The 54,985-nt window shown below is 66.7% G+C and carries 55 protein-coding genes and 2 tRNA genes (2 of these 57 only partly in view); 29 read left to right on the forward strand and 28 right to left on the reverse strand.

Features of this window, described 5'->3' with window-relative positions; translation table 11 throughout:
- The 3 genes in view from DM818_RS12235 to DM818_RS12245 are tightly spaced (at most 28 nt apart) and all read left to right on the forward strand, a layout consistent with a single transcriptional unit that may run on beyond the window.
- A protein-coding gene (locus tag DM818_RS12235) for an MFS transporter (RefSeq protein WP_075936453.1) crosses the window boundary here: on the forward strand, positions 1–950 show its 3' portion. 247 nt of this gene lie to the left of the window's left edge; only the last 950 of its 1,197 coding nucleotides appear in the window; its start codon lies off the left edge, out of view; its stop codon occupies positions 948–950.
- Positions 951–978: 28 nt separating this feature from the next.
- On the forward strand, positions 979–1,983 hold the full coding sequence (locus DM818_RS12240) for an alcohol dehydrogenase catalytic domain-containing protein (protein ID WP_075936452.1): 1,005 nt from the start codon (positions 979–981) through the stop codon (positions 1,981–1,983).
- Between the two features lie 28 nt (positions 1,984–2,011).
- A complete protein-coding gene (locus tag DM818_RS12245; protein ID WP_123124094.1) occupies positions 2,012–3,640 on the forward strand; it encodes a rhomboid family intramembrane serine protease in 1,629 nt (542 codons plus the stop codon).
- Here DM818_RS12245 and DM818_RS12250 read toward each other — a convergent pair.
- Both DM818_RS12250 and dph2 read right to left on the reverse strand, forming a co-directional pair.
- Entirely contained in the window at positions 3,637–4,257 is a 621-nt protein-coding gene (locus tag DM818_RS12250; protein WP_075936450.1) for an METTL5 family protein, read from the reverse strand. The two genes, DM818_RS12245 and DM818_RS12250, sit on opposite strands and share 4 nt — an antisense overlap.
- Positions 4,258–4,263: 6 nt before the next feature.
- Positions 4,264–5,310, reverse strand: a complete 1,047-nt coding sequence (gene dph2, locus DM818_RS12255) for a diphthamide biosynthesis enzyme Dph2 (RefSeq protein WP_075936449.1) — start codon at positions 5,308–5,310, stop codon at positions 4,264–4,266.
- A gap of 85 nt (positions 5,311–5,395) precedes the next feature.
- Here dph2 and DM818_RS12260 point away from each other — a divergent pair, with 85 nt between their 5' ends.
- The 3 genes from DM818_RS12260 to DM818_RS12270 are packed head-to-tail and all read left to right on the forward strand — an operon-like array spanning position 5,396 to position 7,628.
- Complete coding sequence (locus DM818_RS12260; protein ID WP_079988851.1) at positions 5,396–5,818, forward strand: YlbF family regulator; 423 nt, start codon at positions 5,396–5,398, stop codon at positions 5,816–5,818.
- Between the two features lie 53 nt (positions 5,819–5,871).
- The gene (locus tag DM818_RS12265; protein WP_075936448.1) at positions 5,872–6,903 is read left to right on the forward strand and encodes a DUF3267 domain-containing protein; all 1,032 of its coding nucleotides are present in this window, start codon (positions 5,872–5,874) and stop codon (positions 6,901–6,903) included.
- On the forward strand, positions 6,789–7,628 hold the full coding sequence (locus DM818_RS12270; protein WP_075936447.1) for an MBL fold metallo-hydrolase: 840 nt from the start codon (positions 6,789–6,791) through the stop codon (positions 7,626–7,628). Before DM818_RS12265 ends, DM818_RS12270 begins: the two co-directional genes overlap by 115 nt.
- 179 nt (positions 7,629–7,807) lie before the next feature.
- On the opposite strand, the gene DM818_RS12275 is transcribed toward DM818_RS12270, so the two are convergent.
- Together DM818_RS12275 and DM818_RS12280 are read right to left on the reverse strand one after the other, a co-directional pair.
- Entirely contained in the window at positions 7,808–8,833 is a 1,026-nt protein-coding gene (locus DM818_RS12275; protein ID WP_075936446.1) for a tyrosine-type recombinase/integrase, read from the reverse strand.
- Positions 8,826–9,239: a DUF5805 domain-containing protein gene (locus tag DM818_RS12280; RefSeq protein ID WP_075936445.1), complete on the reverse strand. Its 414-nt coding sequence runs from the start codon at positions 9,237–9,239 to the stop codon at positions 8,826–8,828. Before DM818_RS12280 ends, DM818_RS12275 begins: the two co-directional genes overlap by 8 nt.
- A gap of 254 nt (positions 9,240–9,493) precedes the next feature.
- Here DM818_RS12280 and DM818_RS12285 point away from each other — a divergent pair, with 254 nt between their 5' ends.
- Entirely contained in the window at positions 9,494–10,177 is a 684-nt protein-coding gene (locus DM818_RS12285) for a dolichyl-phosphate hexose transferase (protein WP_075936444.1), read from the forward strand.
- A gap of 369 nt (positions 10,178–10,546) precedes the next feature.
- Here DM818_RS12285 and DM818_RS12290 read toward each other — a convergent pair whose 3' ends face one another.
- The 7 genes from DM818_RS12290 to DM818_RS12320 form a co-directional block, all read right to left on the reverse strand.
- Entirely contained in the window at positions 10,547–11,377 is an 831-nt protein-coding gene (locus DM818_RS12290; protein WP_075936443.1) for a bacteriorhodopsin, read from the reverse strand.
- A gap of 73 nt (positions 11,378–11,450) precedes the next feature.
- Positions 11,451–12,614 carry an ABC transporter ATP-binding protein gene (locus DM818_RS12295; protein WP_075936442.1) on the reverse strand — a complete coding sequence of 388 codons (1,164 nt, stop codon included), beginning with the start codon at positions 12,612–12,614 and terminating at the stop codon, positions 11,451–11,453.
- Positions 12,611–13,153 (reverse strand): gluconate 2-dehydrogenase subunit 3 family protein, encoded by a 543-nt coding sequence (locus DM818_RS12300; RefSeq protein WP_153952636.1) that lies wholly within the window; start codon positions 13,151–13,153, stop codon positions 12,611–12,613. The genes DM818_RS12295 and DM818_RS12300 overlap by 4 nt, the downstream gene beginning before the upstream one ends.
- Before the next feature lie 27 nt (positions 13,154–13,180).
- The gene (locus DM818_RS12305) at positions 13,181–15,205 is read right to left on the reverse strand and encodes a DUF7846 domain-containing protein (protein WP_143823777.1); all 2,025 of its coding nucleotides are present in this window, start codon (positions 15,203–15,205) and stop codon (positions 13,181–13,183) included.
- Positions 15,206–16,825 (reverse strand): ABC transporter permease, encoded by a 1,620-nt coding sequence (locus DM818_RS12310; protein WP_075936440.1) that lies wholly within the window; start codon positions 16,823–16,825, stop codon positions 15,206–15,208.
- Positions 16,822–17,982 carry an extracellular solute-binding protein gene (locus DM818_RS12315; RefSeq protein WP_075936439.1) on the reverse strand — a complete coding sequence of 387 codons (1,161 nt, stop codon included), beginning with the start codon at positions 17,980–17,982 and terminating at the stop codon, positions 16,822–16,824. The genes DM818_RS12310 and DM818_RS12315 overlap by 4 nt, the downstream gene beginning before the upstream one ends.
- A gap of 46 nt (positions 17,983–18,028) precedes the next feature.
- Positions 18,029–19,189, reverse strand: a complete 1,161-nt coding sequence (locus tag DM818_RS12320; protein ID WP_153952637.1) for an alpha-1 4-glucan-protein synthase — start codon at positions 19,187–19,189, stop codon at positions 18,029–18,031.
- Between the two features lie 102 nt (positions 19,190–19,291).
- Here DM818_RS12320 and DM818_RS12325 point away from each other — a divergent pair, with 102 nt between their 5' ends.
- The 3 genes from DM818_RS12325 to DM818_RS12335 are packed head-to-tail and all read left to right on the forward strand — an operon-like array spanning position 19,292 to position 22,002.
- On the forward strand, positions 19,292–20,455 hold the full coding sequence (locus DM818_RS12325; protein ID WP_233571955.1) for an MFS transporter: 1,164 nt from the start codon (positions 19,292–19,294) through the stop codon (positions 20,453–20,455).
- Positions 20,456–20,497: 42 nt separating this feature from the next.
- Positions 20,498–21,652 carry a thiolase family protein gene (locus DM818_RS12330; RefSeq protein WP_075936436.1) on the forward strand — a complete coding sequence of 385 codons (1,155 nt, stop codon included), beginning with the start codon at positions 20,498–20,500 and terminating at the stop codon, positions 21,650–21,652.
- Positions 21,649–22,002, forward strand: a complete 354-nt coding sequence (locus tag DM818_RS12335; protein ID WP_075936435.1) for a Zn-ribbon domain-containing OB-fold protein — start codon at positions 21,649–21,651, stop codon at positions 22,000–22,002. Before DM818_RS12330 ends, DM818_RS12335 begins: the two co-directional genes overlap by 4 nt.
- On the opposite strand, the gene DM818_RS12340 is transcribed toward DM818_RS12335, so the two are convergent.
- Together DM818_RS12340 and DM818_RS12345 are read right to left on the reverse strand one after the other, a co-directional pair.
- Entirely contained in the window at positions 21,981–22,562 is a 582-nt protein-coding gene (locus DM818_RS12340) for a DUF7547 family protein (RefSeq protein ID WP_075936434.1), read from the reverse strand. The two genes, DM818_RS12335 and DM818_RS12340, sit on opposite strands and share 22 nt — an antisense overlap.
- Before the next feature lie 53 nt (positions 22,563–22,615).
- A complete protein-coding gene (locus DM818_RS12345; RefSeq protein WP_075936433.1) occupies positions 22,616–23,389 on the reverse strand; it encodes a carbon-nitrogen hydrolase family protein in 774 nt (257 codons plus the stop codon).
- Positions 23,390–23,456: 67 nt separating this feature from the next.
- Between DM818_RS12345 and DM818_RS12350 the strand changes: the two genes are divergently transcribed.
- The gene (locus DM818_RS12350) at positions 23,457–23,663 is read left to right on the forward strand and encodes a hypothetical protein (protein WP_075936432.1); all 207 of its coding nucleotides are present in this window, start codon (positions 23,457–23,459) and stop codon (positions 23,661–23,663) included.
- Here DM818_RS12350 and DM818_RS12355 read toward each other — a convergent pair.
- Positions 23,660–24,022: a hypothetical protein gene (locus DM818_RS12355; protein ID WP_075936431.1), complete on the reverse strand. Its 363-nt coding sequence runs from the start codon at positions 24,020–24,022 to the stop codon at positions 23,660–23,662. The genes DM818_RS12350 and DM818_RS12355 overlap by 4 nt on opposite strands.
- 79 nt (positions 24,023–24,101) lie before the next feature.
- Between DM818_RS12355 and DM818_RS12360 the strand changes: the two genes are divergently transcribed.
- The 6 genes from DM818_RS12360 to DM818_RS12385 all read left to right on the forward strand — a co-directional run bounded on the left by DM818_RS12360 (position 24,102) and on the right by DM818_RS12385 (position 27,832).
- Positions 24,102–24,539, forward strand: a complete 438-nt coding sequence (locus DM818_RS12360) for a MaoC family dehydratase (RefSeq protein WP_075936430.1) — start codon at positions 24,102–24,104, stop codon at positions 24,537–24,539.
- Positions 24,540–24,621: 82 nt separating this feature from the next.
- Positions 24,622–24,924, forward strand: coding sequence for a MazG nucleotide pyrophosphohydrolase domain-containing protein (locus tag DM818_RS12365; protein WP_075936429.1), 303 nt, complete (start codon positions 24,622–24,624; stop codon positions 24,922–24,924).
- A gap of 31 nt (positions 24,925–24,955) precedes the next feature.
- Positions 24,956–25,429 carry a YbaK/EbsC family protein gene (locus tag DM818_RS12370; protein ID WP_075936428.1) on the forward strand — a complete coding sequence of 158 codons (474 nt, stop codon included), beginning with the start codon at positions 24,956–24,958 and terminating at the stop codon, positions 25,427–25,429.
- 57 nt (positions 25,430–25,486) lie between these two features.
- Positions 25,487–26,446, forward strand: coding sequence for a C-terminal binding protein (locus DM818_RS12375; RefSeq protein WP_153952638.1), 960 nt, complete (start codon positions 25,487–25,489; stop codon positions 26,444–26,446).
- A gap of 245 nt (positions 26,447–26,691) precedes the next feature.
- On the forward strand, positions 26,692–27,483 hold the full coding sequence (locus DM818_RS12380) for a helix-turn-helix transcriptional regulator (RefSeq protein ID WP_158601430.1): 792 nt from the start codon (positions 26,692–26,694) through the stop codon (positions 27,481–27,483).
- Positions 27,484–27,538: 55 nt separating this feature from the next.
- Positions 27,539–27,832: a PRC-barrel domain-containing protein gene (locus DM818_RS12385; protein ID WP_153952639.1), complete on the forward strand. Its 294-nt coding sequence runs from the start codon at positions 27,539–27,541 to the stop codon at positions 27,830–27,832.
- A 1-nt stretch (position 27,833) separates the two neighbouring features.
- Here the strand turns inward: DM818_RS12385 and DM818_RS12390 are convergent, their stop codons facing one another.
- Positions 27,834–29,291, reverse strand: a complete 1,458-nt coding sequence (locus DM818_RS12390) for a DHH family phosphoesterase (protein ID WP_075936424.1) — start codon at positions 29,289–29,291, stop codon at positions 27,834–27,836.
- Between the two features lie 128 nt (positions 29,292–29,419).
- On the opposite strand from DM818_RS12390, the gene DM818_RS12395 reads away from it, so the two are divergent.
- A tRNA-Lys gene (locus DM818_RS12395) sits at positions 29,420–29,493 on the forward strand.
- Between the two features lie 81 nt (positions 29,494–29,574).
- Positions 29,575–29,742 carry a hypothetical protein gene (locus DM818_RS12400; protein WP_153952641.1) on the forward strand — a complete coding sequence of 56 codons (168 nt, stop codon included), beginning with the start codon at positions 29,575–29,577 and terminating at the stop codon, positions 29,740–29,742.
- A gap of 131 nt (positions 29,743–29,873) precedes the next feature.
- Here the strand turns inward: DM818_RS12400 and DM818_RS12405 are convergent, their stop codons facing one another.
- From DM818_RS12405 to guaB, 3 genes are all read right to left on the reverse strand, one after another.
- Positions 29,874–31,115 carry an acyl-CoA dehydrogenase family protein gene (locus DM818_RS12405; RefSeq protein WP_075936423.1) on the reverse strand — a complete coding sequence of 414 codons (1,242 nt, stop codon included), beginning with the start codon at positions 31,113–31,115 and terminating at the stop codon, positions 29,874–29,876.
- Positions 31,116–31,294: 179 nt separating this feature from the next.
- Entirely contained in the window at positions 31,295–31,744 is a 450-nt protein-coding gene (locus DM818_RS12410) for a universal stress protein (RefSeq protein ID WP_075936422.1), read from the reverse strand.
- A gap of 49 nt (positions 31,745–31,793) precedes the next feature.
- A complete protein-coding gene (gene guaB / locus DM818_RS12415; protein WP_075936421.1) occupies positions 31,794–33,272 on the reverse strand; it encodes an IMP dehydrogenase in 1,479 nt (492 codons plus the stop codon).
- Positions 33,273–33,436: 164 nt separating this feature from the next.
- On the opposite strand from guaB, the gene DM818_RS12420 reads away from it, so the two are divergent.
- The 3 genes from DM818_RS12420 to DM818_RS12430 are packed head-to-tail and all read left to right on the forward strand — an operon-like array spanning position 33,437 to position 34,705.
- Positions 33,437–33,619 (forward strand): hypothetical protein, encoded by a 183-nt coding sequence (locus DM818_RS12420; protein ID WP_153952643.1) that lies wholly within the window; start codon positions 33,437–33,439, stop codon positions 33,617–33,619.
- A complete protein-coding gene (locus DM818_RS12425) occupies positions 33,620–34,444 on the forward strand; it encodes a DUF5794 domain-containing protein (RefSeq protein WP_153952645.1) in 825 nt (274 codons plus the stop codon).
- 36 nt (positions 34,445–34,480) lie between these two features.
- Entirely contained in the window at positions 34,481–34,705 is a 225-nt protein-coding gene (locus tag DM818_RS12430) for a DUF5795 family protein (protein ID WP_075936418.1), read from the forward strand.
- On the opposite strand, the gene DM818_RS12435 is transcribed toward DM818_RS12430, so the two are convergent.
- Positions 34,706–35,041, reverse strand: a complete 336-nt coding sequence (locus DM818_RS12435; protein ID WP_153952647.1) for a 2Fe-2S iron-sulfur cluster-binding protein — start codon at positions 35,039–35,041, stop codon at positions 34,706–34,708.
- An 81-nt stretch (positions 35,042–35,122) separates the two neighbouring features.
- On the opposite strand from DM818_RS12435, the gene DM818_RS12440 reads away from it, so the two are divergent.
- A tRNA-Trp gene (locus DM818_RS12440) sits at positions 35,123–35,301 on the forward strand.
- A 332-nt stretch (positions 35,302–35,633) separates the two neighbouring features.
- Complete coding sequence (locus tag DM818_RS12445) at positions 35,634–38,246, forward strand: PAS domain S-box protein (protein WP_197738617.1); 2,613 nt, start codon at positions 35,634–35,636, stop codon at positions 38,244–38,246.
- 9 nt (positions 38,247–38,255) lie between these two features.
- Here the strand turns inward: DM818_RS12445 and DM818_RS12450 are convergent, their stop codons facing one another.
- Entirely contained in the window at positions 38,256–39,926 is a 1,671-nt protein-coding gene (locus DM818_RS12450) for a sensor histidine kinase (RefSeq protein WP_158601429.1), read from the reverse strand.
- A 94-nt stretch (positions 39,927–40,020) separates the two neighbouring features.
- On the opposite strand from DM818_RS12450, the gene DM818_RS12455 reads away from it, so the two are divergent.
- A complete protein-coding gene (locus tag DM818_RS12455) occupies positions 40,021–41,640 on the forward strand; it encodes an FAD-binding domain-containing protein (protein WP_123124085.1) in 1,620 nt (539 codons plus the stop codon).
- 240 nt (positions 41,641–41,880) lie between these two features.
- Here the strand turns inward: DM818_RS12455 and DM818_RS12460 are convergent, their stop codons facing one another.
- The 3 genes from DM818_RS12460 to DM818_RS12470 are packed head-to-tail and all read right to left on the reverse strand — an operon-like array spanning position 41,881 to position 46,353.
- Positions 41,881–44,568 carry a DEAD/DEAH box helicase gene (locus tag DM818_RS12460; protein ID WP_153952649.1) on the reverse strand — a complete coding sequence of 896 codons (2,688 nt, stop codon included), beginning with the start codon at positions 44,566–44,568 and terminating at the stop codon, positions 41,881–41,883.
- A gap of 39 nt (positions 44,569–44,607) precedes the next feature.
- Positions 44,608–46,101 carry a ribonuclease H-like domain-containing protein gene (locus DM818_RS12465; protein ID WP_075936412.1) on the reverse strand — a complete coding sequence of 498 codons (1,494 nt, stop codon included), beginning with the start codon at positions 46,099–46,101 and terminating at the stop codon, positions 44,608–44,610.
- A 45-nt stretch (positions 46,102–46,146) separates the two neighbouring features.
- Positions 46,147–46,353, reverse strand: a complete 207-nt coding sequence (locus DM818_RS12470) for a hypothetical protein (RefSeq protein ID WP_075936411.1) — start codon at positions 46,351–46,353, stop codon at positions 46,147–46,149.
- Between the two features lie 88 nt (positions 46,354–46,441).
- On the opposite strand from DM818_RS12470, the gene DM818_RS12475 reads away from it, so the two are divergent.
- Positions 46,442–46,927: a hypothetical protein gene (locus DM818_RS12475; RefSeq protein WP_153952650.1), complete on the forward strand. Its 486-nt coding sequence runs from the start codon at positions 46,442–46,444 to the stop codon at positions 46,925–46,927.
- Between the two features lies 1 nt (position 46,928).
- Here DM818_RS12475 and DM818_RS12480 read toward each other — a convergent pair whose 3' ends face one another.
- Complete coding sequence (locus DM818_RS12480; RefSeq protein ID WP_153952651.1) at positions 46,929–48,722, reverse strand: PAS domain-containing protein; 1,794 nt, start codon at positions 48,720–48,722, stop codon at positions 46,929–46,931.
- A 108-nt stretch (positions 48,723–48,830) separates the two neighbouring features.
- On the opposite strand from DM818_RS12480, the gene dinB reads away from it, so the two are divergent.
- The 3 genes from dinB (at position 48,831) to DM818_RS12495 (ending at position 52,438) form a co-directional block, all read left to right on the forward strand.
- The gene (dinB, locus tag DM818_RS12485; protein WP_153952652.1) at positions 48,831–50,102 is read left to right on the forward strand and encodes a DNA polymerase IV; all 1,272 of its coding nucleotides are present in this window, start codon (positions 48,831–48,833) and stop codon (positions 50,100–50,102) included.
- 37 nt (positions 50,103–50,139) lie between these two features.
- On the forward strand, positions 50,140–50,409 hold the full coding sequence (locus DM818_RS12490) for a hypothetical protein (protein WP_123124078.1): 270 nt from the start codon (positions 50,140–50,142) through the stop codon (positions 50,407–50,409).
- Positions 50,410–50,476: 67 nt separating this feature from the next.
- Positions 50,477–52,438, forward strand: a complete 1,962-nt coding sequence (locus DM818_RS12495; RefSeq protein ID WP_153952653.1) for a helicase HerA domain-containing protein — start codon at positions 50,477–50,479, stop codon at positions 52,436–52,438.
- Here the strand turns inward: DM818_RS12495 and tpiA are convergent.
- The 4 genes in view from tpiA to DM818_RS12515 are tightly spaced (at most 55 nt apart) and all read right to left on the reverse strand, a layout consistent with a single transcriptional unit that may run on beyond the window.
- A complete protein-coding gene (gene tpiA / locus DM818_RS12500) occupies positions 52,433–53,074 on the reverse strand; it encodes a triose-phosphate isomerase (protein WP_153952654.1) in 642 nt (213 codons plus the stop codon). The genes DM818_RS12495 and tpiA overlap by 6 nt on opposite strands.
- A gap of 45 nt (positions 53,075–53,119) precedes the next feature.
- On the reverse strand, positions 53,120–53,842 hold the full coding sequence (locus tag DM818_RS12505; RefSeq protein WP_075936404.1) for an MBL fold metallo-hydrolase: 723 nt from the start codon (positions 53,840–53,842) through the stop codon (positions 53,120–53,122).
- Positions 53,842–54,378, reverse strand: a complete 537-nt coding sequence (locus DM818_RS12510; RefSeq protein WP_075936403.1) for a multiprotein bridging factor aMBF1 — start codon at positions 54,376–54,378, stop codon at positions 53,842–53,844. The genes DM818_RS12505 and DM818_RS12510 overlap by 1 nt, the downstream gene beginning before the upstream one ends.
- Before the next feature lie 55 nt (positions 54,379–54,433).
- On the reverse strand, positions 54,434–54,985 hold the final stretch of the coding sequence (locus DM818_RS12515) for an AAA family ATPase (RefSeq protein WP_075936402.1). It continues 1,572 nt past the right edge of the window; 552 of the gene's 2,124 nt are visible here — the last part of the coding sequence; its start codon lies beyond the right edge, outside the window; its stop codon occupies positions 54,434–54,436.

The following is a 54,985-nucleotide window of genomic DNA, read 5'->3' on the forward strand; positions in this document are numbered from 1 at the left end:
CCGGGGCCGCGACGGCCGCGGCCGGTGCCGTCGTCCTCCTCCTGCCGACCTCGTACGCGCTGCTCGTCGCCGGGATGTTGCTCGTCGGGCTCGGCACGGGCGTCCACAAGACCGTCGCCGTCGGACTGCTCGCCCGACTGTACCCGAGTCGGACCGGACGCGCCCTCGGCGTCTTCGACACCCTCGGCACGGTCGGTGGTATCGTCGCACCGCCGGCCGTCGTCTTCGCGCTCTCGTCGGTCGGCTGGCAGGCCCACTTCGCCGTCGTCGGCGGGGTCGTCGCGCTCCTGACGGTCGGCTTGCTCGTCCGGGTTCCGCGTGCGAACACCGGCGCGGGAGCGAGCGTCTCCGACCTGCGCGACCGCCTCGCCGTCCGGCCGTATCTCGGTCCGTTCCGCGACCGCGGCTTCCTGTTGTTCGTCGCCGTGACCCTCTGTTTCTCCTTCGCCTACAACGGGGTCGTGGCGTTTCTCCCCACCTACCTCGTCGAGCGGGGGCTGTCGGAGTCGACGGCCGCACTCCTCTACAGCGGGCTGTTCGCCGTCAGCGTCGTGCAGGTGGTGACCGGCGGACTCTCCGACCGGCTCGGCCGGCTCCCGCTCGTCGTCGGCGTGCTCGCGCTCGCGACGGGCGCGCTCGTCGGACTGGTCGTCGTCGGGGGAACGCTCCTCCCGCTGGGAGTCGCGACGTTGCTCCTCGGGATTGGGAGCCACGGATTCCGACCGGTTCGCGCGGCGTATCTCTCGGCGGCGATTCCCGACGAGATTGCCGGCGGCGGACTCGGACTCGTGCGGACGCTACTGATGGGCGTCGGCGCTGTCGCTCCGGCGACGGTCGGTATCGTCGCCGACGCGACCAGCTTTCGGGTTGCCTTCTCGGTGCTCGCGGGGACGATGGGGCTGGCCGCCGGCTTCGCGCTCCTGACGACGCTCACTCGTCGGGGCGGGTAGTTTTGTGGGCCGGCCGCGAGACGCATGTATGCACGCCGCTGCGTTCACCGACCTCGTCGGTCCCGACGGTGTCGACCTCATCGAACAGCCCGACCCGACACCCGGCGACGGGGAGGCGCTCGTCGACGTGAAGGCCTGCTCGCTCAACCGCCACGACCTCTGGATTCTCGACGGCGATTCCGCGATGATTCGCGGCGAGAGTCTCCCGTTCGTCTCCGGATTAGACCCGGCCGGCGTCGTCCGCGAGGCCCCCGCCGATTCCGATATCGAGGCCGGCGACCGCGTACTCCTGTGTCCGAACCAGACCTGCGGCACCTGCGACCGGTGTCGCGAAGGCCCCGAGAACACCTGCGAGCAGTTCTCACTGTACCACGGTGGCTTTGCGGAGCAGGCAGTCGCTCCCGCTCACCGGCTAATTACCCTCCCCGATTCGCTCTCGTTTGCGGCGGCGAGCGCGCTTCCGACGGCGTATCTCACCGCGTGGCACATGCTCGGAAAGGCCGACGTGACGGCCGGCGACCGCGTCTTCGTCCCGGGTGCGACCGGCGGGGTCGGGCTCGCGAGTATCCAACTGGGGAACGTGCTCGGCGCGACCACCGTCGGCACGACCACCTCCGAGTCGAAGGCCGACCGACTCGCGCAGTTCGCCGACGAGGTGGTCGTCGGGGGCGACGAGGAGACCCTGGTCGCGGGGGCCGGTGAGTCGAGCGCCGACGCCGCGCTCAATCACCTCTCCGGCTCATTCACCGACATCTGTGGTCGCGTCCTCCGAACCGGTGGGACACAGGTCGTCTGTGGTCGGACCGCCGGCGCGACGCTCGACCAGCACGCCGCGCCATTCTTCCTTTCCCAACAGGCGATTCTCGGCAGCACGATGGGGACCCAGCCGGAGCTCGAACGGCTCGTCTCGCTCGCCGGCGAGGGTCGGTTCGAGCCGCTGGTGGACGCGACCTACCCGCTCGCCGAGACGGGTGCCGCCTTCGCCGACATGAAAACGCGCGACGCGTTCGGCAAGCTCGTGGTCACGCCATAGCTATACGGCTCCGCCCGCACCCCTCGATATGGACCCGCTCGCTCGCGTCTCTCGTCTCCTCCTCGTCGGGACGGTCCTCCTCTCTGTGGGTATCGTCCTCAGACTCGCCCGCCCCGGGGGAGAGTGGGGACGAAGGCTCCGCTCGCGGCTCGTCCTCGGCGTGCCGTGGGGGACGCTGTTTACGACTCTGCTCGTCATCGCCGTCTACCTGTTCGTACAGGGTGGGCTCGGCAACTGGTATCGCCCCGTCGTCATCCCGTTTCGCTCGTGGTCGTACTTCTATCCGCTCGGCATCCTCACCTCGGGGCTGGCACACTCCGGACCGGGCCATCTGCTCGGAAATCTGTTCGGCACTGTCCTGTTCGGCTCGCTCGCGGAGTACGCGTGGAGCCACTTCCCCACCCAGCGCGGGTCGTCGTCGTTCGGCTCGCGGCGGACGAATCCGTTCGTCCGGATTCTCGCCGTCCCTGTCGTCGCGGTGGTGCTGGCAGTCGTGACGGGGCTGTTCGCGCTCGGCCCGGTCATCGGCTTCTCGGGCGTCGTGTTCGCGTTCGCCGGCTTCGCGCTCGTCCGCTACCCCGTCGTCACGCTCGTGCTCGTCGTCGCGGGCGACTTGGTGAATCTGGGCTACAGCGCGCTCCGCTCGCCCGTCTTCACCGCCAGCGGCTCGACCCGGTACGTGACGCCGGGCTGGTCGGATATCGCCGTGCAGGGTCACGCGCTCGGCATCTTCATCGGTATCGTGCTCGCCATCTTCCTCTTTCGCCGGCGCGAGGAGCTCCCATCACCGGGGCGTATCTGGCTCGGAACCCTCGGGTATGCGGCCGCACAGGGGCTGTGGGCGCTGTATCTCTTTCAGGGTGGGGACACGTACGTCCTCTTTCGAGCGGTCGGTGTCGCCGCGGTGTTCGCACTCGCCGCGCTCGTCACCCTCGCAGCCAAGAGTTCGGCCCGACCACTGCTGCCACAGACGGACCTGACCAGACGACAGGCCGCCGTACTGACACTCGTCGGTGTGCTCGCGCTCGTCGCCGGCATCGCCGTCCCGTACAATCTGCTCGTCGTCGACGACGCAGCAACGCCGGACGAGAGCGTCGAAATACGCGATTACACCGTCTTCTACGGCGAGGACGTGCCCGACCAGTACGTCGGCGCGTACGACCTCCCCATCTACAACGCCTCGGGGGTGACGACGAGCGGCGTCATCGTCGCCAGCCCGGACAGGCAGGTGTGGCAGACGGTGATACCGGCCGGGCGGCTCGCAGACGGTGAGGCGCGGACGGTGAGGGTCGGCGGCGTCGGCTGGCGCGACACCGTCGTCGCCCAGCGCGTCCAGTGGAACGTCGTCGGCAACCGCTCGGTGTACACGGTCCGGCTGAACCACGGCGTCGAGTCGACGCTCGCGTACACGTCAGCGCCGTCGCGCGCGACGCCCACTATGGACGGGCGCAACGTCACAGTCGTCTCGACGCGCGACGGCTTCCGGCTCTCGGTCACCAGACGCGGGACCGAGCTGGGTCGCACGTCGATACCCGTCGCGAACGAGACGACGGCAGTGGGCGGGCTCTCAATCGAGAACGACGAGGGAACGCTCGTTGCGGTCAGCGGAGAAACGCGCGTCCCGGTCGCCCGGCGCGCGAGCACCCGCGGGAACTAATCCCACCGTATCCGGAACAGTTCGGTGTCGAGCGTCCGCGTCTCCGCGTCGTGGTGGTCGTACTGGCTCGGCACGTCGAACTCGGCGGCGAAGGCGTGGGTCACCTCGCCACCCTCGTCTGCGGCGAACGACTCGACGAACTCGCGGCTGCCGGCGTTGTGGATGGAGTACGAGACCGACCCGAGTGTTCGGGCCGCAGCGAGGAAGGCGCGGTCGGCGTGTTCGTTCCCGTCGCGCGCCCCGAAGGGTGGATTCATCACGACGGTCGCGTCCGAACACGAGAGCGGCGGCCGGGTCGCGTCGCCGCGGAGCCACGCTACCTCGCTGCGCGCGCCGACGCGTGACTCGTTTTCGCTCGCGGTCGCGAGCGCGGCGGCGTCGAGTTCGACGCCCACCGACAGCCGCGCGCCGGCGAGCGCACTCGCGAGGGTCAACATCCCCGTCCCGCAACCCAAATCGACGACGGTTCGGTCCGCGATGTCGTCTTGGAGCGCGGCGACGTGGACGAGGTGGGCGGCGAGCTCCGGCGGCGTGCGGTACTGTTCGAGGTCGATACGCGGGGTATCGAAGCCTGCGACGACGCCGAGCTGCTGTGCGAGTTGACTGCGTTCGGTCACGTTACCTCACCAGGTGCCGTGGAAGGTGTCGAAGGAAAGCTCGTCGAGCGGTTTCTCGCCGATGGCGATCTCGTACTCGCCGGGGGTGAGCATGGGCTGTTTGAACTGCGGGCCGTCGTCGGTCGTGATGCGTGGACAGCCGGTGTTGACGTAGGCGTCGAAGCCGAACTGGGTGAGTCGGTCCGGCGTGACCTCGTCCATCGTCAGCATGTAGGCGTTCTCGTTGTTCTCGACGATTTCGTTGGCCACGTCCCAGCGACCCTGCCCGATTTTGGTACAGAAGACGACGCCCCACGTCTCTGCGTCCATCGCGCGGTGGACCGCGCCGTAGCGCTGTTTGAGGAACTTCTCGGTGTCCGCGATGGTGACGACGTTGTTGACGGGGTCGGCGATGACGACGTTCTTGTCGGGGTGTTCCATCGCCAGCCCGAGCGGGTGGAACTTCCCGCCGCCGACGTACAGCACCTGGTCGGCGTCGATGTCCGCGGAGGCGTAGTTGCAGCCGAGCACCTGTCCCTCGTTGGTGAGTCGGTCGTCGCCGCGGCGGGTGTGGACGGTGTAGCCGCGGGCTTCGAGCCACTCGCGCATCTCGTCGAACTTGTTCATGTGCTGGGCGGTCGTGACGAGTCCCACGTCCGGATTCTCCTCGGGGTCTGCAAGCTCCTCCAGCGAATCCTCCATGATGGGTGCGACCTCGACGTTCGAGAACAGCGGGACGTAGATGATCTTGTCCGACTCCTTCATCGGGGAGTGGCCGAAGTGGACGAACACGTCCGTCCGGCGCATCATGTACGTGTCGAGGTCACAGGCACCGTAACAGGGTTTGCCCGAAATCATGACGGTCACGTCCTCCGGGAGGAGGGCGCGGAGGTCGTCGGCGACGTGTGGGGCGCGCCGTTTCAACCCCTCCGGGAACTGGAGACCGATCTTCTGTGCGTTGCGCTCCTCGGCGGCCTCGACGATGCGGTCGAGTTCGTAATCCCACGTCCGCTCGTGTTTGAGGGCCATCCCCGTGTTCCGGAGGTCCCCTTCTGTGCGCGGCTCTTGACTCATTACACGGTGTATCGACCCGAGGCGTAAAACGAGCGCGCTTTCCCCTATTCGGCAAACCTAAACGGTCACAGTCCAACGGTAACGCATGAGCACCGAACCCACGGAGGCGGATCCGGAGGCGAACGCGGATTCGGGGATGGCGACGGCGGCACGCGTGACCGAACTCGCTAGCGACCTCGGTTCGACCATTCAGGAACTCGACTCCTACCAGCGGTTCGCGAAGGCGAAACGCGCCGTCGAGAACGACGAGGAGGCCCAACAGCGCATCCAGGAGTTCGAACAGCTCCGCGAGGAGTTCATGATGGCCCGCCAGTCCGGCGACGCCTCCAACGAGGACCTCCGTGAGCTACAGGCCGCACAGGAGGAACTCAACGAGATGCCGGTGATGGCCGAGTATCTCGAGGCACAAGAGCAGATGGAGATGGAGCTCCAGGAGCTGAACAAGATGATCTCCGCGCCCCTGTCGGTCGACTTCGGCGAGAAGGCGGGCGGCTGCTGTCAGGACTGAACGCCCCTCATTTTCCACAACAGTGATATGTTCGGGTAGCGACCGGTCTCTCGATGGACCAGTCGACTCCGGCAAACGACCACGTACTCGCAGAGTTGACGATGACGCGCGGCCGGACGGTCCAGTTGACCGCCGTCGGCACGCTCGGATTCGTCGTCGCGACTGCGGCCTTCGCGGCCGTCTATCAGGCCGTCACCGGTGAGCCTGCGGGGTTCCAGTTCGCCCCCGACGTCGGCTGGTGGACGAGTGCCCTCTACCTGCTCGCGCTCGCCGTCCTATCGCTTCTGTTCATCCCGCTTCACGAGTGGCTCCACGGGCTGGCGATTCGCTACTACGGCGGCGAGCCGAGCTACGGCGTCGGCGTCGCGCACTTCGTCCTTCCGTACGCGTACGCGACGACGGATTACGAGTTCACCCGCGACCAGTTCGTCGTCGTCCTGCTCACGCCGCTGGTCGCGATTACCGCAGTCGCCACGCCAGCGATGGTGGTGCTCGGCTGGGGGTGGCTGGTGATTCCGCTCGCGGCCAACGCGGCCGGCGCAGTCGTGGACGTGTGGATGGCGCTGACGCTGACGAACTACCCCTCGCACGTTCTCGTCCAAGATTACCGGGACGGCGTCCGCGTCCTCGGTCGCGAGGGCGACAGAGCGCGGTCCATCTCGATTGCGACGTTCGCGTGGAACGCACTCGCCGGCGGTGCGGTCGCCGTGTTCGCCATCCTCATCGTCGTCGCTATCGCGGGACCGACGCTTCTCTCGGCGCTGGGCGTGGACTCGTTCACCCTCGGTCGCCCGGGGACGTTCACCTACGTGTTCCGGTACGTCTACTCGCCGACCGAAATCTCGCTCGGCGTCGGCCCGGGCGTGGTGAGTCTCGGTGCGCTCGTCGGCATCGCGTACTCGCTCGGAGCTACCTCGGCCGGTCGCGGTGAAGCGCGGCGATTTTTCCGTCGCGACCGCGAACGCCGACCATGGCACACGAGTTTCCCGGCTCCGACTGGGGCGACTGGCTTCCGCGCGCGGTCGCCGACGCGACCCCCGACGGTGTCGACCTGTGGTATCTCGGCTGCAACGGCTTCATCCTGAAGGCGAGCGACGGCACGACACTGTTCATCGACCCGTACTGCGGAAACGGTGACCCGCCGCGAACCCGGCGGATGATTCCCGTCCCCTTCGACCCCGACGACGTTGCAGAGTGCGACGCCATCCTCGCGACACACGAACACTCCGACCACGTCCACGGGCCGACCCAGCGCCCGATACTCGCGAACACAGACGCGACGTACTACGGTCCCGACGACTCAGTCGCCGTCACGGAGTCGGAGGGGTGGACCGACGACGCGGACACCGACGCCGACCAGTTCGAGACGGTGACCGAGGGCGATACCTTCGATGTCGGCGCGTTCACCGTCCACGTCGAACCCGCCCGGGACCCGGATGCGACCCACCCGGTCTCGTACGTCATCGACCACGAATCGGGGACGTTCTTCCACGGCGGCGACGCCCGCTCCAGCGAGGCGTTCGAAACCATCGGTAGCGAGTACGACATCGACCTCGCGGCGCTGGCGTTCGGCTCGTCGGGGTACCTCCCCGACCCCGACGGGGGCGTGATGTACAAGCAGTGGTACGCCGACGAGAACGAAGTTACCGAGGCGGCCACACAGCTTTCGCCCGACCGACTGCTCCCGACCCACTGGGACATCTGGAAGAACCTGACCGCCGACCCGACCGCGCTCCACCCGCATATCCGGTCGTCCGACCGGCCCCGAACGCTCGAACTGGCCGAGGTCGGCGACCGCGTCGAGCTATAACTGCCGTAGCTGGCCTCACGCCCGGATTTTGCACCGGAACTGTCGTCTCTCGAACAGCGGCTCGTTCGGCCTCACTGAATGAATTCTATATCGCAGTATGTGATTTATGAGTTCGCCGAGCGACAGTCGTCACGGCGCGATACTGACAGACGGAGTGAATATTGGCGAGAATCAGGGAGTCACAACAGCGAGTAGATGTGTTCGTCGTACGTCTCGCGGACGCGGTCGCCCCAGTTGTGGGTGTAGGTGTCGATGATGTCGTCGGCCACGTCGCCACGGAGATACTTCACGATGCCCCGGTCGCCGGTGCGGTCGCGCAGGTGCGTCGTGAAGAAGTGCCGGAAGTAGTGGGGGGTGACGTTCTCCTCTGCGCCGCCGCCGGTCCGGTACCAGCCCCGCCGTGTGGCGTACGACTGGACCGACTGGCCCACCATCCCGATGGTGAGTCGGCGGCCCCACTCGCTCGTCGAGCAGAACAGCGGCTCTCCAGCGGCTCGCGTCTCCGGGCGAACCGCGAGCCAGCGCTTGAGGACGCGTTTCAGCTCCGAATCGACGGGGATGACGGTCGCGCGTCGGCGCTTGTTCGATTCCGTCCGCTCTTCGCCGTTGACGACGACGCCGCGAGACGGCTCCGCGGAGACGTACAGCGAGTCCGGGCGGCCGTCAAGTCCGCCGCGGTGGCCGGTGTCGAACGCCGCCTGCACTTCACTGTCGTCGAGATACAGGTCCTGCACGTCCAGATTACACAGTTCCCCGACACGCATCCCGGTCTTGAGCAGCGTCACGACGACCGCGCGGTCGAGCGGGTGCTCGATGTCTGTGACGAACTCCCGCATCTCTGGGAGCATGATCTCACGACGTGCGGGGTCCGTGTCGATGGATTCGTCCATCTCCTCCAAGACGAGCGTCATCGGGTTCTGCTCGAAGACGCCGACCTGCGTCATGTACGCGTAAAACCGGTGGAGATACGACGCATACGAGGCGACGGTCGAGGGGGCGCGTCCGTCGCGGAGCGTGTGGACCCACGCCATACAGCCCCGTTGGGTCGCGTCGGCGAGCGTGACGCCCCGCTCCGCCCGGATGAAGCTCTCGAACTCCCTGAGAACGCGCTCGTAGGCCTCTCGCGTGCGTTCGGTCTTCCCGTGGTAGGTGAGGTCCTGGAGGAAATATCCGACGGGATCATCCGGGTCGGCGGTCTCACTCATCGGTGGAGAGGGTGTATCCGCCGTGGCGGCCGCTGTAGTGAACGCGGTTCTCCTGTTGGAGCGTTTCGAGCGTCTGCTCCAATCGCTCTTCCACGTCGTCGGTCACGCCGGCGAGCAGTTCATCCCACGACCGGTGTGAATCTGTGTCGAGCAGCTCGACGAGCTGTGTTTCGAGGCCGTTTACCCCAGGGTTTGCACCCTCCGAACTGCCATTGTCGGGGTTACTCGCATCGGAATCGCCCTCGGCGTCGAATTCGAAGCTTCTGCGCCCCGCCTGCACCATCGTCCGGACGAACTCCGCCTGACTCATCCCCAATCGGTCTGCGTCCTCGACCCACGCCTCTTTCTGGTAGCGCGGGACGTACGTTCGCACGCTCGCGCGCTCGCGGTCGTCGTCGGTTGCCATACCGGGAGAAACACAGCCAGCATCTTCAAACTATCCCAGATTGCAGAATAAGTGGAGTTATCTCAGCATCTAACCCGCTATCTACCGGCGGATGTAGATTATATCTAATAATCTAGCTCATTATTTCGCTGCGTGGGCTAGATAGATGGATACACCTGGTGAATAGATCGGTGGAGCGAGTCGGAGCGACAAGCACGCCCCGGCCAGCGAGTAGTTTTCGGCGCACCTAAATATGGGCGTGTCCCATACCGAGTATGGCGGAGTACACCTTCGACGATCTGAGTGTCGTGATGGGGACGTACAACGAGGTCGAGGCCATCGAGACCGTGCTCAACGACATCGACCGGGTGACCGATGGGCGGGCCGAAGTGGTCTGCGTCGACGGGAGCGACGACGCGACCCCGGAGATTGCTCGCGAGCACGGCGCACGGGTCATCGAACAGGAGCCTCGTGGCTACGGCTACGCCGTCAAGGAAGCGCTTGAGTCGGCCTCTCGTCCGCTCATCATCACGACGGACTGTGACGACACCTACCCGATGGACGCGATTCCGCGCTTCATCGACCTCGTGAACGAGGGATACGACGTGGTCTCTGGCGACAGGCTGTATCGCGGCGGCGAGGCGATGCCGACGACGAACCTCATCGGCAACGAACTGTTCGCGCTGGCCGGCTCGGTGCTGATGGGCGAACGCGTCCACGACACCACGACGGGGATGCGCGCCTACCGCGAGGAAGTCATCCGCAACATCGAGTGGACGGAAAACACCGGTCTCTCCGCGGAGCTGCTGTTGCGCCCGCTCGGCCGCGGCTACGACGTGTACGAGGAGCCAATCGCGTACGCCGAACGCGCCGGCGAGACGAAACTCGACCCGCTGGCCGGCGGCTACGCCATCGCCAAGTCCATCGTCAAGGTCTCGCTGCAGGAGCAGTTCCGATAATTCCGCGCTACAGTCTACCCTTGCTCGGTCGTCTGTCATCGTTTCAGTAGTGGATAGTCATAGGGCTCGATATCCTGAATTGCTCGTCTATTGGTGTATGTTATCTGAAAGTACTGTGTTTCGCGGCGTCTGGTGCGCAACTCATAAATTATATGCTGCTATATCGAATCTCTCTCGTGCGGACGTGAACCGACTGTTCGAACTGCAACATTTGGGAACCGCGAGCGCGAGCCAACTCCCAGACGACACCAGCGAGTACTGGGCGGGGAAAATCCATGTGCAGTTCGGAGACGCCGCTGTGGCTGTGCAATCGGGAGAAAGAGTGAGAACGGCGGCGGCCACGCGAAGTGGCCGGCGTAACGGGTTGGGTTAGTCGTCCGCGGGAGCCGAGCCTGCGCTCGTTCGCCGCGACGTGGCGACGGTCTGTTCGTTGGCCGCGACCCACCGCAACAGGAGGAACGCGAACACGTACTTCGCGAGCACGTCGAGCGCGGAGTACCCCCACGACGTGAGTCCGACCGACTCCACGATGGCCAGCCCCTCGACGCCGAGCGCCCAGATGATCGGGTAGCCGAGCCACAACACGACCGTCATGACGCGGAGGGTTGAGAATATCTCCGCGGTGCCGGCGTCGCTCGCTGCGTCGGCCCACTCCGTCAGCAGGGCGTACAGCACGACGACGAAGAACGCACAGCTGACGATGTAGAACGCCCACCGAACCATGTAGGAGGACGTGACCAGCGCGGCCGCGAGGCCGGTGACGCACATCCCGATATCGGCGGCGATGACGGTGAACAGACTGCCTCTGTCCACGTCAGCCAGCAGTCCGAGCGCGAGCAGTATCATCGGCGTCGAGAGTGCCCAAGTGAGATAGCGGCCCCACTGGCTCATCACCTCTTGGCCCGCGAGGGCGTGGCCCGCGGGCATCTCGATGAAGCCGACGGTCAGCCCCGAGAGCAGCCCCAGGTAACTGGAGATGGAGACGAGCGGCACCATCAGCGTCGCTGCCCAGATGAACCGGGCACGGCTGCTCGTAACTGTCCGTCCCATGTAGACGAACAGGAGAATCGCGAACCCCGCGAGGGCGATGTTCACCCACAGCGAGGAGCTCAACAGCGCGTCGTTTTGTATCTGTGTGAATGCGTCTGACTGCGTTGTCTGTAGTAGGGCGTTGCCTACTTCGAGTGGTCCCCCGTGCATGCAGTGTGGGGTTCGCGCCTCACCCACATAAACTGTGAGATGAAATACCAAAGCCCACGGGGCGACACACTGGTCACTCGGCGTCGGGCGTCCGGTTCGAACCGCTCGGGAACCACGCGAGGTCGTGGGCGACGTCGAGGTCGACCCGGATGGGTTCGTTGAGCGGAATCTCGGCGTCGTGGTTGTGCATGCAGCCGACCGTGTCACCGGAGTCGAGTTCGACCCGATAGAGCACGGTCGGGCCGAGGAACCGCCGGTGGACGGCCTTCCCGTTGGCCTCGGATATGTCCGCGGGGCGAGCGACCACGTCGTCCGGCCGGAGCATGATGTCCACCTTGGAGCCGTCGTACTCCGTCGCGAGTCCGTCGACGTTCCGCCGGGCGATTGAGCCGAGCCCGGTTTCGACGATGTCGCCGTCGACGCGACCGGAGACGAAGCTTGCGTGCCCGAGGAAGGAGGCGACGAACCGCGAACGCGGCTGCTGGAAGACGCGTTCCGGCGTGTCTACCTGCTCTAGCTGCCCGTCGTACATGACCGCGACGCGGTCGGAGATCGACATCGCCTCCTCCTGGTCGTGGGTGACGGAGACGGCAGTGACGCCCGTCTCCTTCAGAATGCGTCGCACCTCTTCGCGCATCTCGACGCGGAGCCGTACGTCCAGATTCGAGAACGGCTCATCGAGCAGGAGCACGTCCGGTTCGGGCGCGAGCGAGCGAGCGAGCGCGACGCGCTGTCGTTCTCCCCCCGAGAGGTCGCTCGGCGAGCGGTCGCCGTACTCCGAAAGCCCGACGAGGTCCAGAAGCGACTGGACGCGCTCGGGGTTCGACGCTTCCAACCCGAAGCTGATGTTCTCGGCGACGGAGAGGTGCGGAAACAGCGCGAACTCCTGAAAGACGAGTCCCACGTCGCGGTCTTCGGGTTGCGTGAACCCGCCGTTGTCGGCGACGGCCGTGCCGCCGACGCGAATCGTCCCCTCCGACGGTGCCTCGAGACCGGCAATCATCCGGAGGGTCGTCGTCTTCCCACAGCCGGACGGACCGAGCAGCGTGAGCAGCTCCCCGTCTCGGACGGTGAGGTCGAGTCCAGAAACCGCCGCCGCGTCGCCGAACCGCTTTGTCACGTTCCGGAGCTGTAACACCGGGTCTCCGTCCTGTGTGGCTGCCGTCCGGGTGTCCTGTTCGAACCGTGGCGAGTCGTCGGTCGCCGGCTGTCGGAACTGCCGTGTGTCGTTGCTCATGCTTGTGGCCCTCGTTGGTAGCTCTGTGTGCCCCCGGGGTGTCCCATCGGGTTCTCGGTGCCGACCAACTCCCCGCCCGTCGGGGTGGAGTAGAGCGCGAACAGCAGGTCGTTGATGAGATAGTAGCGGACGCGCTCTACGTCCGACCCTTGGGGGTCTGGGTCGGCGGTGTCGGCACCCATCTGTTCGAGCGTCGCCGCCCGCCGGTCGGGCGAGAGGTCACGGAACGGTGCGTCGTCCAGCGTCTCGCTGTACGTGTCCAGATACTCGATCGTCGCCGCGACCTCGCGGGCGTGGTCCGGGCGTGCACTCGCGCGCGTCTGCGTGAACCGCCGCACGAACGACTCGATCCCGTCCACCGCTGTCGGGTAGACGACGCGACCGAGCGCGACGAGCGTCGCGAGGTCGGACTCGTCGAGTGGTCCCGGCGTCGTCTGGCTATCGGCGTCGTCACGGAGCTGGTGGACGCCGACGCCGGCACCGACGCCGAGCCCGACGGCTCCGAGCGCCTTCGCGAGATCACGGCGGCTGAGTTCCATCTGCCGCTCGATTAGGGGAGCCGAAAGTTACGTGTTTGGGTCCGCGTCGAGGCTCGTCTCCATGAAAATCCCCTCCGGGCCGTAGCCGGGGACGTACGCCGCCGCGCCGTCACAGGCGCGAGCGTCGCGACACCACTCCAGCTCCGGCGAGAGTGCACGCGTCTCACCGTCGACGCGTTCGACGGGCATCTCGACGCGGTACGTGAAGCCGGTGCCGCCGGGGTAGTCGATGAACGCCGTCGCGACCACCGGCCCCTCGCCGCGCGCGACCGAGTTAGACCGTCCGTTCTCGCCCACGAGCGTGAGCGTGTCGTCGGTCACGTCCACGCTGAACGAGACGGAGCCGTCGGTCGGCGTCGCGCCGTAGTAGGCGCTCGTCTCGTCTGCTCCCGACAGCCGGACCGTGACACTGGTCGCGCCGGGTGGCGTTCCGAGCGTCGTGTCGAGGCCGAGTCGCTCGCCCTGCGCGACCGTGACCGGTTGGACGCGGGCCGCCTGTGGCGACCCGTCCGGCGGATTCCAGAAGCCGCGGAACGCGTACCGGTAGAGGTCGCGGTCGGGGTACTCGTCGGCGATGGCGAACGGCTCGTTGTGGAGCGCGTACACCGTCTCGCCGTCGAAGCCGGGGTCGTTCCGGAGCGGCTGGAACGGGTGATTGAGCCAGCCGCCGTAGGTGTCGGGCAGGAGGACGACCGCGTCGGTCGGCGGATTCTCGATCGGCTCGTACGCGTCCTCGTAGGTGTCGGTGATTTCGGCGTTGCGACCGAGTCGCTCGTCGAGCGAGACGGCGGTCACGCCGGCGAACAGGCCGCCCGAGAGCACGAGCACGACGAGGAAGACGGTGCGCGCCCGCGAGGCCGGCAACCGGGAGTCGAGCAGCGAGTGGAGCCACCGACCGCCGTAGAGCGCGCCGACGGCCGCAAAGGCCGCCGTCGGCAACAGGAGGTCGAAGTGGTAGTAGGGGCCGTGGGTGGCGATGAAGCCGTCGCCCGGCCGGTCGAGCACACCGAGGATGTTGTAGTTCCCCCAGAAGTAGGCGTTGCCGACGCCGACCGAGAGGAAGACGCCCGCGAGCGTGAGCTTCCGGGCGGACGGGCGGCGACGGAGCACGGCGGCGACACCGCCGGCGGCGAGTGCAGTTCCGAACAGCCCGCCCGCCACCCAGCTGGTGTAGAGACTCCACAGTACCTTCCGTGACACCTCCAGCGCGAGCTGAGGCGTGTACATGAGTTCGTGGTCGAGCAGTCGCCGCTGCCCGAAGCCGAGCCCGTCGAGCGGCGCGAACTCCTGGTACGGGAAGACGAACGGCGAGCCGGTCATCACGGCGTTGTAGCCGAGGGTGACCGCGACGCCGGCGAGTCCGAGGACTGCGGTCGCGGCCTGTCGCGGGAGCGCGTCTCTCGGATTTCGATACAGCGTCCAGAGGGCGTGGACGATGAACGGCGTCGCGAAGAGGACGGCTGTGAACGGGCGCGCGAAGAACGCCAGCCCGACTGCCGCGCCCGCGGCGAGGGCACTCCGGCGGCTCCCGGTGCGGTCGGCGCGCAGATAGCCGTACGCGAAGGCGAGATTCAACAGCGTCGTCGGCGCGTACGGGAGGAACACCGACGCGTCGATGACGAACAGCGGCGAGAGGCCGACGAATACCGCCGCGAGCAAGCCCGCGCGGGCGTCGAACACCTCACGCACGACCGCGGCCGTAAGTGCGAGGATGCCACCGCCGATGCCGACGAGCGCGAGCCGGTAGCCGCCCAGCAGCTCGCCGACGGCGAACATCGCCGCCGGCACCGGGGCGTACTTGGAGTAGAGGCCGTCCGGCGTCTCGATGAAAAACCACGGGCGAAACAGCCCGTCGATGGGGGGATGGAGCCAGAGTTTGCCGTCCAACAACATCGCGGCCTGCTGGAGATACACTCCTTCGTCGTGGTTGAGCGAGTGGTACGGGAAGACGGTGTTCGCAACCGTCCAGATGTCGAGCGCGCCAAAGAGCACGACGGCGGCTGTCGCGGCGAGGACGGGGCGCTCGCGGATGATAGCTCTGGGGTCGCGCATCTACGTTCGCTGCTCCTGGTGGAGGATGACACCCATCGAGAGCGCGGAGATGACGACGAGCACGAGGGCGGGAATCGCCGCCTGCCCGTACGCGCCGGTCTCGCGCACGCTCCAGATGTGGGTGACGAGCGTTTCGAAGCCGAGCGGTCGAAGCATGAGAGTCGCGGGGAGTTCTTTCATAGTAGTGAGGAAGACGAGCGCCGCGCCCGTCGCGACCCCGGGGACGATGAGCGGGAGCGTCACGGCTCGGAACGTCTGGAGCCGCGACCGACCGAGGGTTCGGGCCGCCTCGTGGAGCCGGCTGTCCACCTGCAGGACGGAGGTGCGTATCGAGCCGACCGCCTGCGAGGAGAAGCGAACCACGTACGCGAACACGAGCAGCGGAATCCCGTAGTTGCGGTAGACGACCGGTGCGATGTCGAGCGTGAACCACAACAGCGCGAGCGCGAGGACGATCCCCGGCGTCGCGTAGCCGACGTACGGCGCGCGTTCCGCCAGCCGGGAGAGCCGGGAGTCGGCGTTTGCACCCCGCAGCCCGATCGGGAGTGCGACGACGAGCGAGGCGACCGCCGCGAGCACCGCGACCTGGACGGAGTTGGTCGCGAAGGCCCACTCGAAGGCCATCCCGTCGGACGCGAGTCCGGTGCCGGGCCGGAACAGCCACGCGGTGAAGATACCGATGGGAAGCCCGACGGCGAGCAGCCCGATACCGGCTGGTAAGAGCATCGCCGGATACCGGAACACGCCGAGGTCGAAGCCGAACTTCCCGCGGTTCCCGCGGCTCTCGTAGGCTCCGTCGTCGTCGGCCCCAATTTTCGATTCGAGGAAGAGCACGACGGCGGTGACGGCGAGCAACTGGAGCGACAGCAGGGCGGCGTACCCCTGCTGGAAGGCGTCGAACCGGCTGTAGATGAACTGCGTGAACACCTGGACGCGCATGAAGGCGGGCGTCCCGAAGTCGGCGAGCGCGTACAGCGCGACCAGCAGGGCACCGGCAGCGATTCCCGGTGCAATCTGTGGGAGCGTCACGCGCCGGAACGCCTCGAACCGCCCGGCGTTGAGCGTGCGAGCCGCCTCGACGAGCGACGCGTCGAGCGAGAGCAGCGACGCCCGCGTCGTCAGGAACACGTACGGGTAGGTGTAGATGGTGAGGACGAACGCCGCACCCCAGAAGCCGAACACCGACGGAATCTCCTCGATGCCGAGGGGGGCGAGCAGGTCGACGAAGGCACCGCGCGGCCCGAACGCCGAGATGAACGCGAACGCACCGAGATAACTGGGGACGGCAAGCGGCAGCGCCGCGGCGACGGTCCAGAACCGCTTGAACGGGAGATTCGACTGGACCGTCAACACGGCGAGGGAGACGCCGACGAGGACGCTCGCGGCCGTGACGGCGGCGACCAAGGCAACGCTCCGTCCGAGGACGGCGAGCGTCGTCGCGGAGGTGAGCAGTGCGGGGATCTGGTCGCCGAGCGTCGCGGTCTGGACGAACAGCCACGCGAGCGGGACGACCAGCAGGAAGGCGAGCAGAACTGCGATGGCAGTGACTGCCCGGCCACCGAGGTCACCGGAGCCGTCGAGACGGTCGGTAATCGGAGCCGGCCAGTCGGGGACGCTCATCCGGAGACGCCGGCCTCCTCCATCAGGTCGAGGGTCGTCTCCAAATCGGACAGCTCGGAGAGGTCGATCTCCGGCGGATTCAGCTCGCTGACCAGCGGCAGGTCACCGACCGGCTGAACGCCGTCGATCATCGGGTACGCGAAGCTCCGGGTCGCGAAGAACTCCTGTGCTTCCGCCGTGAGCAGGTGGCGGATGAACAGGTCGGCGAGGTCGGCGTTGTCGGTCCCCTGAATCCGGGTCGCGCCGGCGACGTTGACGAGCGCACCGGCGTCACCCTCCGTGAACGCGAGGTCGATCGGCGCGTCCGGGCGCTGGTTTTGCACGCGCAGCGCGTAGTAGTGGTTCGCGAATCCGGCGTTGAGGGCACCGTCAGCCACCTGCTGGGAGACGACGTACTCGTTGCCGTAGCGTTCGGTGCCGGCCTCGCGCATGTCGACGAGCCACTGACGGGTGGCGTCCTCGCCGCGCAGCAGTCGCATCGCCGTGATGAACGACTTGAACGCGCCGTAGGTCGGTGCCCAGCCCATCGTTCCCTGAAGCGCCGGCGTGTTCGGGAAGTCGGCGACCTTGTTCGGGATGTCGTCTTCCGACAGCTCGTTCGTGTTGTACGGAATCGCGCGAGCACGGCCGGCGATTCCAACCCACGCGTTGTCCGGGCCGGTGAACGAATCCGGAACCGGACTCGTCACCTCCTCGGGGAGCGACTCGACCGCGTCGTTTTGGGTGACGTACGCGAGCGAACTCGCGTCGATGGACCAGAACACGTCGGCGCGCGAGGCCCCGCTGTTGACTTCCTCGACAATCTGTTGTGCGAGCGTCGAGGAGGTGTTCGTCGTCGGCAGAACGGTGAACTCGGGGTACGCCTGCTCGAGAATCTCGACGAACTCGCGGTAGATACCGCCTTCGCCGCCGCCGAGATACAGGCTCAACTCGCCCGAGAGGTTCGGGAGGTCGTTGATGGAGGTGCCCTCCGGCTGCGGGCGACCTTCGACGATAGAGCCGGAGCCGCGAAGCTGCGTGAGCGCGGGCACTTCGACCTGCTGTGACGGGTTCCCTTCGTCGCTGTCGCCGCCGAGCAGATTGTTACAGCCAGCCAACCCAGCAGTCACCGCGGTACCGAGACCGGCGAGATACCGGCGTCGGGTCGAGTCGTTCATATCTGCTTTTGGGGACCCTAAATCGGAAAACCGTGTCGGTTCACGCTCAGTCATCGGCGGCCACCTCCGGGGTGCGGCGACCGTCGGCTTCGAGCGCGTCGAGGGTTGCGAGCCAATCGCGCATGTGTTCGCCGACGAAGTTGAGGAACTCGCCGTTGGTCCACTGGTCGTACTCCGTGGTAGCGAGTCGGTCTGCCATCGCGGCGAACGCTTCGCGGTAGCTCTCGGCGTCGGCTCCGACGGCGTCGACTTCTTCCCAGACGTGTTCGTTGAGTTCCAGCGCCGGCACCTCGTTGTTGAGGTCGTCGAACGTCGAGCGGGGAGCCTTGTTGTGTTCACACAGCGGCGTCCCCGTCAGCACGCTGTCGCCGAGGATGTCTGCCGCGCGCTTGAGGAAGACGCCCGACCAGATGTCGTCGAACCGGCCCACGTCCCACTCGTTGTCGTCCATCGGCAACTGGTAGAAGGCCGGGACGACGCGCCGGCGGAAGGCGAGATTCATCGAGCAGACGGTGAGGTAGTTGTCCTCGGCGGCGACGAAGTCCTCGCCGTAGTCGTCGGCGTCGAGTCGGGTCTGTGCCAACCCTTCGAGGTCGCCGTCCATCAGGATGCGGACGGCGTCGAGGTCGGGGACGTTCGTCCACAGCCCCTGTGAGGCGACGACTTCGCCCTCCGTGAGTTCCGTCGTCGACTCCGCGACCGTCTCGTCCATCGCGGCGTAGGGGTAGCCGCGCGGGTAGAGGTCGTGGTCGTCGACGTTCTGATAGAGGACGTTCACCCACTGCTCGTCGGAACTGACCTCTCGAATCTCGCCAGACCGGTCGAGGTTCTCGTAGTGGCCGCCGAAGAAGTCGGTGTCGTGGGGAAGCGTGTCGTCGTCGATGAAGAAGCCGAACTCGAAGTCGCCCTCCCACATGTAGAGGAGACCGAAGGAGGTCTCGGCGTGGGAGGCGGCCGGGACGACGTGGCCGTAGTCGCTCATGCCGTGGTCGTCGTACCACTGCTCGCGGTCGCTGCCGTCGTACACGGCACCCTCCACGTCGAGGTCGTCCAACATCGCCTCCATCGCGTCGGTGTCGCAGAACTCCTCGGTGACGAGCAGGAAGAACAGTCGGTCCGCGTGGCCGTGCTCGCGGGCGTTCGCCACGTACTCGCGGATACACTCCCACTCTCGAATCGTCGGGACGATTACGCAGGTGTCCGTCATACCCGATAGGTGGTTTAGGCCTTCCTAAAGCGTGTCGATGTTTAGGTATCCCTAATAGTTCTGAACAGACGGGTTCAAGCCCGCCCGCCGGCGCGTGTGAGTGTGACCGAAGAACGACTGGTCGGCGGCTACAGCGGTCGTCTGCTGCTCGCGATTTCCGTCGGCTGGGCATTCATCCAGGCCGGACGGCTCGTGGTCTCACCGTTGCTCCCGGAGATCAGCGGCCAGTTCGGACTCTCGCCGACCGAAGAAGGGCTGACCGTCACGACCATCTGGTTCGTCTACGCCTGTCTCCAGTATCCGAGCGGGCGGCTGTCGGACGTGCTCACCCGCACCACGCTGCTCGTCGCCGGGCTCTGTGTCATCGCGGTCGGCTTCCTCGTCTTTGCGGGCGCACCCACGTATCTCGTCGTACTGGTCGGAGCCGTGCTCGTCGGCTTCGGCGCGGGGCTGTATCCGACCCCCGCACGCGGACTCGTCTCCGACCTCTACGTCGAGCGCCGCGGACAGGCGTTCGGGCTTCACACCGCCTCCGGCGACGTTGGCGGTGTCATCGCGGCCGGGCTCGCCGTAGCGACCCTCGCCGTCGCCTCGTGGCGCGGAGCCTTTCTCCCGGTTGCAGTCGTCCTCCTGTCTGTCGCGCTCGCCTTACACGTGTGGAGCCGCGAGGGATATCACGTCGAATCGGTCGACCTCGAGGTCCGCGCGACCGCACGCCGACTGCTCGGAGACCCGGGCACCCGCCGGCTGATACTGGCGTACGCGCTGTACGCGTTCACGTGGCAGGCCGCGACCGGACTCCTCCCGACGTTTCTCCGGCGGTCGAAGTCGTTCTCGCCGGCCATCGCGACCGCGAGCTTCGGGACGCTGTTCGTCGTCGGCGCGGTCGTGAAGCCCGTCGCCGGCGGCTTGGGCGACCGGGTCAGACGCGACCGGCTCGCACCGGCCGCACTCCTACTCGCTGCGGTCGCGCTCACCGGCGTCGTCCTCGCGTCGAGTGAGCTCGCCGTGACGGTCGGCGTCGTCGTCTTCGCAGCCGGGCTGATGTCGTATCCGCCGGTGATGCAGGCGTATCTGATGGACACCTTCCCGACCGAGAGCATGGCCGGCGACCTCGGCGGGATGCGTTCACTCTACATCGGACTCGGCTCGCTCGGCCCGACGGCCGTGGGGTTCGTCGCCGGGCGAGCCGACTACGCGGTCGCGTTCGCCGGCCTCGCCGGCTGTCTGCTCGTCGCCGTCGCGCTCATCCTCACCGGCGAGTAGGCCGACCCGAAACGTTAGGACACGTCCACGAGAGTGGCCGGTATGACCGACGTAGCGATTATCGGCGCGTCGATGACGCAGTTCGGCGAGCGCGACGGCTGGGTGTGTGACCTCCTCGCCGAGGCCGCGACGGCGTGTCTCGACGACACCGGCGTCCGTGCCGACGCGCTCGACCACCTGTACGTCTCGAACATGGCCAGCGGCGAGTTCGAGGGCCAGACCGGCGTCCCGAACGCACTGGCCCACGACATCGGCGCGCTCGGTGCCTACACGCAACGCGTCGACCAGACCTCCTCCTCGGGCGGCGCGGGCATCTACGCGGCGTGGCAGTCGATTGCCTCGGGCGCGAGCGACCTCACACTGCTCGTCGGGGGCGAGAAGATGACCCACCGGACGACCGGCGAGGCGACCGACGTGATCGCCTCGCTCACCCACCCGCACGAGTACAAACACGGCGTCACGCTCCCCTCGTTTGCGGGGCTGACCGCACGCGCGTATCTCGACCAGTACGACGCCCCGCGGGAGGCGCTCGCCGAGGTCGCCGTCAAGAACCACGCCAACGGCGTCGACAACCCACACGCGCAGTTCCGCAAGGAAATCAACCGCGAAACCGCACTCGACTCGCCGCTCGTTGCCGACCCGCTCCGGCTGTACGACTTCTGTCCGATTACCGACGGCTCCGCCGCACTCCTGTTTTGTCCCGTCGACGTGGCGAGAGAATACACCGACGACTACGTGCGCGTTGCGGGCGTCGCGGGCGCGACCGACACCCACGTCGTCCACGAGCGCCCGGACCCGACGACGATGAACGGCGTCGTGAAATCCGGCGAACGCGCCTTCGAGCAGGCCGGTCTCTCACCCGAGGACGTGGACGTAGCAGAGCTTCACGACATGTTCACCATCCTCGAATTTCTCCAGTACGAGGACCTCGGTTTCGCAGAGAAGGGCCACGCGTGGGAGGACGCGATGGACGGGACGACCGCCCGCGACGGCGACCTGCCCATCAACACCTCCGGCGGACTCAAGTCGAAGGGCCATCCGCTCGGTGCGTCGGGCGTCGCACAGGGGTACGAGATATACAAACAGCTCGTGGGTGAGGCCGGAGATCGGCAGGTCGACGCCGAGGTGGGACTCGCGTGTAACGTCGGCGGCTTCGGGAACTGCGTCACGACGGCCATCTTCGAGGTGGGCGCATGAGCCTCGACGCCGGCCGCTGTCCGAACGGCCACCTCTCGTGTCCCCCGCATCCACGGTGTCCGGAGTGTGGCGAGCCACAGTCCGAGACGGTCGACCTCGCCGACGAAACGGCGACGGTCGTGACCTGGACGACCTCCTACGCCACGCCGCCGGGCGTTCGCGAGCCGAACACGCTCGCTATCGTCGAGTTCGAGGCGTACGACGTGCGGCTGCTCGGGCAGGTGGACGGCGACGTAGAGATCGGCGACACTGTCGAGGCGACCTACACGGAAGAGCTCCGGGACCCCGAGGCGGGAATTCGCGAGCCGGCGAGTCAGGCGTGGGACGGCTACCGGTTCTCGCCGTCGTAGTCGTCGAACACCGTCCGCTCGTCGGCGACCTCGTCGCGAATCGTCTCCAGTTCGTCCTCGACGTCGATATCGGTCCCGTTCTCGTCGTTCACAGTCGCGTCGGTGACTGGTATCTGTACCCCGTCCTCGACGGGCGTCGGCCCGGACTCGTCGCCCCCGTCTGTCCCCTCGGCCGGGATGCGCCCGTCGACGCGGTCGCGAATCTCGGCGCGGAGGTCACGCACTTCCTGGAGCAGTTCGCGCGCCTCGGGGTCGGTCGGGTCACCCCGAACCGCGGCGGTCACGTCCTCGACGGCGCGGTCGACGGTCTCGACGGCGGCCTCGCGGCGCGCTCGTGCGCGGGCGGTCGTCTCCTCCGTGCCCTGAAGCAGTCGAATCGCGCCCGCGAGCGCCTCCAGCGCCCGGATGTTGGCTTCCAGGCCGGCAATCGCCGTCGGGATGGCGTACCGCTCGGTGAACTGGAGCACCCCGTCGCTCGCGTCCGCGCGGTCGCGAAGCTCGCGGAGCCGGTCGGCGAGTTCACGCACGGTCGGCGAGAGGTCCTCGTCGGCGTCGCTCATGGCCGAGGGTTGGGCGAGCAGGACCAAAGGTCCGCCGTTGGTTCGAGACCCCGTCACTCGGAGCCGACGGAGACGCCGACGATGTCGCGCTGGGACTCCAGCACGTCCGCGTCGAGGGTTCGGACGAGCGTGCCCGGTTCGTATGCGAGCTCGCCGGCGACGACGCCGTCGGGTCTGACGACCAGCGAGCGCCCGGCGTACTCGCTCACGCGAGCGTCCGGCACGTCCTTGCGACCGGTCCGCCCGCAGGCGACGACCCAGCGAACCCCGTCGAGTGCGCGGGCGCGGGCGAGCAGCCGCCAGTTCGCGGCGTGGGTCGCCGGCCACGCGCCCGGAACGAACAGCGCGTCGACGCCGGCATCGAGGAGGGCCGTGCTCTCGTGGACGAAATTCAAGTCATAGCAGGTGAGCAGTCCCGTGCGACCGGCGGGGGTGTCGACGACCACCCGCTCCTCGCCGGGCGTGAGCCACGCCGACTCGCTGCCCCAGAGGTGTCGCTTCCGGTACGGCGTCAGGTCACCGTCCGGGGTGACGTACGCGAGCGTGTTGTGGTAGTCGTCGCCCCGCTGCTCGATACAGCCGACGAGGAGGGCGGTGTCGGTTTCGCCCGCGTGTGCGCGCAGTCGGTCGAAGACCGGTCCGCCGAGGTCGAGCGCGACGGATTCGCTGCGGTCGTCAGCGACGAAGCCGGTGAGCGCGTACTCGGGAAAGACGGCCACGTCGACGCGGTCGGGGAGGGCGGCGAGTCGGTCGACCACGGTCGCGACGTTCGTCTCCGGGGCGAGGTCGGCCACCTCGATTTGGCAGGCGGCGACGGTCGGGTCCATGCGTCGGCTGTCGGCGGCGTCGGCTTAGTCCCCGTGAAGTTATGTCGCGGCTGTTCGTACGTCCGATATGGCAGAAGTGTACGCACTGGCGTGGGCTGGACTGAAGTGGAGCTACGACGAGTACGGCGTGAAGGGCGCGGCCGCGTTCCTCGTCGCTGGACTGCTCGCCTACTATCTCGTGATGGAGCGGTTCCGCGAGACGTTCGAAGACGTCGACGTGGACACCGACGCGGTCGCGAAGGCGCTGCCCGACGACGTGACGGACGCGGCCTAACGGCGCAACACCATCGCGTCGTAGCCGTCGAAGTTCGACCCGTCGACGACGCGGCGCGCCTGCGCGTCGTGGACCGATTTTATCGCCCGAAGCTCCGTGTCCGACAGCGATAGCTGTTGGCCGAACTCCGTCCAAATCGACGACTCGACGGCGAGCAGATAGGCGTCGGCAGTTCGCTCGACCAGCGGCTCGTAGGGGAGAAACCGCCGCCACTCCATCACCAACTCGTCGATGCCGGGGGTGGTGGCGGCGTGGTCGTGGTGGTCGACGAGTCGCTCTCGGAGGGTCACAGCGTCGAGTCCAGCCTCGGCCGCGGCCTGCTCGATGAGGTCGTCGTCGAACGGCGTGAGTGGGTCCATACCCTCGGTAGGCGAGCCGTCAGGTTGTGCGTTTCGTCGCTGCCGACACCGTTAGGTGCGTGACAAGAGAGGGGTGTGTATGCAGTACTTCGAGGACATGACGGAGGGTGACGTGCGCGAGTTCGGCGAGTACACGATGACCCGCGAGGAGATTCTGGAGTTCGCGAACCAGTACGACCCGCAGCCGTTCCACACCGACGAGGAGGCGGCAAAGGAGTCGCAGTTCGGCGGACTCATCGCGTCGGGCTGGCACACCGCCTCGGCATGTATGCGGATGCTCGTCGACAATCACCTCTCAGAGTCGGCGAGCGCCGGAGCACGCGGGATTCGCGAACTGAAGTGGATTCGTCCGGTTCGGCCCGGGGACACGCTCACCTGTGAGTCGGAGGTCATCGAGACGGACCCCGGCGAGGGGCCGGTCGGGACCGTGACGAGTCGGCTGACCGGCTTCGTCGACGGGGAGCCGGTCGTCCAGTGGACGGCGGAGGCGATGTTTGAGAAGAGAGAGGCCGAGTGAAGCGAGGCCTCCCGGAGCGGGAGCGAGCAACGCGAGCGACGAAACCGAAAGTTTGGGTAGCGACGGGAAACGGTGAGAACGCATGGACGAACAAGCCCGCGTCGGACGGTTCATCGACGAGCACGACCTCTCGTGTCCGCCGGCGTACCGACTGCTCGACCTCTCGGCCGAGGTCGGTGAACTGGCCGCGGACGCGACCGCTTCGAGCGACTACGGCGCGAATCCGGACGCGCTGTCGGTGAAGCAGGACGAACTCGGCGACGCGCTGTTCGCGCTGCTCGCGCTGTGTGAAGAGTTAGACGTGGACGCCAGGGAGGCTCTCGACACGTCGATACAAAAGTACGAGCGACGGCTCACCGAGCGGGGGGACGCGGGAAGTCAGTAGCTACAAGCCGGCGGCGATAGAGCGGCGTGGTATGCACACGCGCGCCACGGAGTTCAGCGAACTCGCACGCGACCGATACGACTTCGACCCGGATATCGAGGAGTTTCCGGCCGGGACGAAAACCGCAGCAGACGCCGCCGAGGCGGTCGGCTGTGCGGTCGGACAGATTGCGTCGTCCATCGTCGTCGAAACCGAGGACGGACTCGCGGTCGTCGTGACCAGCGGCGCGAACCGCGTCGACATGGACCGGGCGGCCGCGGTGCTCGGCGTCGAACAGGTCTCGATGGCCGACGCCGACGACATTCGCGAGACGGTCGGCTGGTCTATCGGCGGCGTGCCGCCCTTCTGTCACGAGACGGCGGTGCCGGTGGTCATCGACGAGACGCTGTTCGAGTACGACGAAATCTGGGCCGCCGCCGGAACGCCGCAGGCGGTGTTCGAACTCACGCCGGGCGAACTGGAGTCGCTGTCTGGCGGTGATCGGGCCGCGATAGCCGAGTCGTAGATCCACGGCTTGGCCCCTTCGCCCGAGGTTAAGTGACACCAAGCCGAACTCTGAAGCATGAGCCACCGGGTCGTCTCGACGGACGCAAAGACCGCCGACGTGCTCACGACCGCCGACTGGGGCGGCCACGAGGTCACCGTCGAAATACTGGACGCGGACCAGGAGGTCGACCTCGCGGGCGCGGTCGACGGCGCAACGGCGCTGGTCGTCGACGCGGGGACGCAGGTGACCGAACGCGTGCTCCGGGAGGCAGCGCCGGGACTCGTCGTGCGTGCCGGCATCGGCGTCGACAACATCGACATCGCGGCCGCTCGCGAACTGTCGATTCCGGTGGCGAACGTGCCGGAGTACTGCATCGAGGAGGTAGCCACCCAGTCGCTGTCCCTGCTGCTCTCGGCGTGGCGACAGCTCCGCCCGTACGACGAGCAGGTGCGGGCCGGCGGGTGGGAGCGTCGCGAACAGCCGATACGACGGCTTTCGACCGCGACCGTCGGGATGGTATCGTTCGGGAAAATTGCACAGCGGTTTGCCGACCTGCTTTCGGGTTTCGGCTGTGAACTGCTCGCGTACGACCCGTACCTCGACGAGGCGGTCGCCGACGCCCACGGCGTCGACCTCGTGGAGTTCGACCGGCTGTGTCGCGAGTCGGACGTGCTCTCGGTACACGCGCCGTTGACGCCGGAGACCGAGGGACTCGTCGACGAGACGGTGTTTTCGGCGATGCCAGACGACGGGGTTGTCGTCAACACCGGGCGAGGCGGAGTTATCGACGAGGAGGCGCTCGCTGTGGCGCTCGAAACAGGAGACATCGGCGGGGCCGGACTCGACGTGCTGGCGACCGAGCCGCCGGAAGCAGTACCGACCGACCATCCGAACGTCGTCTACACGCCCCACACCGGGTGGTACTCGGAGCAGGCGATACAGGAGTGTGGGACCACGGTCGCGGAGGCAGCCGTCGCGTTTCTCGACGGCGAGACGCCGCGGACGCTGGTCGACGAGTCGTGGATATCCGGATAACGACGCGGTCGGAAACGTTGTACCGACTCGACGACTGGCGTCGAGTCGGGTAGGCGGTGTCGGGCAAACACCGCCCACGCCGGATGTGTCAGAGGCGTCCCGGCATGAACCAACTCAAACTCGGGTGTATTTACCTTACCTGACGGTAACCCGACCACGATCTGGTACCTGCATATGAATTCTTCGGTGATTGAATACAGATACGGGCCAGAATGCTTTTCAACATTCCACCGGAGGAACACGTGATGCCGGTGACCACCGATATCATCCCGCTGTTCGCCCGCCGGGAGCAACTGCTCGAACAGCTTTACGGTGGTACACAGTCGAAGGCGGCGCTGGCCGAGTCGCTGGACGTCTCGCGGTCGACCGTAGACCGGTCGGTGCGGACGCTAGCGACGGCCGGGGTGGTCGAGCGCGAGCAGGGCGGGTACGGGTTCACGCTCACCGGCCGACTGCTCTACGAGGAGTTTCGCTCGTTCAGCGAGCAGGCGGAGTCGCTGGCCGCGGCCCAGCAGTTACTCTCGTCGCTGCCCGCGGACACCGAGCTTCCCCGGGAGGCTATCGTCGGGTCCACGGTGACGTATCCCGAGTCGACCGCGCCGTATCGGCCGATGGAGCGACACGTCGAGATGATTCGCCGCGCCGACGAGATTGATCTACTCGCAACGGCCGTCGCACCTCGGTTCATCGACGCCTACCGGGAGCGGGTGATGGAGGGAACGCTAACGCTTCGGGCGGGGCTGAGTCCGTCGGTCGCCGAGCGGGTTGCAACGAACCACGGCGAGACGGCCCGAGAGATGATCGCGACCGGTGGGTTGACGCTGCGCGAGCTCGACCAGCGGCCGCCGTTTTCGTTTACGCTATCGCGGGTGGGCGACACGGAGTACCTCTCTTTGCTCATCTACGGGACGGAGGGACTCAACGGCTATCTCGTCAACGAGCGTCCCGAGGCGGTCGCGTTCGCGACCGAGCTGTTCGAGCGCTACTGGACGGAGACGACCGCGTGGTCCGCCGAAGACTCCCGTGTCTCGTCGTGAGACGGTCGTCAGACGCGTCGGCAGCGTTAAGGAAACGGCCCCTGTTGCTGGCGGTATGAACGAAGACGTTCCACAGGAGATTACGTCCCTCGTCGGCCGTGAGGTGTACTCGAACAACGGCGTGTTCGTCGGACAGGTCGAGGACCTCCGGCTCGACCTCGATACGGAGACGGTCACCGGCCTCGCGCTCGGCTCGCTGAACCACGACCTGTTTCACGGGCGCGCGGCGGGAGCCAACGGCGTCATCATCCCCTACCGGTGGGTCCGGTCGGTCGGTGACGTGATTTTGGTCAACGACATCATCGAGCGGATGAAGAACACGGACGACGACGCGCAGGCGGTCGCGTAACTCAGGCGTTGTTCGTCGATTCGCCGCTCGACGACTCGACACCCATCGCGGCGAACAGTTTCGTCTTGACGGCTTCACGGACGAGCGACAGCAGCGTCTCCTGGTTCTCCTCGGTCGTCTCGATGCCGGTAAAGATGCCGAGTGGAATCTCGACGGTCGCGTCCGTCGAGTGGCCGACCACGTCCCCGCTGTCGCCGAACGCGTCGGCGAGCACGGAGCCGATATCCATCCGGATATCCTTCGAGCGCGCGGCGAGGTAGATGGTGTCGTCGGCGATAGCGAACACGGCGGTCGTCGTGATGCCTTCGAGGTTCAGGAGGTGTTGTGCGGCCTCCGAAAGCGCCTCGCGGTTCCGGATGAACCCCGCGTTCGAGACGAGGTGGCTCCCCTTCACGTCGCGGTTGCGAATCGCCTCCGCGAGCACGTCGAGCGTCTCGGGACTCATCGACGGCGATTCCACCTGTTCGAGCGTGTCGTGGTTCGCGAACGGGTAGAGATACGCCGCGGCCGTCAGGTCCGCCGGCGTCGTGTCGCGCTTGAAATCCAGCGTCTCGGCGCGAATCCCGTACAACAGCGCCGTCGCCACGTCCTCTTGGAGATTCAGGTCGAACTCCTGGATGTACTTCGTGAGGATAGTCGAGGTGGAGGAGACGTTCGGCCGCACGTCGATGAACGTGGCGTCGTACTCGACTTCGGGTTCGAAGTGGTCGATGAATATCTCCACGTCGCCCTCGACGGCCGGCTCGGAGGCCTTCGCGTGGTCGACTAACGCGAGCGTGTCGTAGGTGTCGAGACTGACCTCCGACAGCGGCGTCAGGTCGATGCCGAAGAGGTTCACGAACGCGCGATTCTCCTGGTGGCCGATTTCGCCGTCGTAGAGGATATCCGCCTCGACGCCGCGTGACTCGGCGATGGCTTTCAGCGCCACGGCGCTCGCGATAGAGTCGGGGTCGGGCGACCGGTGGGTGAGAATCGCCATCCGTCGGTCGGTCTCGTCGATGACGCTCGCGAGCTGTTCGGCTTTGTACTCCAGTTCGCCCGTCTCCAGTGCCCGCAGTGCGGAGTCGGCGATGACGGCCGACGGATTGATGACGGTGTCGACCCCGAGCTCGGTGAGTTCGTCGGCGGTGACGGGGTCGGAGGCGCGGACGACGATGAAGTGGTCGCTGCCGTGTTCACGGATGTTCTCGACGGCGGCGCGGTTGGCGTCCACGTCCGACGAGAGGATGAGAATCACGTCGCGGTCGGCGACAGTCTCGGCGGTCTCGGGGTCGGAGATGTCACCGACCCGGGCGTTGAGGTCCTGGTCGCGGAGCGCCTCGACGCGGCCCTCGTCGCGGTCGAGGATGAGAACGTCCTTCTCCTCGCCGACGAGCGCCTCCGCGACGGCGTGGCCGACGCTCCCACAGCCCAAAATCGCGTAGGTAGACATCGACGCCATCGAGATACCGGTGCTCATACCCGCGTTGGGTCGTCCTCTCACTTAACTTCCCACCTCTGTCCGAGTCGCGCGGGAACCGTGCGACGGCGCGGCTGTGGATCGAAACGCAAGGTATATCCCCCGGCCGTCGTTACGCAGTGTTGTCGGGGCCGATAGCTCAGCCCGGCAGAGCGACTGGCTCTTAACCAGTCGGTCAAGGGTTCAAATCCCTTTCGGCCCGTTCTGTACCCAACTTCTGCGGAGCGATGGCTGGCGCTCAAACTAGCGAAATCTTATTTCGACGGCGGTGGTCACTCTCCACGTGTTCGATGCTCCCCCGTGTCCGACCTGCGGGAGCGAGTATCTCGTGGCGCGGCTCCGGACCCACGGCTACCCGCAAGACAGGGACGGAACCGTCGAGCGATACTACCGGTGTTTCAGATGCTTCGCCAAGTTCGGCGAGGATGAGGCCGCCCCGACGAACGAATAACATCGGCCGTCAGTCACCCCACACCGCCACTCTGTGACGGCGAAATAACGCCTCCACTATCGCTTGATTGCTGTCTACTGCATCGAATAAGAAATGTGTCCGGGGCTCAGACCGGGTCGCTTCGCGGGCGCTTAGACCGTCTTGTCGAGCTCGGGGTCGAACTGGAGGACGTTCTCCATGTCGGCATCGTTCACGTCCTCGAAGGCGTGGCGGGCGATGCTGCGGCGGTGGACCTCGTCGGCCCCGTCCACGATGCGGAACGCGCGGACCGCCTCGTAGAAGTGTGCGACGGGGAGGTCCTTTCCGATACCGTTGCCGCCGAGACACTGGACGGCGAGGTCCATGACCTCGTTCGTCACGTTGGCGGTGAACATCTTCGACATGGCGACCTCAATGCGGGCGTCGCTCTCGTCGAGTTCGCGGGCGGCGTGGCGGACCATCGTGCGCGCGGCGTGGAGTTCCGTCTCCGCGGTCGCGATGCGGTGGCGCAGCGCCTGCTTCTCAGCGAGCGGTTCGTCGAACGCCTCCCGCTCCTGCAGGTAGGCCTTCGAGATGTTGAGCGCGCGCTCTGCCATCCCGGAGTAGCGCATACAGTGGGTGAGCCGACCGCCGCCGAGCCGGAGCTGTGCGAGCCGGAACCCCTCGTTTTCCTCGCCCAGGAGATTCTCCTCGGGGACGCGGACGTTGTCGAACTTGATTTCGGCGTGGCCGAGCGACACGTCGACGATACCGTGCCCGCCGAGGTGTGGGATGTTGCGGACGATATCGACACCGTCCGTGTCCGTCGGCACGAGGATGATGGAGGTGCCCTCGTACGGGTGGGCATCGAGGTCCGTCCGTGCCATCACGAGCAGGAAGTCGGCGTTGTATCCGTCCGAGGACCACCACTTGTGGCCGTTGATGACGTACTCGTCGCCGTCCTTGATTGCCGTGGTGCGCAGCATCTTCGGGTCCGAGCCGCCACCCTGCTGTGGCTCCGTCATCGAGAACGCCGACTGGAGTTCGCCCTGCACGAGCGGGCGGAGATACTCCTCTTTCTGTTCTTCCGTGCCCGCCATCTCCAGGGTGTGCATGTTCCCCTCCTGTGGTGCGTTCGCGCGGATGGCGAGGGCACCCCACAGCGAGCGGCCGACCTGCTCGAAGGAGGGGAGCATGTCGCTGAACTCCAACCCTTGTCCGCCGTACTCCTCGCTCACCTGCGGCGCGAACAGGTCACGCTCCTTGGCGAGTTCCCACGTCTCGTGGAGTTCGTCCTCGGAGATGAGCTCGCCCGTGCGGAGTGCTTCCCGTTCTCGCGGGAGGACGACCTCCTCCATGAAATCCTCGACGCGGCCCGCTACTTCCTTCGCCTTCGCAGAGTCGTGATACTCCATATCACGTCTCACAACCGGAGCCATGTAAAGCTATAGCTGTTCGTCCGTAACTGCAAGAATAATCCCGACGGTTGGTTTACGCTGTAGTCGATTTAGGAGCTATAGCTTTCAGCTGTTGTATGCACACCAGACATCAAGCGCCGGCGCGCGCAGTGCTGGCGGGGGAGTTCGTCTGCCGATTACTCGGTTACCTCGGTCTTCACGACCGTCGCGGGCCGAGTGGTCAACCGGAGCACGCGGTCGGTCACGCTCCCGAGCAGCGTTCGGTACTCGTCGGGCCGGCGCTTGGTCCCAAGCACGAGCAGGTCCACGTCTGCATCGTCGGCGTAGGAGACAATCGTCTCGGCGGGCTGTCCCTGCCGGGTGACCGTCTCGATGTCGACGCCCATCTCCGCGGCCCGGTCGCGGAGCGCGGCCAGTGTCTTCTTTGCTTCCTCCTCGAGTCCGTGTTCGGGACCTTCGGCCTCGTCGACGTACTCGTCGCCGCTGTAGGCCGTGACTACGTCCTCGTCGACGACGTAGAGCGCGTGGAGTTCGGCGTCGGTCGCGCTCGCGAGTTCGAGCGCGTGGGTCTCGGCCGCCGTCGAGGCGGCTGTCCCGTCGGTCGACAGTAGAATTCGGTCGTACATCACCACCCGATTCGACGGTACGTGTAATAAATCTATGACGTGTCGGCGGCTACTCCTGCGGGGAGTAGTTCGGTGCCTCGTCGGTAATCATCACGTCATGGGGGTGGCCTTCCGTCTGGCCGGCCGAGGAGACGCGGACGAACTCGGCGCGCTGCTTGAAGCCGGGAATCGTCTCCGCGCCGACGTAGCCCATCCCCGAGCGCATCCCGCCGACGAGCTGGTGAAGCTCGGATTCGAGCGACCCCTTGTACGGGGTTGCGGCTTCGACGCCTTCGGGGACGAACTCCTCGTCCTCGTCGGCGTCCTTCAGATAGCGGTCGCCGCCGCCCTCGGACATTGCGCCGACGCTGCCCATACCGCGGTACTGCTTGTACTTCTTGCCCTGCATCGTGATGACGCGACCCGGCGCTTCGTCGGTGCCGGCGAAGTAGGAGCCGAGCATGACCGCGTCCGCGCCCGCGGCGATTGCCTTGATGGCGTCACCGGAGTAGCGAATTCCACCGTCGGCGATGACGGGCACGTCCTCGCGGGTGGCCACGTCTGCGACCTCGGCGACGGCCGTAATCTGTGGCATCCCCGCCCCGGAGACGACGCGAGTCGTACAGATGGAGCCGGGACCGATGCCGACCTTCAGCCCGTCCGCGAAGTCGACGGCGGCCTCGGCGGCCTCGCGCGTCCCGATGTTGCCGACGACCACGTCGGCCGCGACTTCCGCCTTGATGTCGCGGGCGGCGTCGAGGACGTTGAGGTTGTGAGCGTGTGCACAGTCGATGAAGATGATGTCGGCTCCGGCCTCGTCGGCGGCGGTCGCGCGGTCCGTCTCGAACGGGCCGACGGCGACGCCGACGCGGAGCTTGCCGTCCTCGTCGCGGGCGGCGTCGTCGTACTCGCGCCGGGAGAGAATCCCCTTCATCGTGACGAGTCCGGTGAGCCGGTTCTCGTCGTCGACAATCGGGATGCGCTCGATCTTGTGTTCGTACATCAGTTCGAGCGCCTCCCGCGCCTCGATACCCTCCGTCGCCGTGATGACCTCGTCGGTCATCGCCTCCCGGACGGTATCGTCCTCGGCGATGCCGATGTACGGGCGAATGTCGGTGCCGGAGATGATGCCGAGCACCTCGTTGTCCTCGTCGACGACCGGTGCCCCCGAGACGCCCGACCGGCCCATCAGCTGGTCGACCTCCTCGACGGTCATCTCCGGCGACGCGGTGACCACGTCACGGATGATGAGTTCGTCCGCGCGCTTGACCTCGGTGACCTCCTCGGCGGTCTCCTCGACGCTCATGTTGCGGTGGATGACGCCGAGCCCGCCCTGTCTGGCCATCTCCGTCGCGAGGGGGGCCTCGCTGACGGTGTCCATCGCCGCCGAGAGCACGGGAACGTTCAGTTCGACGTTGCGGGAGACGCGGGTGCTGGTGTCGGCCGCGTCTGGCTCTACGCGCGACTCCTTGGGTCGAAGGAGCACGTCGTCGAACGTCAGCGCCTCTGGTACGTCGAGCTTCTGTGAGAATCTGTTGTCGTCCGCCATGTAAACGGTGCGCAGCCTCGCCGGAAAAGGATTCCGAGAGATACGACAGTCGAGGTGTGTGAACACATCGCACAAATCGGACGATTCCACTCTGTGAACGGTCCACATTCAACAAACGGCAATTTCTGCACAATACTTATGTGACATAGCGCGTACATTCGCGTATGGACGCCGCATGTTCCAACGTGGCTCGTGTTGCCGGAATGAGTGAGAACTCCATCGACACGACGAACACAAAGCGCACGTTTGGAACAGCGGCCCGGTTCGCGTTCGATTGGCTCGGTCTCATGCCGGGTTATCACGACGCAGACCACCCATCGGCGACGGGGTATCGCCATCGCCCCTGAATGAGCGTCTCGAAACATCCTGTCGCGGTTCGGCTCGAGCAACAGGTAGGGAAGGGGACGCGCCTGCTCGCGACGGTGATGTGTCTCCCGCTCGTCGACGGCATCTTCCCGGCGCTCGTCCTCGCTGGCGCGCTCTCCACCACCCTCGGTATCATCGAGGTCGGACTGCTCGTCTTCGGCGGCTCGGCGACGCTCGCCGTCGTGCTCGCCGAGATGGAAGGGACCCGCCGCGAACAGATTCAGTCGATTCTGCTCGTCGGGGTTCCACTCGTGGTCGTTGCCGGCGTCGAGGCTGCACTCGCCCCGACGATTGCGAACATGCTCGATATCCCGACGTTCGAGCGGTTCGCCGCGCTCGTCATCCTCGCTATCGCCGCCAAGACGGCGTCCGCGACGGTCGGGGAGTATCTCCCCTCGCCGGGCGTCATCGTCGGACTCGGATTAGTCGCCTCTTTCCAGCCCAACAGCTTCGAGTTGGCCTTCAGCGCGAACCCGGAGGTCGTGCTCCGCGGGATGGCCGCGGCCGGTGCGGGCGTGACGTTCGCGCTCGGCGCTGCCCTGTTCGGCCCGTGGCTCCGTGGGAACGTCGACATCGACCGGTTCCGCTTCGGCAGCGCGGTCGCGCTCGGCGTGCTCCCGCTGTCCATCCTCGGACTCATCGAGGCGAACGTGCCGCTTGCCCTCGCCGTGCTCGCGGTGACCTCCCTGCTCTCGCTCGACCCACAGGGCGCGGTCGATTCGATGCCGGTGGACGACGAGAACACCGACGAGACGGAGGAGCCGCCGGCCGACCCCGGCGCGAACGAGCAGGCCCCGTGGCTCTGACGACAACGCTTTGACGCGCCGGCCGCACCGTTAGGTATGGCAGACAACCGCGTCGTCGAGGGCCGGATGGTCACGCCGAAGAAGCTCGCCGAACGCATCGAGGGCGACTCCGTCATGGACGCCGAGGGAATCGAAGACGCGGACTTCGACTGCCCGGACTGCGGCGAGAGCGTCCTCGCCGTCGGCTACATGCCCAGCGTGACGAGCTTCCACACCGGCTACAAGTGCCAGGAGTGTCCGTGGTCGGACATCGAAGAGTAGCTACCGCGGCAACAGCTGTCCCCAGTACCGCTTCTCGATGAGTTCGACGGTCAGCGGCTCCGTCACCGACAGCTGACACGAGAGCCGAGGATAGCCGTAGCGTGCCGCCAGCCTGTCGTGCCAGTGGTCGGCCGCCGGCTCGGTGTCGTCGGCGGTGTGAACGCGCACACCACAGGTCGCACAGAGACCGCGCCCGCCGCAGTTGGCTACCTTCGCGGCCGGCGCGTACACCTCGAACCCTGCATCGAGCAGGAGTTCGCGCAGATTCTGGCCATCGGCCGCCGTGAGCTCCGTCGCGTCGCCGTCATCGAGCACCCGGACGGTGTGGTCGGTCATACCCGGCCGTTCGGTCCCGAGGGGTATAGTCGTCCCCCGAATCGAAACCCCTTTACAGCGAATCCGTGTACGAATTGGCGAGGGGCTGTGGCCAAGCCAGGCATGGCGACTGACTCCAGAGGCCACGCGCCCGGTGACGAGACTCCAGACTGATATACCGAGCGACCGACTGATCATCGCTCGCGATGACGACCCTCTGGAGGACCGAGGCGCACACCGGAGATATCAGTCGATCGGGGGTTCAAATCCCTCCGGCCCCATACTCAGCTTAAACGAACGCAAACGCATCGAGAGCCGTTCGTGTCACGCTTTTGTACCTGATGTGAGCGTTAACCACCAGGCGAAATCGTCGTCATATTGTTGATGCCCGGCCTAGTCTCACTGGGGAGGGTAGCACGGTCCTCATTGGGACAGCCCCCAGCGCCAGCAAGTACGGTCGCACGAGAGAATCCAGCCGACGTGTTAGTGGAACTTTGTCTGTGGTGTCAGGATTTTCGAGCAGTTTGCAGTATCTGTTAAGTAGGAGCAAGTCAGTACCAACATTTGAACTGTACCGATGGGTGTCAGCGACCAACCAATTCACGTTCTCCACGTGGAAGACGACGCCGCGTTCGCGGAGCTGGTGTCCGTCTATCTCGAGCGCGACGAGGACGCGATATCGGTACACACTGCGGCGACGCCCGAGGAGGGACGCGAGTTGTTGACAGCCAGGGAGATAGACTGTATCGTCTCCGACTACGACATGCCCGAGATGAACGGCATCGAGTTCCTGGAACGGGTCCGCGAGACGTATCCGGACCTTCCGTTCATTCTGTACACGGGCAAGGGGTCAGAAGAGGTTGCGAGCGAGGCGATCTCCGCCGGCGTGACCGATTATCTGCAAAAAGAGCGTGGGACGAGCCAGTACACGGTCTTGGCGAACCGGATTCACAACGCCGTCGAACAGTACCGGTCGACCCGGGCGCTCGAATCCAGTCGCCAGCGGCTCTCGCTGCTCTTCGAGGAGTCGCCACTCGGCATCATCGAGTGGTCGGAGTCGTTCGAAATCGCGCGCGTCAACGATTCCGGCAGGGAGATTCTCGGCTACGAGGAGGGCGAACTCGCCGGAACGTCCTGGGAGACAATCGTCGCCGACGCGGAGCGAGACGAGGTCGGCGATATCGTCGAACAGCTCCAGTCGGGCGACGGCGGCTTTCACAGCATCAACGAGAACGTCCGGGCCGACGGTGAGTCGATTATCTGCGAGTGGCACAACCGTCTCGTGACCGACGACGACGGCAACGTCGTCACGATATTCTCACAGTTTCAGGACATCACCGAGCGACAGACACGACAGAGAGAGCTAGAACAACACCGGGCGCTCATCCACGCCGCGAACAACGCGATTATCACCGTCGACGAGTCGAATCGCGTGCAGTCGGCGAACGCGGCGGTAGAAGAGATGTTCGGCTACGAGCCGTCGGAGCTCATCGGCGAGCCGGTGACGACGCTGATGAACGACGACACCGCAACGCGCCACGAGGCGATGTTCACGCGGTATCTGCAGACGGGCGAACAGACCCGAGCGTGGAACGACATCGAGGTCGAAGGGCAACACAGAGACGGGTCACGGGTTCCGCTTTCGGTCACGTTCGGCGAGGTCGTCCAGGGCGGCGAACGGCTGTTCGTCGGCATCATCCGCGATATCACCGAGGAAAGCGAGTACAGACAGGAGCTGGAGTGGACGAACGCGGTGCTCTCGAAGCTGTTGGAGACGCTGCCAATCGGCGTGCTCGCCGAAGACGAGTCGCGTGAGATTCTGGCGGCAAACGACCACCTGCTGGAGCTGTTTGATATCCCCGAGGCCGCGGACGACCTCGTCGGCGACGACTGTGAGCGGGTCGCCAGCGAACTCAGCGAGCAGTTCGCCGACCCCGACGGCTTCCTCGAACGCGTCAACGAGATCGTGGGAGAGGATATCCCGGTCGACGGCGAGGAAGTGGAACTCGCGGACGGTCGTACGTTCGTCCGGACTCACGAACCCGTGGAGCTGCCGGACGGGAACGGCCACCTGTGGACCTACCGTGACGCGACCGCACAGCGGCGGCGAGAAAACCGCCTGGAGGCGCTCAACCGGACGGCCCAGGAGCTAATCAACGCAGAGAGCCGCGAGGCGGTCGCGGAAATCGGTGTCACGGCCGCACAGGAGGTACTGGGGTTGAACGCGAACGCGATTCACCTCGTCAACGCCGACGGGACCGCTCTCGTTCCGGCTGCAGGAACCGAGTCGGTATACACGCTCATCGGTGACCCCCCGGCGTTCACAGAGGGAGACAGCATCACCTGGCGTGTGTACGAGACGGGCGAGGCGGTCGCGATTGACGATATCCACGACGACCCGGACATCTACAACCCCGACAGCCCGATTCGCAGCGAACTGTATCTCCCGCTGGGCGAGTACGGCATCCTCATCGCTGGCTCGCCGACGCCGGACACTTTCGACGAGGCGGACCTCGCGCTCGGGCGGCTGCTCGCGGGAAGCATCGTCACCGCGCTGGAACAGATCGAGCAACTGGAGCGGCTCCGGGACCGCGAGCAGGAGCTATCGGAGCAGAACGAACGGCTCGACGAGTTCGCCAGCATCGTCTCACACGACCTTCGCAACCCCCTGAACGTCGCAGTCGGGCGGGTCGAACTGGCACGAGAGACCGGCGAGTTGGACCACCTCGACGCGGTCGAGCGAGCCAACGAGCGGATGAGCGCGCTCATCGACGACCTGCTCACGCTCGCCCGCCAGGGGAGCCGCGTGAGCGACGTCGAAGCCGTCGACCTCCGCGGGCTCGCGAGCGGGTGTTGGGCCAACGTCTCCACCGCGGACGCGACGCTCGACCTGCAGACCGACCGGTCGATATCAGCCGACCGGAGCCGACTCCAGCAGCTACTGGAGAACCTGATGCGGAACGCCCTCGACCACGCCGGCGACGACGTGACAGTCACCATCGGTGACCTCGACGTTGGGTTCTACGTCGAGGACGACGGCCCGGGCGTTCCCGCCGAGATTCGCGGCGAGATATTCGACGCCGGCTACTCGACGGACCCGAGCGGGACCGGCTTCGGGCTGAGCATCGTCGAACAGATTGTCAGCGGCCACGGCTGGGATATCACGGTGACCGACGGGACCGACGGCGGTGCGCGCTTCGAGATAACGGGCGTCGACTTCGCGTGAGCCGGCCGCCTATCTCTGGTCGGGAAGCGTAATCGTGACGACGTTGCCGTCGTCGTAGTCGAAGTCGATGTCGGCGTTCATCGCGGTGACACTCCAGGTCACGATCCAGAGACCGATGCTGCTGCCGTGTTCTAGCTGCGTCTCGTCACCGGCGCGAATGGGGGCGAGCTCGGCCTCGTTGATGCGGTCGTTTCGGTCGGCGACGACACACTCCGCGCGGCCGTCTTGCGTCTGTGAGATACTGACCGACGCGTACGATTCGTCGCCGTGGTCGAGCGCGTTCTCGACGAGATTCGAGAGCGCGACGGTGAGCAGCCCGGGGTCGGTCTGAATCTGTGTGTCCTCGCGTACGTCGAGGTCGATGGTCGCGTCGGGGAACCCGTCGAGGAGCTCCGCTCGAATGTCGGCGAGGAGGTCGACCGCGTCGACCTCGACGACCTGGGGGTCACGCCGTCTGAGTCGGTCGAAGTCCTGTGCCTTCTCGGCGATGGAGAGGAGACTCTCGCTGGAGTCGATGATGGCCTCGGCGGGGAGTTCGAGCCGCTCGTCGTCGATTTCATCGCGGATGAGGTTCGCGTGGCCCTTGATGACGGTCATCTCGTTGCGCATGTTGTGTCGGAGCACGCGGTTGAGTACCGTGAGCTGCTGTTTCTGCTGGCGTTCCGCCGTCACGTCGTAGAGGACGACCAACCCGCCGACGACGGTGTCGTGGGTGTCCGTCAGCTCGGTGTAGGAGACGGCGAAGATGCGGCTGTCGGGACCCCCGACGGTGATTTCGCCCACTTCGCGCATCACGTCGAGAGAGGTCCCGACCAGCGTCTCGACCGGGACCGGAAGCAGGTCGTCGTCGGTGACGCCGAACAGCGTCTCGGCGCGGTCGTTGAGGTTGACGACCTGTTGTTCGGTGTCGACCGCGAACAGCGGGTCTTCGAGGTCGTCGAGCGCGCTGCGCTCTGCGGCCCGCTGTGTGGTCGGATTCGTCTCGAACATGTGGGTGCCGACGAAGGCGTACGCGTCGAGTATCGAATGTGGTAACAGGAGGGCGGGCGTCAGATTCAACTCGGGATACGGCCCGATGCGGAGCACCCACGTGACGATACCGATGGCCGGGAAAACGGTACTCAACGCGATGGCGGCCGCCTCTCGCCGGTAGAGCGTTCCGTACGCGAGCGTCGTCTCCACGAGCAGGAGCACGCCGACGGCGGCCGCGGCGAAGGTGACGGCGACGGCGAGATACCCCCACGGCTGGATGGTGTACAGCGCCCCCGACAGCCCGAACGGGGAGAGGAGTTCGAACCCCTGCCAGAGCAGACCGTGATACGGGTGCGTGAGCGCGAGCGCCGTCGTCACGGTCGGGACGAGGAGAATCAGCCCGAACCCGTAGGTGTGGACGAACCGCTCGCGGCCGGTGTACTCGAGCGCGAACCCCATGAACAGCGGTCCCATCCACGCGAGTCCGGTCCACGTGAGCGCCTCGAGATACGCGCGCGCCGTCGGCTGTGAGACGAGCATCGCGACGGCATACGAGAGCGTGACGAGGACCTGCGCGGTGAGCGTGGCGATGAACCAGTTTGCGCCGGCGCTGCCGCGGTGGCGGTCGAGATACCAGACGAGACCGATAGTCCCGACTCCCGCCGCGAGCGTGGCGAAGACGAACACCGCGGCGACGAGTCCGAACACGACTAGCCGAAACACCGTCGATTAGCCCAATAACTGTTGGCCTTCGCGACCCCGTTGCTGGGGTGTTTTTGTCTCGCTGGTCCCTCAACGTGGTATGACCGATGGCGGCGACCCTCCGCTCGACACGATGCCGCTTGCGCCACACATTCCGTCCGTGCCGGACGAGGAGACGGGGGTCGTCGTCTGGCACCGCGACGAACTCCGGACTGCGGACCATCCCGCACTCACCGCCGCGGCCCGCAACGCCGACGTACTCTTGCCGCTGTTCGTCTTCGACCCGCAGTTTTACGCCGACAGCGGACTTGCCTGTGACGACCGACTCCGCTTCCTCCACGAGTCGCTCGCCGACCTCGACGAGCAGTACCGACACGCGACCGCAGACGAGACGGGGCTTTCGTTCGCCCACGGCGACCCCGTCGAGGTGTTGTCCCGGTTCCACGACGCGGGCTGGGACGTGTTCGCCGCGCGCGGCCCGACCGGCCGATACGGCCGCGACCGCGACGAGCGCGCCCGCGAGGCCGCCGACGTGTTGTTCGTCTCCGGTGACGGACTCGTGCGCGGGACCGACGAGACGCGCGACGGCTGGGCCGACCACGTCGAGTCGTGGTTCACCGACGAGACGCTGACCTGGGACCCCGACGGCGTCGAGTTAGACCACGTCCCCGCGGAGCTCGCGCCCGATGCTATCGAGGACGCGTACGGAATCGACCCGACGAAGACGCGCGTCCCGACCGGGGGCCGAGAAGCCGGCGTCGAGACGCTGCGTTCGTTCACCGACCGCATCGAGTCGTATCCGGAGAGCATCTCCGCCCCCCTCGCAGCGCGTGAAGGGACGAGCGGTCTCTCCCCGTATCTCCGCTTCGGCTGTCTCTCCGTGCGCGAGGTGTACCAACACGTCGCTACGAACGCCACCGCAGACCGCGCCCGCGAGATGTTCACCTCTCGACTCTACTGGAACCGCCACTACAAACAGAAGCTCGAAGACTGGCCCGGCTGGCTGGACGAGGCCGCCAATCCGGTACTCGCGGGGTTCAACGCCGACCGCTACGACCCCGAGTTCGTCACGGCGTGGAAGGAGGGAAAGACGGGGTATCCGATGGTCGACGCGGCGATGCGGTGTCTCGCCGAGACAGGGTGGCTGAACTTCCGGATGCGCGCGATGTGCGTCTCCGTCTACTTCCACATCCTCCAGCAGCCGTGGAAACCCGGCGCCGACTGGTATCACCACCACCTCATCGACTCGGATCCGGCCATCAACTATACGCAGTGGCAGTCCCAGTGCGGGCTCGTCGGGAAGCCGACGCTCCGCTTCTACAATCCGCGCAAGCAGGTGCGCGACCACGACCCCGACGGGAAGTGGATTCGCCGCTGGGTGCCCGAACTCGCCGACCTGCCCGCCGACCACTTCCCCCGGCCGGAACGCACCCCAATCCACGTGCAGGAGTCGTGTGGCGTGAAAATCGGGGAGACGTATCCGTATCCGCTGGTGGAGTACGAATCAGCGAAAGAGGAGTTCTGGCAGCGGTACGACGCGGTCAAACCCGAGGCCGCGGCCCGACTCGGCGACGAGGAGATTGCACGGCGCGTCTCGCTTTCCGGCGGCGTACCGGGTGCGAAACGCATCGCCGACGAGCACGGGGACCGCGAGCGCGACCGCGACGGCGACACGCCGCGTGACAGCCCCCGACAGACCGACCTGACGCGCTTCGAGTGACCCTCAAGCTGCGTGCAGACCGAACTGTGGGGCCGACTTGCCACTACAGGACTCCTGTGTGGCTGTCGTCACTCGTCACCGCTCAGTCGCAGAGCCGGTGCGCGATGAAAACGACCAGAGTAGTCGCTCGGACAGTGCGTCACCGCGTGTCCGTCGTCTCAAGATCGTCGGCCGGGCTGGCGAAGTCGGGCGCAGCGCCCACGGAGCGGGTCCCCGCGAGTCAGGTACCGGACCGCCGTCTCAGGAGTAGAAAATCGACGGTCGCCGCTCGCCGCCGTACTCGTCGTCGGGCAGGTGCGCGTCGAGGGAGTCACCCTCCCCGAGCAGATGGTCGAACACGTCGACGGCGGAGCCACGCAGGAGCGGCTTGTTGTCGTTGCCGCAGTTGCGGTCGAAGGTGCAGGCCGGACAGCCGTTCGGGCGTCCACAGCCGCAGTCGCGCAGGGAGTCGCGGGCGCGTTCGGCCAGCGCCTCGAACTGCTCGTAAATCGCCCGCGAGAAGCCGAGTCCACCCTCCACGCCGTCGTAGATGAACCACCCCGAGGACACGTCGCCGTCGAGCGCCCGCGTCCGTTGTTCGATGACGCGTTCCGTCGCGGCGATGGTGTCCGTGCGCGTCGGTTCGTCCTCGCGCGCGATGTGAGTATCGAGCACATGCGTCGAGAGCCCCCCGAGGTCGTTCTTGTCGACCAGCAGCTCCAGCGGCGCGGTCTTTATCATCGCGTGCTCGGCGGCGTGGAGGCCGGCGACGTAGCCCAACTGCGGCGGGTGGTCGCCGTCCATCCCGGTCTCGACGCCGTACTCGCGGTACTTGTGGACGAGCGCCGTCTCGATGCGGTCGGGGACCTCCAGCCAGCAGAGCTGGGTCTGCATCTCCACCGGCGGGCGACCGGTCGGGATGTTCTGGGCGAGGGTTTCGCCGTTGCCGACGTGGACCTCGTCGTAGCTCCCGTGTTCGACGAGGACGGTTCCCGTCCCGTAGTGGAGGGTGTAGCCGTTCACCTCGCGGCTGCGCTCGCTGTCGGCGTCGACGACGTTCACCGTCGTCCGGGTCTGCGTGTAGTAGTCCACGTCGACGGGGGTGAGTTCCACGAACGGTTGGGGGTGGTCGTCCACGACGCGTGTCACCTCGAACTGCTGGCCGTCGTGGAGTCGGACCGCGCCCTCGTGGTAGTCGCGGAACGCCCGCGACTTCGCCACCGGCTCGATGTCGAGGTCGTCCGACAACCCCCACTCGTGTGGGTTCGCGTCCTCCGCGAGTCGGACGTGGTACTCGTCGTCGCCGGTGCCGTAGATGCTCACGTCGGCCTGCGGGCGCGGGGAGCCGACGTAGTGGACCGCCGCGTCGAGATACCCCTCAAGCTCGCCCGCGCGGCGCAGCATCTCGACGGCCCGCTCCAGCCGGTCGCGCTCCGCGAAACGCCCAGCGTCCTCGTCGGTCAGGGCCAACTCCTCGGCCGCACACCGGAGGTGTTGGACGAAGACGGCGTTGTTGTCGGTGTCGACGACAGCGTCCTCCACGTCGGATTCGAGCAGGTAGTCCGGGTTCGCGATGACGTACTGGTCGAGGGTGCGGTGGTCCGCGACCATGACCGCGAGCGAGCGGCTGGTACCCCGGCCTGCACGACCGATGCGCTGCCAGAAGGACTGACGCTGGCCCGGATACCCCAAGAGGACGGCCGCGTCCAGCCCCCCGATGTCGATGCCGAGTTCGAGCGCCGAGGTGGTCGCCAACCCGGTGAGCGTCCCGGATTTGAACTCCGTCTCGCGGGCGTGACGCGTCCGTTTCCCCATCCCCGCGTTGTACGGTTCGACGCGCGGCCGGGCGTCGTAGCTCGCGGTGTTCTCGGTGTAAAACTCGTTGACGCGCTCGACGGCGAGTTCGGTCAGCTTCCGGCTCGGGCAAAAGAGGAGCGTCTGAATCTGGCTGGCCGTGAGGTGGGCGAAGACGCGCGGTGCCTCGATGGATGCGGGGACGCGCTCCGGGGCGGGCTCGTCCCCTTCCTCGTCGTCGGCTCCCCCGGGCAGCGACGCAGACGTGGTCTCCGCGGGAATATCCCCTCGCGACTCGTTGGGACCCTGTTTGTTCCGCGGCGGCGGGTTCCAGAGCACGAGGTCGCGTGCCCCTCGGGGAGAGCCGTCCTCGTCGACGACGGTCACGTCCTCGCCGACGAGGTGCGCCGAGTGTTCACCGGGGTTGCCGACCGTCGCGGAGGTGAGGGTGTACTGCGGGTCGCCGCCCCAGTAGGCGACGACGCGGCGAAGTCGTCGGAGAATCCACGCCGCGTGCATCCCCTGCACTCCGGTGTGGGTGTGGGACTCGTCGATGGCGATCAGTTCGAGGGCGCTGAACAGCCGGCTCCACTTGTCGTGGTGACCGAGGTACACGCTGATGGCCTGAAAGTTCGTCAACACCACGTCCGCCTCCTCGCGGATGGCCCGGCGGTCGGCCTTGGGCGTGTCACCGTCGTAGATGCGCACCCGGATATCGAGGCCGAGCGTCTCGTACAGCTCATCGAGATTGCGCTTCTGGTCTTTCGTGAGTGCCTTCATCGGGTACAGCGCCAGCGCGGTGGAGGCGTCGTTTCCCTCGCTTGCGCGCGTCCCGTCGGGGTTGAGCACGCCGGCGTCGAGGAGGTTCCGCGCAATCTGGAGGCCGTAGACGGCGGTCTTCCCCGACGAGGTGGAGGTGGCGACGGTGACGTTCTCTCCCTCCGAGAGGGCATCGAGCGCCGCCGCCTGATGCGAGTAGGGGTCGTACGGGAGGGCGCGCGCGAGCCGCGGGCGAAGCGCGTCCGCGGCGGGAACGTGGCTCCCCTCGCGGGCCGGAAGTTCGCGAATCGTCACGCGCTCGGTGTCGGCGGTGAGACTCACGCGGGGAAACGAGTCCACCAGGCCGCGGCCGGTCGTGCGTGGCGCGTCGGTCATACGGAGAGGACGTGCGAGCCGGCTATCAATCGTTCGCCGTCAGAAGTCACCGAGCCCGGCCTGCGTGCCGCCGGAGTCGGTCGCCGCGTCCGTCGTCGCGCGGCGGCCGGCGTCGCGAATCGCGGCGTAGACGTGCCACAGCGCGCGACAGTCGTCCTCGCAGTAGCGCTCGTGGCGCTCCCACGCAACGGTCGAGGGGTCGCCGGTGCGCATGAACCGCTGGTAGGCGGCGGCGGTCTGTGCCCCCGACAGGCCGGTGTCGGCCCCCTCGAAGCCGAGGGCCGCGGCCACGTCGTCAAGCTTGTTCGTCCGGCCCGGCAGGAGCGCGTTCTCGTCGCGCACGGCCCACTTGTAGAGGTCGTAAGTCCACACGTCGTCCCACGCCTCGGCGTAGTGGGGGGCGTACTTCTCGATGAACCGCTCCAGTTCGGGGTAGTCGAACCGGTAGCCGTTCCAGGTGAGGACGGTCCGGTCGGCGTGGGTCGCGAGAAACCAGTCCAGAAACGCCTCGATGATGGTGCCGGGGTCGTCGGGATTCTCCCGTTCGACGAACGACTGGTAGCTGTCGTCGTGAGGGTCGTAGACGCCGATCTGCCAGATGATCGTCGGCGACAGCCCGTCCGTCTCGATGTCGAGACAGACGGGCGGCCGGTCGTCCCGCGTGACGGGGAGCGTCTCGTTCGTCAGGCGGAGCGGGTCACCCGTCGCGAGCACCTCGGCGTGGGCGTGCATCCGCTCGGCGTTCGCCCGCGAGACGCCCGACACGTCCACGAGGTCGCGAACGGGCGTCTCGCGCACGTCGGTCCGCGACTCCAGCCCGCGGTCGCGGAGCCGTGTCGCCGTCGTCGCGCCGATACCGGCGAGCGCGCGGAGCCCGAACTGCGAGGTCCGCATCGGCGTCGCGGCCACGCTGCCGGCCGGGACACACCGGAGCGCGGCGAACGTCGGCGTCTCGCCGTGACCCGGCGGTGGGCCACAGCCGTACACCGGAACCGTCGTTTCCTCCAGCGTCCAGTCGTGGTGGTAGCCAGCGGGGAGTTCGCCGGCGAGGACGGTCATCGGCGTCTCGGCCGCGCGCTGCACTCGCGCCAGCTCCTCGCCGGCGGTGAGGGTCGCGGCCAGACTCGTCGCGTCCGTCTCGACGCCGAGTCCGGGAACGACGAGGAGCGTGCGCTCGCCGGCTGGCCGGCGTTCGCCCGTCTCGACGGCCGCCGCGAGGTCGTCGAGAACGGCCGAAGATTGGACCGTGAGCACGTCGAAGTCAGGCGTGGCATCCGGACCGACCGCGGTGAGTTCACCGTCCACGCGGGCGTGGCGGACGACCGAGTCGCCGTCTCTCCCCAACTGCGGGTGGACGACGGGAACCGAGACGGCGTCGCGGACGGTCGCGTACGCGCGCGCCTCCGGCGTCGAGTCGGGGAGCCAGACGCCGTCGGGGTCGGCGTACGCGACCGCGTCGGCGAGGGCAGACCCGTCGAGGGCACGCGCGGCTCGCGCCGACAGCGACAACAGTTTCAGGGGCTCATCGCTCACGGACGCCGATAGGCGAGTCGGGCGAAAAGAGCTTCCGGCGCGGGGTCAGTAACCGAACGCCGCGCGCACGGACTCGATTTTCTCGACGTCCGCGCGGCCGTGAACCAGGCCCCGAAAGTACAGCTCTTGGGCGACGTTGAGCCGGAGGTCGTAGCGCTCCTCGCTCAGGTCGTCGCCCAGTACGCCAACGTCGCGCAGCGACTGTTCGAGCTCGTCGGCTCCGTACCGCTCTTTTACGATGGGAAGCGACATACCAGTCGTTAGCTCGCGTCACTGAACGCTGTTCGGGCGAACGGGTTCGGCTCCCAAGCGTTTAGCGGCCGTCGCTCGAAGCCCGGCCGTGAGTCGACTCGTCGCGACGCTCACGTTCGGTCGGCGACCGACGCTCGGTGCCGGCATCGAACCGGTCGCGCTCGCCCACGGCTACGCCGAGCCGATGGCTCGCTTTCTCGGCTACGACCTCACCGACGACGGGAGTCTCAATCGAATTCCGGGCGCGTACGCTCCCGTGCTCGACGACCGGCCGTCGGTGGTGACGGACCTGTTGCTCGCGCTCGCGCCGGAGCTATCGAGCATCGCCGACCGCATCGAGACGCTCGACACCAAGTCGCGGGTGAACTACGGCGTCGACTTCCGCGAGAAGGCGTTCGACTCCGCGGTCGGCTGGGGGTCGGACGGTTACGGTCGCCACTTCGAGGCGCGGTCACAGTTGGAGTCGCATCCAATCGACGGCGCGGTCGCAGTGGCCTGCTACGGCGACGGCGGGCTGTGTCAGGCAATCGGGGCGAACCTCGACAGACTGGATATCGACGTGATACGGGGGTAGACTACTGCGGGGCGGGAGCGGGAGGCGTCAGCCGTTCGATGCCGGTGAACTCGAAGCGTGCACCGCCCGACTCAGCCTCCGTCGCCTCGACCTGCCACCCGTGGGCGGTCGCGATACTCTCCACGATAGCCAACCCGAACCCGGTGTTGTTCTGCGTGCTGGTCTTGCCCGGGGGGAACAAGTCACCGCGCACGGCTTCGGGGATTCCCTCGCCGTCGTCCTCGACGTAGAAGCCGTCGTCGAGGTCGCCGACGCGGACGGTCACGTCCGGTCCCCCGTGTTCGACGGCGTTGCGGATGAGGTTCTCGAAGAGGCTCCGGAGCCGTGCGGGGTCCGCCGGAATCGTCTGGTCCGTCTCGACGGACAGCGTCGCGTCGGCGGTGTCGACCGTCTCCCAGCTATCCGTGACTAACTCCGGGAGCGCGACCGACGCCACCTCGCCAACGGTTTCGCCTTCCCGCGCGAGCGTGAGCGTCTGTTCGACGATGCTCTCGATGCGGTCGAGCGCGGTCTGGAGGGCGTCGAGGTCCTCGTTGTCGCCGATGTCCTCTTGGAGGAACTGCGCACGCGCCTGTGCGACGTTGAGCGGGTTCCGGAGGTCGTGGCTCACGATGCCGGCGAAGGATTCGAGCCGCTCGTTCTGGCGTTCGAGCGCGACCTCTCGCTCTTTGAACTCCGTGATGTCGCGCTGGAAGCCGACCCAGTGGGTGACGCTGCCGTCGGCCGCCCGGATGGGAGCGATGCTGACACGGTTCCAGAACTCGGTGCCGTCCTTCCGGTAGTTCAGCATCTCCACGCTCGCCGGCTCGTCGGCGTCGAGTGCCCTCCGAAGCGTCTCGACTGCTTGCGGGTCGGTGTCCGGCCCCTGCAGGAACCGGCAGTTGACGCCGATGGAGTCGCTCCGGTCGTAGCCCGTCATCTCGACGAACCGGTCGTTGACGTACACCATCGGGTTGTCATCCTGCTGGGGGTCGGTGACGGTGATACCGACGGGAGCTTCATCCAGCGCGCGCGTCTTCATCTCCAGTTCCCGCTCCCGTCTGCGCTCGTCGGACACGTCACGGAGGATGCCGACGCTCCCCTCGAACTCCTCGCCGTCGTACGGGAGCGCGGCCATGTGGTCGCGACACGGTATCGGCTCACCCTCCTTCGGCTGGATGTCGACCGGGAACCGCTGCGCGTCCGGACCCTCCGAGGAGAGAATCTGGCCGAGTCGCTCCTCGGCCTCTGCGACCGCGGCATCGTCCTTGATGAAGCCCGGCGTGCTACCGATAATCTCCTCGCGGTCGTACCCCGTCAGCTCCGCGAACGGCTCGTTCACGAACTGGAACACGCCCGTCTCGTCGACGACGTACACCGGGTAGTTGAGCGCCTCGATGACCGTCGAGTACCGCTCGGCGATGACGCGGGTCCGTGCGTCTTCGACGGCCTGTTCGACCCGGTTCGCGAGTCGCCGCAGCTGCTCGGGTCCGCCTTTCTGGAAGTAACCCGTGACGCCGGCGTTGAGCGCCTGGCTCGCGATTTCCTCACTCCCTTTCCCGGTGTAGAGGATGAACGGAATCGCGGAGTCGTCCGCGCGCAGACGCTCGAAAAAGTCCAGCCCGGTCATCTCGGGCATGTCGTAGTCGCTGATGACGCAGTCGAACGTCTCCTCGGCGAGCCGGTCGAGCGCCGTCTCCGGGTCAGTGACGCTCGCCACGTCGACGGCGTCGAGTTCGCGGTCGAGATACGCCGTGGTAAGGTCGAGAATAGAAGGGTCGTCATCGACGTGTAACACATCGATTCTGTCGGTCATAGTTCATATATGTGACAGACAGGTAAACCCGTGTCGACCATCTGTGCTAACCGGGACGGGCGGACGGGTCACAGACGCTTAAGTTCGCGAGGCACCGAGACGGCGCTAATGGCGGGCGGAACCCTCCCGGTTCGCGGCGACGACGACCAGTCGGGCGACCGGGTGGTGTGTCACGTCGACATGGACTGTTTTTACGCGGCGTGTGAGCGACTGCGCGAACCCGCGCTCGCGGGAGAACCGCTCGTCGTCGGGATGGGGTACGAGGCGGGCGAGGACATCGGCGCGGTCGCGACGGCCTCCTACGAGGCGCGCGCGTTCGGCGTCGAGAGCGCGATGCCCATCTCCGAGGCGTTAGAGCGGCTACCGCGCAAGCGTCTCGCTGCCCGCGACGACGACCTCGACGTGAGCGAGGCCGGCTTCTACCGCTCCGTCGATATGGACTACTACAAATCCGTGAGTGAATCCGTCGACGAGGTCATCGAGCGGGCAGTCGCCGACGCCGACCCGGAGGGCGTCATCCGGTCGGTGTCCATCGACGAGGCGTATCTCGACGTGTCGGCCGTCGGCTGGGAGGGCGCACGCGCGTTCGCCGCCGATCTCCGGACTGCTATCGAGGACGAGGTCGGCGTGACGGCGAGCGTCGGCGTCGCCCCGAACATGTCGGCCGCGAAGGTCGCCTCCGACGCCGACAAGCCCGACGGGCTGGTCGTCGTTCCGCCGGACGAGGTTCGGGGGTTCCTCGCCGACAGGCCGGTGGAAGAGCTACACGGCGTCGGACCGGTGACGGCCGACCGGCTCGCCGAGATGGGTATCGAGACGGCCGCGGAGCTCGCGAGCGCCGACCCCGACGCCCTCGAATCGACGTTCGGCTCGCGGGGTCGCCAGATTCACCGCCACGCCCGCGGCATCGACCGCCGCGAGGTCGAACCCGTCGGGAAACCCAAGTCCATCTCCTCGGAGAAGGCGCTGTCCGTCACGGACGACGACACGACGAAACGCGAGATTGCCGCGCGGCTGGCGACGGACGTAACCGAGCGCGCGAGCGCGAAGGGGGCACTCTACAAGACGATCGGCGTGAAGGTGGTCCGGCCACCGTTCGACGTGAACACGCGCGCCCGGTCGCTCTCCGGGCCCGTGGACGACCCCGCGCTCGTGGAGGAAATCGCCCTCGACCTGTTGGGGGAGTTCAGCGACGACCGAGTCCGGAAGCTCGGGGTGCGCGTCTCCAATCTGGACTTCGCCGAGGCCGACCAATCCTCGCTCGACAGTTGGGACTCGGACGGTGAGCAGTCCGGCGGCTCGGAGCGACGGCGACCGCGTCGACACACGCGCGACCGACAGGGGCGCGGGCAGACCACCTTCGGCGACTTCGACGAGTGACCGGCGGCGTTTTGTGGCTCGTCCCGCGAGAGGCGGTATGAACAAACTCGCCTCGACCGGCGACGACCGGTGGCAGCTGGCGCGCCACGCCCACATCGTCGTCTACGAGGCCGACGACGGCGGGGAGCTGCTCACCATCTACGACTGCGGCGCGAGTCAGGCCCCGCCGCGCGCGAAGCTCGTCGGACACCTCGCCGGCGTCGAGGCCGACCACGAGCGCACGCCACAGCCGACGGGGAGTATCGTCTCCGTGCGCGAGCCGGCCGAACTCGTCAAGGAGGAGGACGGCTACGTCGTTCGCGCCTGAGTCGTCCGCGGGTGGTATGCCGCGCGTCTGACGCGGCTTTATTCGAGTCGGAACGCACGTTCCGGTAATGAGTACGGAGACCATCACCGTCGGCGAGGTGAGCGCCGGCGACGCGGCGGGCCAGTCGGTCGACCTGCCCATCGTCGATATCCTCACGGGCCGGGGGTTCATCACCGGCAAGTCCGGCTCCGGCAAGTCGAACTCCGCGTCCGTCATCGCCGAGAAGCTGCTCGACCGCGGCTACTCGCTGATGTGCGTCGACATCGACGGCGAGTACTACGGGCTGAAAGAGGAGTACGAGATTCTCCACGTCGGGGCCGACGACGAGTGTGACCTGCAGGTGTCGGTCGAACACGCCGAGAAGCTGGCGTCGCTCGCGCTCGAACAGGGCGTCCCCATCATCCTTGACGTGTCGAGCTTCCTCGACGAGCGTGACGCCCGCGAGCTGCTGAAGGAGGTCGCCAAACAGCTGTTCGCGAAGGAGAAAAAGCAGAAACAGCCGTTCCTCATGCTCATCGAGGAGATTCACGAGTACATCCCGGAGGGCGGCGGGATGGACGAGTGTGGCCGGATGCTGGTGAAGGTGGGGAAGCGCGGGCGCAAACACGGGCTCGGCGTGGTCGGCATCTCACAGCGGCCCGCCGACGTGAAGAAGGACTTCATCACGCAGTGCGACTGGCTGTTGTGGCACCGGCTCACCTGGTCGAACGACACGAAGGTGGCGGGGAGAATCCTCGGGAGCGACTACCGGGAGCGCGTCGAGGAGCTGGGCGACGGCGAGTGTTTCATGATGAGTGACTTCGAGGAGTCGCTCCGGCAGGTGCAGATGGAGCGCAAACAGACGTTCGACGCCGGCGCGACGCCCGGTCTCGACGACTTCGAGCGCCCGGAGCTCAAGTCCGTCTCCGACGACCTGATGGGCGAGCTGGAGACCATCTCCGAGAACGAGCAACAGCGCGAATCCAGGGTCCAAGAGCTCGAGCTCGAACTCAAGGACAAGGAGGAGCGAATCAAAGAGCTGGAGGCGGAACTGGAGGAGGCGAGGGACCTCTCCGCGATGGCCGAACGGTTCTCGCGGGCGATGCTGGAACACGCCTCGGGGCGCGCGTTCCGGACCGACATCACCGGCCGACAGTCGGAGCTGAATGAACACGACGAACACGACGAACACGACGAGCGCGGCGAATCCGGCGGCACAGTCGTCACGCGCGACGACGGGGTGAGCCGGGAACGGCAGGCCGAAGCCGAGAGCCAGGCCGCAAGCGACGGCTTCGCCCATCTGGAATCGACCGACTTCGGCGCGGGACGGATGGCCGAGAAGGCGGAAACCGCGGCGGGAGATGGAGGGCACGCGACTGAACGAAGCAGCGACCAGCCCGGCGAAGCAGACGGCTCCGACGGCACGGATGGGTCGACGGCCGCGAGCGACGGCGAGGACGAGCCGGCTCCGGAGAGTATCGACGCGCCGGGTGACGTGGAGCCGTCTTTCGCCGGCGACACGGAGCGGTCGGTGGTCGCGAACCTCCGCGAGACGCTGGCGTCGCTGGACCCAATCGCGCGAGGCATGCTCGCTGTCTACCGGACGGAACCGAAGCTGTCGCCCCTCGACGCCCACGTCCGGGCCGGCGGCGACGGCGACCGGACGACGGCGTACCGGCGCAACGGCGAACTGCGCGCGAGCGACCTGGTCGAACACGCGGGGCGCGGGGGCTACCGGTCGCGGCTGCGCGCCGAGATTCAGACGCGCCACGACGGACGGCTCGGCGACGACGCGCTCGATACGGCCGTCGCGCGAGTGACCGAACTGCTGCCCACGATTGAGAACGGTGCGACGGGTGAGTCGACACGGGACTCCACGGAGGAGTCGACCGAGTCGGACGCCGAGCCGGCGGAGTCGGACGCCGAGTCGATGGCCACGGACGCCGAGATCATCACGGACTCGTCGCTCGTGAACGCGGCAAAATCAGGGGCTGGCGCGGAAGACGAAGCGCCAGAATCCCACGAGCAGACCCAAACGGAGATTCTATAACCCAGCGACGAGGTTTTCGAGGGCAGCGCGCGGGTCGTCGGCCTTGGCGACCCCGGAGGCGAGCAATACGCCCCGAGCGTCGAGGTCGCGGGCGGCGAGTACGTCGTCGCCCGTCGAGATGCCGGCTCCACAGAACACGTCGACCGACGGGTCCACGTCGCCGGCGGCGGCGACTGCACCCTCGACGATGTCGGGATCGGCCGAGGCGACCGAGACGCCGGTGCCGATGAGTTCCGGCGGTTCGACGGCGACCGCGTCCGGGCCGAGCGCAGTGACGGCGGCTATCTGTTCGGGATTGTTCGCACAGACGACGGTTTCGAGGCCGGCGTCGTGGGCGGCTTCGATGCTCGCGTCGATGTCCGCGAGTCGGAGGCGGCGCTCGGAGTGGTTCAATAGGGTGCCGTCGGCGTACTGTGCGACGGCGTCGGCGAGGGTCGACCCGGTGTGGCTCCCGTGGCCGTTCGGGGAGACGTGTTGCGCGAACGTCTCGACGCCCGTCTCGGCGACGGCGGCGAGGTCGACGGCCTGCGGTGCGACGGCGATGCGAGCGTCGGCGTCTGTGGCCACCTCGGCGGCGGCCTCCGCGATGGCGACGGCGTCACAGTCGTACGTCTTCAGATTGACGAGAACGAACATACTCCCAGAGCGAGGGGCGGCCGCAAATAGCTGTTCGTTCGCGACTCAGACGCGCTCGCCGTCGGCGGGGATGGTGACGTTCTCGACACCCTCGTCCTCGAGATGCTCGCGCAGGTCCTCTCGGGTACAGAGACAGTGGTTTATCGACTCCATGTGGACGGCGACGACCTCGCCGTCGGTGATATCGGCGACAGACGCGACCCCCGCACGCGACATCGTAATCGGGTCGCCCTCGACGAACTGCGCTTCGCCGGTGTTGACGACGACGGTGTCGGGCTCGTGTTGGGTGAGCACGTCGCCGACCGGGCCGTACCAGACGGTGTCGCCGGCGACGTAGGTGGTCTCCGTGCCCTCGAACAGGAAGCCGGTGACGGGCCCCATCTGCTCAGCGAGGTCGCCCGTGCCGTGGCGGGCGGGCGTGGCAGCGATGGTGATGTCCTCGAACTCGACGAGCCCGGAGACAGGTCGCACGTCGTCGAAACTTGCTTCGAGGTCGTCGGTGTCCTCGGGTTGACAGAACACCGGGACGCCGTCGATGCGGTCGCGGGCCGTGTCGTCGATGTGGTCCTCGTGGAGGTGGGTGACGACGACGGCGTCAACGGCATCGAGGTCGACCGACGGGAACGGAGCCGTCGGGTTCCGATCGTCGGTCGGCGTGTTCTGAATCGGCGGGCGCGCGCCTTCGGGGTCGAGCATCGGGTCGACCAGAAAGCGCGTCCCGTCGATGTCGAGTTCGAGCGTGGCGTGGCGGACGAGTCGAAGCTGCATCAGTCCTTCCGCTTGACCACGTCACCGAGCGTGTAGGACCCCGACGAGGAGCCGCCTTCGAACTCGTAGTCGTCGTCGCCGCTGTCGCCCTCCGTGAGCGAGATGCCGAGTTCGGACTCCAACTTCTCTTGGACCTCGTCTGTCGGCATGATGTCGGCTCGTTCGAGCTTCCGGATGACGCTCGCCTTCTCGTTGAGCTTCTTGGCGAGTTCCTCCTGTGAGAGGTTGGCGGACTCGCGGGCGTTCCGGATGCGGTCGTCGTAGTCCGTCGCAATCTGGTCCATCGTGTCGAACATGTCACGGCGGCGGCTCTGGCCACCCGACCCGCCCGACCCCGTCGAACTGGAGGAGGACGAAGACGACGAGGACGACGACGACGAGGATGTGGAGTATTTGCTCGACGAGGAGGACGAGGACTGCTGGCGCACCTCGGTGCCGAACTCGGTGCAGTCGCTGCACACGTCGAGTTCCGCGCCCTCCACCTTCACCGTCGTCGGATTTGCGACTTCACTGCCGCACATCTCACACTGTACCATACCATCGGATTCGACAGCGGCGTCAATAAAGCACACGCCGTCGGCTCCTCCGTGGCTACTCGTCGGTCGTCACGCGAGTCAGGGCGTGCTCGAACCCGTCGGCCGTCAACACCACCTCGTCGGTGTGTTCGTTCGCCTCCGCCGGGGTGCGACCGTCCGCGACGGCCCGGATCGCGTGCATCGACGCCTCGCGCACGAGGGAGGCGAGTTCCGCGCCCGAAAACCCCTCCGTGCTCGTCGCCAGCGCGTCCAGGTCCACGTCGTCGGCGAGCGGCTTGTCGTCGGTGTGCACGCCCAGGATTGCACGGCGGGCGTCCTCGTCGGGATTGGGAACCTCGATGTGGGTCTCCAGTCGCCCCGGCCGGAGGAGCGCCTCGTCCAGCGCGCCCTGCCGGTTCGTCGCCGCAAGCACCGCGAGCCGCGGATTCGAGGCGGCGTTGTCCATCTCCGTCAGCAGTTGCGAGACGACGCGTTCCGTCACCTCGGAGTCGCCCCCGCCGCGCATCCCCGCGAGCGCGTCGATTTCATCGAGGAAGACGATAGAAGGGGCCGCCTGTCGCGCCCGGTCGAACACCTCACGGACGGCCTTCTCCGACTCACCGACGTA

The sequence above is a fragment of the Halosegnis longus genome, assembly GCF_009663395.1.
GTDB lineage: Archaea > Halobacteriota > Halobacteria > Halobacteriales > Haloarculaceae > Halosegnis > Halosegnis longus.

Excerpts from the sequence above, each read along its gene's own strand:
- DM818_RS12240 (WP_075936452.1), top strand. The coding sequence starts at position 979 with ATGCACGCCGCTGCGTTCACCGACCTCGTCGGTCCCGACGGTGTCGAC.
- DM818_RS12245 (WP_123124094.1), top strand. The coding sequence starts at position 2,012 with ATGGACCCGCTCGCTCGCGTCTCTCGTCTCCTCCTCGTCGGGACGGTC.
- dph2 (WP_075936449.1), bottom strand. The coding sequence starts at position 5,310 with ATGAGTCAAGAGCCGCGCACAGAAGGGGACCTCCGGAACACGGGGATG.
- DM818_RS12260 (WP_079988851.1), top strand. The coding sequence starts at position 5,396 with ATGAGCACCGAACCCACGGAGGCGGATCCGGAGGCGAACGCGGATTCG.
- DM818_RS12265 (WP_075936448.1), top strand. The coding sequence starts at position 5,872 with ATGGACCAGTCGACTCCGGCAAACGACCACGTACTCGCAGAGTTGACG.
- DM818_RS12270 (WP_075936447.1), top strand. The coding sequence starts at position 6,789 with ATGGCACACGAGTTTCCCGGCTCCGACTGGGGCGACTGGCTTCCGCGC.
- DM818_RS12275 (WP_075936446.1), bottom strand. The coding sequence starts at position 8,833 with ATGAGTGAGACCGCCGACCCGGATGATCCCGTCGGATATTTCCTCCAG.
- DM818_RS12280 (WP_075936445.1), bottom strand. The coding sequence starts at position 9,239 with ATGGCAACCGACGACGACCGCGAGCGCGCGAGCGTGCGAACGTACGTC.
- DM818_RS12285 (WP_075936444.1), top strand. The coding sequence starts at position 9,494 with ATGGCGGAGTACACCTTCGACGATCTGAGTGTCGTGATGGGGACGTAC.
- DM818_RS12290 (WP_075936443.1), bottom strand. The coding sequence starts at position 11,377 with ATGCACGGGGGACCACTCGAAGTAGGCAACGCCCTACTACAGACAACG.
- DM818_RS12295 (WP_075936442.1), bottom strand. The coding sequence starts at position 12,614 with ATGAGCAACGACACACGGCAGTTCCGACAGCCGGCGACCGACGACTCG.
- DM818_RS12300 (WP_153952636.1), bottom strand. The coding sequence starts at position 13,153 with ATGGAACTCAGCCGCCGTGATCTCGCGAAGGCGCTCGGAGCCGTCGGG.
- DM818_RS12305 (WP_143823777.1), bottom strand. The coding sequence starts at position 15,205 with ATGCGCGACCCCAGAGCTATCATCCGCGAGCGCCCCGTCCTCGCCGCG.
- DM818_RS12310 (WP_075936440.1), bottom strand. The coding sequence starts at position 16,825 with ATGAGCGTCCCCGACTGGCCGGCTCCGATTACCGACCGTCTCGACGGC.
- DM818_RS12315 (WP_075936439.1), bottom strand. The coding sequence starts at position 17,982 with ATGAACGACTCGACCCGACGCCGGTATCTCGCCGGTCTCGGTACCGCG.
- DM818_RS12320 (WP_153952637.1), bottom strand. The coding sequence starts at position 19,189 with ATGACGGACACCTGCGTAATCGTCCCGACGATTCGAGAGTGGGAGTGT.
- DM818_RS12330 (WP_075936436.1), top strand. The coding sequence starts at position 20,498 with ATGACCGACGTAGCGATTATCGGCGCGTCGATGACGCAGTTCGGCGAG.
- DM818_RS12335 (WP_075936435.1), top strand. The coding sequence starts at position 21,649 with ATGAGCCTCGACGCCGGCCGCTGTCCGAACGGCCACCTCTCGTGTCCC.
- DM818_RS12340 (WP_075936434.1), bottom strand. The coding sequence starts at position 22,562 with ATGAGCGACGCCGACGAGGACCTCTCGCCGACCGTGCGTGAACTCGCC.
- DM818_RS12345 (WP_075936433.1), bottom strand. The coding sequence starts at position 23,389 with ATGGACCCGACCGTCGCCGCCTGCCAAATCGAGGTGGCCGACCTCGCC.
- DM818_RS12350 (WP_075936432.1), top strand. The coding sequence starts at position 23,457 with ATGGCAGAAGTGTACGCACTGGCGTGGGCTGGACTGAAGTGGAGCTAC.
- DM818_RS12355 (WP_075936431.1), bottom strand. The coding sequence starts at position 24,022 with ATGGACCCACTCACGCCGTTCGACGACGACCTCATCGAGCAGGCCGCG.
- DM818_RS12360 (WP_075936430.1), top strand. The coding sequence starts at position 24,102 with ATGCAGTACTTCGAGGACATGACGGAGGGTGACGTGCGCGAGTTCGGC.
- DM818_RS12365 (WP_075936429.1), top strand. The coding sequence starts at position 24,622 with ATGGACGAACAAGCCCGCGTCGGACGGTTCATCGACGAGCACGACCTC.
- DM818_RS12370 (WP_075936428.1), top strand. The coding sequence starts at position 24,956 with ATGCACACGCGCGCCACGGAGTTCAGCGAACTCGCACGCGACCGATAC.
- DM818_RS12375 (WP_153952638.1), top strand. The coding sequence starts at position 25,487 with ATGAGCCACCGGGTCGTCTCGACGGACGCAAAGACCGCCGACGTGCTC.
- DM818_RS12380 (WP_158601430.1), top strand. The coding sequence starts at position 26,692 with ATGCCGGTGACCACCGATATCATCCCGCTGTTCGCCCGCCGGGAGCAA.
- DM818_RS12385 (WP_153952639.1), top strand. The coding sequence starts at position 27,539 with ATGAACGAAGACGTTCCACAGGAGATTACGTCCCTCGTCGGCCGTGAG.
- DM818_RS12390 (WP_075936424.1), bottom strand. The coding sequence starts at position 29,291 with ATGAGCACCGGTATCTCGATGGCGTCGATGTCTACCTACGCGATTTTG.
- DM818_RS12405 (WP_075936423.1), bottom strand. The coding sequence starts at position 31,115 with ATGGAGTATCACGACTCTGCGAAGGCGAAGGAAGTAGCGGGCCGCGTC.
- DM818_RS12410 (WP_075936422.1), bottom strand. The coding sequence starts at position 31,744 with ATGTACGACCGAATTCTACTGTCGACCGACGGGACAGCCGCCTCGACG.
- guaB (WP_075936421.1), bottom strand. The coding sequence starts at position 33,272 with ATGGCGGACGACAACAGATTCTCACAGAAGCTCGACGTACCAGAGGCG.
- DM818_RS12420 (WP_153952643.1), top strand. The coding sequence starts at position 33,437 with ATGGACGCCGCATGTTCCAACGTGGCTCGTGTTGCCGGAATGAGTGAG.
- DM818_RS12425 (WP_153952645.1), top strand. The coding sequence starts at position 33,620 with ATGAGCGTCTCGAAACATCCTGTCGCGGTTCGGCTCGAGCAACAGGTA.
- DM818_RS12430 (WP_075936418.1), top strand. The coding sequence starts at position 34,481 with ATGGCAGACAACCGCGTCGTCGAGGGCCGGATGGTCACGCCGAAGAAG.
- DM818_RS12435 (WP_153952647.1), bottom strand. The coding sequence starts at position 35,041 with ATGACCGACCACACCGTCCGGGTGCTCGATGACGGCGACGCGACGGAG.
- DM818_RS12455 (WP_123124085.1), top strand. The coding sequence starts at position 40,021 with ATGACCGATGGCGGCGACCCTCCGCTCGACACGATGCCGCTTGCGCCA.
- DM818_RS12460 (WP_153952649.1), bottom strand. The coding sequence starts at position 44,568 with ATGACCGACGCGCCACGCACGACCGGCCGCGGCCTGGTGGACTCGTTT.
- DM818_RS12470 (WP_075936411.1), bottom strand. The coding sequence starts at position 46,353 with ATGTCGCTTCCCATCGTAAAAGAGCGGTACGGAGCCGACGAGCTCGAA.
- DM818_RS12480 (WP_153952651.1), bottom strand. The coding sequence starts at position 48,722 with ATGACCGACAGAATCGATGTGTTACACGTCGATGACGACCCTTCTATT.
- dinB (WP_153952652.1), top strand. The coding sequence starts at position 48,831 with ATGGCGGGCGGAACCCTCCCGGTTCGCGGCGACGACGACCAGTCGGGC.
- DM818_RS12490 (WP_123124078.1), top strand. The coding sequence starts at position 50,140 with ATGAACAAACTCGCCTCGACCGGCGACGACCGGTGGCAGCTGGCGCGC.
- DM818_RS12495 (WP_153952653.1), top strand. The coding sequence starts at position 50,477 with ATGAGTACGGAGACCATCACCGTCGGCGAGGTGAGCGCCGGCGACGCG.
- tpiA (WP_153952654.1), bottom strand. The coding sequence starts at position 53,074 with ATGTTCGTTCTCGTCAATCTGAAGACGTACGACTGTGACGCCGTCGCC.
- DM818_RS12505 (WP_075936404.1), bottom strand. The coding sequence starts at position 53,842 with ATGCAGCTTCGACTCGTCCGCCACGCCACGCTCGAACTCGACATCGAC.
- DM818_RS12510 (WP_075936403.1), bottom strand. The coding sequence starts at position 54,378 with ATGGTACAGTGTGAGATGTGCGGCAGTGAAGTCGCAAATCCGACGACG.